45 protein-coding genes (2 of these 45 only partly in view) are annotated in these 57,671 nt (G+C 52.0%); 25 read left to right on the top strand and 20 right to left on the bottom strand.

What is annotated here, in order from left to right:
• Positions 1 to 861: the 3' portion of an efflux RND transporter periplasmic adaptor subunit gene (locus tag ACK3CJ_RS12265; RefSeq protein ID WP_409522495.1), read on the top strand. It extends 414 nt beyond the left edge of the window; 861 of the gene's 1,275 nt are visible here — the last part of the coding sequence; its start codon lies beyond the left edge, outside the window; the stop codon is at positions 859 to 861.
• Complete coding sequence (locus ACK3CJ_RS12260; protein ID WP_409522494.1) at positions 858 to 3,938, top strand: efflux RND transporter permease subunit; 3,081 nt, start codon at positions 858 to 860, stop codon at positions 3,936 to 3,938. The genes ACK3CJ_RS12265 and ACK3CJ_RS12260 overlap by 4 nt, the downstream gene beginning before the upstream one ends.
• Positions 3,939 to 3,958: 20 nt before the next feature.
• On the opposite strand, the gene ACK3CJ_RS12255 is transcribed toward ACK3CJ_RS12260, so the two are convergent.
• The 6 genes from ACK3CJ_RS12255 to ACK3CJ_RS12230 all read right to left on the bottom strand — a co-directional run bounded on the left by ACK3CJ_RS12255 (position 3,959) and on the right by ACK3CJ_RS12230 (position 12,050).
• Positions 3,959 to 4,744, bottom strand: a complete 786-nt coding sequence (locus ACK3CJ_RS12255) for a DeoR/GlpR family DNA-binding transcription regulator (RefSeq protein WP_409522493.1) — start codon at positions 4,742 to 4,744, stop codon at positions 3,959 to 3,961.
• A 31-nt stretch (positions 4,745 to 4,775) separates the two neighbouring features.
• Positions 4,776 to 5,855 (bottom strand): sn-glycerol-3-phosphate import ATP-binding protein UgpC, encoded by a 1,080-nt coding sequence (locus ACK3CJ_RS12250; protein ID WP_409522492.1) that lies wholly within the window; start codon positions 5,853 to 5,855, stop codon positions 4,776 to 4,778.
• Positions 5,856 to 5,865: 10 nt separating this feature from the next.
• Positions 5,866 to 6,717 carry a sn-glycerol-3-phosphate ABC transporter permease UgpE gene (ugpE, locus tag ACK3CJ_RS12245; protein WP_151703547.1) on the bottom strand — a complete coding sequence of 284 codons (852 nt, stop codon included), beginning with the start codon at positions 6,715 to 6,717 and terminating at the stop codon, positions 5,866 to 5,868.
• On the bottom strand, positions 6,717 to 7,598 hold the full coding sequence (gene ugpA / locus ACK3CJ_RS12240) for a sn-glycerol-3-phosphate ABC transporter permease UgpA (RefSeq protein ID WP_409522491.1): 882 nt from the start codon (positions 7,596 to 7,598) through the stop codon (positions 6,717 to 6,719). Before ugpA ends, ugpE begins: the two co-directional genes overlap by 1 nt.
• A 128-nt stretch (positions 7,599 to 7,726) precedes the next feature.
• Entirely contained in the window at positions 7,727 to 9,028 is a 1,302-nt protein-coding gene (gene ugpB, locus ACK3CJ_RS12235; protein WP_409522490.1) for a sn-glycerol-3-phosphate ABC transporter substrate-binding protein UgpB, read from the bottom strand.
• A 241-nt stretch (positions 9,029 to 9,269) separates the two neighbouring features.
• The gene (locus ACK3CJ_RS12230; protein WP_409522489.1) at positions 9,270 to 12,050 is read right to left on the bottom strand and encodes a glycosyltransferase; all 2,781 of its coding nucleotides are present in this window, start codon (positions 12,048 to 12,050) and stop codon (positions 9,270 to 9,272) included.
• 430 nt (positions 12,051 to 12,480) lie between these two features.
• Between ACK3CJ_RS12230 and ACK3CJ_RS12225 the strand changes: the two genes are divergently transcribed.
• A complete protein-coding gene (locus tag ACK3CJ_RS12225) occupies positions 12,481 to 13,083 on the top strand; it encodes a hypothetical protein (RefSeq protein ID WP_409522488.1) in 603 nt (200 codons plus the stop codon).
• On the top strand, positions 13,080 to 15,632 hold the full coding sequence (locus ACK3CJ_RS12220) for a PAS domain S-box protein (RefSeq protein WP_409522487.1): 2,553 nt from the start codon (positions 13,080 to 13,082) through the stop codon (positions 15,630 to 15,632). The genes ACK3CJ_RS12225 and ACK3CJ_RS12220 overlap by 4 nt, the downstream gene beginning before the upstream one ends.
• Positions 15,633 to 15,832: 200 nt before the next feature.
• Here ACK3CJ_RS12220 and ACK3CJ_RS12215 read toward each other — a convergent pair whose 3' ends face one another.
• Together ACK3CJ_RS12215 and ACK3CJ_RS12210 are read right to left on the bottom strand one after the other, a co-directional pair.
• Entirely contained in the window at positions 15,833 to 16,408 is a 576-nt protein-coding gene (locus ACK3CJ_RS12215; protein WP_409522486.1) for a hypothetical protein, read from the bottom strand.
• A 150-nt stretch (positions 16,409 to 16,558) separates the two neighbouring features.
• Positions 16,559 to 16,849 (bottom strand): hypothetical protein, encoded by a 291-nt coding sequence (locus ACK3CJ_RS12210; RefSeq protein WP_409522485.1) that lies wholly within the window; start codon positions 16,847 to 16,849, stop codon positions 16,559 to 16,561.
• A gap of 111 nt (positions 16,850 to 16,960) precedes the next feature.
• Here ACK3CJ_RS12210 and ACK3CJ_RS12205 point away from each other — a divergent pair, with 111 nt between their 5' ends.
• Positions 16,961 to 18,637 (top strand): HAMP domain-containing methyl-accepting chemotaxis protein, encoded by a 1,677-nt coding sequence (locus ACK3CJ_RS12205; protein ID WP_409522484.1) that lies wholly within the window; start codon positions 16,961 to 16,963, stop codon positions 18,635 to 18,637.
• Positions 18,638 to 18,752: 115 nt separating this feature from the next.
• Here the strand turns inward: ACK3CJ_RS12205 and ACK3CJ_RS12200 are convergent, their stop codons facing one another.
• Positions 18,753 to 19,772 carry a GGDEF domain-containing protein gene (locus ACK3CJ_RS12200; RefSeq protein WP_409522483.1) on the bottom strand — a complete coding sequence of 340 codons (1,020 nt, stop codon included), beginning with the start codon at positions 19,770 to 19,772 and terminating at the stop codon, positions 18,753 to 18,755.
• Positions 19,773 to 19,889: 117 nt separating this feature from the next.
• Between ACK3CJ_RS12200 and ACK3CJ_RS12195 the strand changes: the two genes are divergently transcribed.
• The gene (locus ACK3CJ_RS12195) at positions 19,890 to 22,292 is read left to right on the top strand and encodes a putative bifunctional diguanylate cyclase/phosphodiesterase (RefSeq protein WP_409522482.1); all 2,403 of its coding nucleotides are present in this window, start codon (positions 19,890 to 19,892) and stop codon (positions 22,290 to 22,292) included.
• Between the two features lie 9 nt (positions 22,293 to 22,301).
• Here the strand turns inward: ACK3CJ_RS12195 and ppsR are convergent, their stop codons facing one another.
• The 3 genes from ppsR to ACK3CJ_RS12180 are packed head-to-tail and all read right to left on the bottom strand — an operon-like array spanning position 22,302 to position 25,576.
• Positions 22,302 to 23,120, bottom strand: a complete 819-nt coding sequence (gene ppsR / locus ACK3CJ_RS12190; RefSeq protein ID WP_409522481.1) for a posphoenolpyruvate synthetase regulatory kinase/phosphorylase PpsR — start codon at positions 23,118 to 23,120, stop codon at positions 22,302 to 22,304.
• Positions 23,121 to 23,123: 3 nt separating this feature from the next.
• Positions 23,124 to 23,474, bottom strand: a complete 351-nt coding sequence (locus ACK3CJ_RS12185; RefSeq protein WP_409522480.1) for an Hpt domain-containing protein — start codon at positions 23,472 to 23,474, stop codon at positions 23,124 to 23,126.
• Complete coding sequence (locus tag ACK3CJ_RS12180) at positions 23,471 to 25,576, bottom strand: putative bifunctional diguanylate cyclase/phosphodiesterase (protein WP_409522479.1); 2,106 nt, start codon at positions 25,574 to 25,576, stop codon at positions 23,471 to 23,473. Before ACK3CJ_RS12180 ends, ACK3CJ_RS12185 begins: the two co-directional genes overlap by 4 nt.
• Before the next feature lie 156 nt (positions 25,577 to 25,732).
• Here ACK3CJ_RS12180 and ACK3CJ_RS12175 point away from each other — a divergent pair, with 156 nt between their 5' ends.
• The 6 genes from ACK3CJ_RS12175 (at position 25,733) to ACK3CJ_RS12150 (ending at position 33,794) form a co-directional block, all read left to right on the top strand.
• A complete protein-coding gene (locus ACK3CJ_RS12175; RefSeq protein ID WP_409522478.1) occupies positions 25,733 to 26,248 on the top strand; it encodes a hypothetical protein in 516 nt (171 codons plus the stop codon).
• Between the two features lie 35 nt (positions 26,249 to 26,283).
• Complete coding sequence (locus ACK3CJ_RS12170; protein WP_409522477.1) at positions 26,284 to 28,167, top strand: response regulator; 1,884 nt, start codon at positions 26,284 to 26,286, stop codon at positions 28,165 to 28,167.
• A 142-nt stretch (positions 28,168 to 28,309) separates the two neighbouring features.
• Positions 28,310 to 30,676 (top strand): phosphoenolpyruvate synthase, encoded by a 2,367-nt coding sequence (gene ppsA, locus ACK3CJ_RS12165; protein ID WP_409522476.1) that lies wholly within the window; start codon positions 28,310 to 28,312, stop codon positions 30,674 to 30,676.
• A 66-nt stretch (positions 30,677 to 30,742) separates the two neighbouring features.
• Positions 30,743 to 32,158: an AmpG family muropeptide MFS transporter gene (locus tag ACK3CJ_RS12160; protein ID WP_409522475.1), complete on the top strand. Its 1,416-nt coding sequence runs from the start codon at positions 30,743 to 30,745 to the stop codon at positions 32,156 to 32,158.
• 4 nt (positions 32,159 to 32,162) lie between these two features.
• Positions 32,163 to 33,494, top strand: a complete 1,332-nt coding sequence (locus ACK3CJ_RS12155; RefSeq protein WP_409522474.1) for a flavohemoglobin expression-modulating QEGLA motif protein — start codon at positions 32,163 to 32,165, stop codon at positions 33,492 to 33,494.
• Positions 33,495 to 33,497: 3 nt separating this feature from the next.
• A complete protein-coding gene (locus ACK3CJ_RS12150) occupies positions 33,498 to 33,794 on the top strand; it encodes a 2Fe-2S iron-sulfur cluster-binding protein (RefSeq protein ID WP_409522473.1) in 297 nt (98 codons plus the stop codon).
• A gap of 21 nt (positions 33,795 to 33,815) precedes the next feature.
• On the opposite strand, the gene ACK3CJ_RS12145 is transcribed toward ACK3CJ_RS12150, so the two are convergent.
• From ACK3CJ_RS12145 to ACK3CJ_RS12130, 4 genes are all read right to left on the bottom strand, one after another.
• Positions 33,816 to 34,946, bottom strand: coding sequence for a response regulator (locus ACK3CJ_RS12145; protein WP_409522472.1), 1,131 nt, complete (start codon positions 34,944 to 34,946; stop codon positions 33,816 to 33,818).
• 1 nt (position 34,947) lies between these two features.
• Entirely contained in the window at positions 34,948 to 36,177 is a 1,230-nt protein-coding gene (locus ACK3CJ_RS12140) for an EAL domain-containing response regulator (RefSeq protein WP_409522471.1), read from the bottom strand.
• Between the two features lie 16 nt (positions 36,178 to 36,193).
• A complete protein-coding gene (locus ACK3CJ_RS12135; protein WP_409522470.1) occupies positions 36,194 to 41,155 on the bottom strand; it encodes a PAS domain S-box protein in 4,962 nt (1,653 codons plus the stop codon).
• Positions 41,156 to 41,397: 242 nt separating this feature from the next.
• A complete protein-coding gene (locus ACK3CJ_RS12130; RefSeq protein WP_409522469.1) occupies positions 41,398 to 42,312 on the bottom strand; it encodes a LysR family transcriptional regulator in 915 nt (304 codons plus the stop codon).
• Positions 42,313 to 42,457: 145 nt separating this feature from the next.
• On the opposite strand from ACK3CJ_RS12130, the gene aspA reads away from it, so the two are divergent.
• On the top strand, positions 42,458 to 43,954 hold the full coding sequence (aspA, locus tag ACK3CJ_RS12125; protein WP_409522468.1) for an aspartate ammonia-lyase: 1,497 nt from the start codon (positions 42,458 to 42,460) through the stop codon (positions 43,952 to 43,954).
• A gap of 55 nt (positions 43,955 to 44,009) precedes the next feature.
• Here aspA and ACK3CJ_RS12120 read toward each other — a convergent pair whose 3' ends face one another.
• Positions 44,010 to 44,462, bottom strand: coding sequence for an RrF2 family transcriptional regulator (locus tag ACK3CJ_RS12120; RefSeq protein ID WP_409522467.1), 453 nt, complete (start codon positions 44,460 to 44,462; stop codon positions 44,010 to 44,012).
• A gap of 165 nt (positions 44,463 to 44,627) precedes the next feature.
• On the opposite strand from ACK3CJ_RS12120, the gene ytfE reads away from it, so the two are divergent.
• Complete coding sequence (ytfE, locus tag ACK3CJ_RS12115; RefSeq protein ID WP_409522466.1) at positions 44,628 to 45,311, top strand: iron-sulfur cluster repair protein YtfE; 684 nt, start codon at positions 44,628 to 44,630, stop codon at positions 45,309 to 45,311.
• A 125-nt stretch (positions 45,312 to 45,436) separates the two neighbouring features.
• Here ytfE and ACK3CJ_RS12110 read toward each other — a convergent pair whose 3' ends face one another.
• Complete coding sequence (locus ACK3CJ_RS12110) at positions 45,437 to 46,315, bottom strand: LysR family transcriptional regulator (protein ID WP_409522465.1); 879 nt, start codon at positions 46,313 to 46,315, stop codon at positions 45,437 to 45,439.
• Positions 46,316 to 46,482: 167 nt separating this feature from the next.
• Here ACK3CJ_RS12110 and kynA point away from each other — a divergent pair, with 167 nt between their 5' ends.
• The gene (gene kynA / locus ACK3CJ_RS12105) at positions 46,483 to 47,343 is read left to right on the top strand and encodes a tryptophan 2,3-dioxygenase (protein ID WP_409522464.1); all 861 of its coding nucleotides are present in this window, start codon (positions 46,483 to 46,485) and stop codon (positions 47,341 to 47,343) included.
• 41 nt (positions 47,344 to 47,384) lie between these two features.
• On the opposite strand, the gene ACK3CJ_RS12100 is transcribed toward kynA, so the two are convergent.
• Positions 47,385 to 48,536: a GNAT family N-acetyltransferase/peptidase C39 family protein gene (locus ACK3CJ_RS12100; protein WP_409522463.1), complete on the bottom strand. Its 1,152-nt coding sequence runs from the start codon at positions 48,534 to 48,536 to the stop codon at positions 47,385 to 47,387.
• 193 nt (positions 48,537 to 48,729) lie between these two features.
• Here ACK3CJ_RS12100 and ACK3CJ_RS12095 point away from each other — a divergent pair, with 193 nt between their 5' ends.
• The 6 genes from ACK3CJ_RS12095 to ACK3CJ_RS12070 all read left to right on the top strand — a co-directional run bounded on the left by ACK3CJ_RS12095 (position 48,730) and on the right by ACK3CJ_RS12070 (position 54,840).
• Entirely contained in the window at positions 48,730 to 50,223 is a 1,494-nt protein-coding gene (locus ACK3CJ_RS12095; RefSeq protein WP_409522462.1) for a RimK family protein, read from the top strand.
• A gap of 35 nt (positions 50,224 to 50,258) precedes the next feature.
• Positions 50,259 to 50,432, top strand: coding sequence for a DUF2970 domain-containing protein (locus ACK3CJ_RS12090; protein ID WP_409522461.1), 174 nt, complete (start codon positions 50,259 to 50,261; stop codon positions 50,430 to 50,432).
• 151 nt (positions 50,433 to 50,583) lie between these two features.
• Complete coding sequence (gene coxB / locus ACK3CJ_RS12085) at positions 50,584 to 51,729, top strand: cytochrome c oxidase subunit II (RefSeq protein ID WP_409522460.1); 1,146 nt, start codon at positions 50,584 to 50,586, stop codon at positions 51,727 to 51,729.
• Positions 51,730 to 51,746: 17 nt separating this feature from the next.
• A complete protein-coding gene (gene ctaD / locus ACK3CJ_RS12080; protein WP_409522459.1) occupies positions 51,747 to 53,405 on the top strand; it encodes a cytochrome c oxidase subunit I in 1,659 nt (552 codons plus the stop codon).
• Between the two features lie 15 nt (positions 53,406 to 53,420).
• The gene (locus ACK3CJ_RS12075; protein ID WP_409522458.1) at positions 53,421 to 53,990 is read left to right on the top strand and encodes a cytochrome c oxidase assembly protein; all 570 of its coding nucleotides are present in this window, start codon (positions 53,421 to 53,423) and stop codon (positions 53,988 to 53,990) included.
• Complete coding sequence (locus ACK3CJ_RS12070) at positions 53,983 to 54,840, top strand: cytochrome c oxidase subunit 3 (protein ID WP_409522457.1); 858 nt, start codon at positions 53,983 to 53,985, stop codon at positions 54,838 to 54,840. The genes ACK3CJ_RS12075 and ACK3CJ_RS12070 overlap by 8 nt, the downstream gene beginning before the upstream one ends.
• Positions 54,841 to 54,846: 6 nt before the next feature.
• Here the strand turns inward: ACK3CJ_RS12070 and ACK3CJ_RS12065 are convergent, their stop codons facing one another.
• Positions 54,847 to 55,035 carry a DUF2909 family protein gene (locus ACK3CJ_RS12065; RefSeq protein WP_409522456.1) on the bottom strand — a complete coding sequence of 63 codons (189 nt, stop codon included), beginning with the start codon at positions 55,033 to 55,035 and terminating at the stop codon, positions 54,847 to 54,849.
• Between ACK3CJ_RS12065 and ACK3CJ_RS12060 the strand changes: the two genes are divergently transcribed.
• From ACK3CJ_RS12060 to ACK3CJ_RS12045, 4 genes are all read left to right on the top strand, one after another.
• Positions 55,034 to 55,759 (top strand): SURF1 family protein, encoded by a 726-nt coding sequence (locus ACK3CJ_RS12060; protein WP_409522455.1) that lies wholly within the window; start codon positions 55,034 to 55,036, stop codon positions 55,757 to 55,759. The two genes, ACK3CJ_RS12065 and ACK3CJ_RS12060, sit on opposite strands and share 2 nt — an antisense overlap.
• 18 nt (positions 55,760 to 55,777) lie before the next feature.
• The gene (locus tag ACK3CJ_RS12055; RefSeq protein WP_409522454.1) at positions 55,778 to 56,275 is read left to right on the top strand and encodes a hypothetical protein; all 498 of its coding nucleotides are present in this window, start codon (positions 55,778 to 55,780) and stop codon (positions 56,273 to 56,275) included.
• Positions 56,276 to 56,377: 102 nt separating this feature from the next.
• The gene (locus ACK3CJ_RS12050) at positions 56,378 to 57,436 is read left to right on the top strand and encodes a COX15/CtaA family protein (RefSeq protein ID WP_409522453.1); all 1,059 of its coding nucleotides are present in this window, start codon (positions 56,378 to 56,380) and stop codon (positions 57,434 to 57,436) included.
• Positions 57,429 to 57,671, top strand: partial view of a heme o synthase gene (locus ACK3CJ_RS12045; protein WP_409522452.1) — the 5' portion only. Its footprint extends 678 nt past the window's final position; only the first 243 of its 921 coding nucleotides appear in the window; its start codon is at positions 57,429 to 57,431; its stop codon lies off the right edge, out of view. The genes ACK3CJ_RS12050 and ACK3CJ_RS12045 overlap by 8 nt, the downstream gene beginning before the upstream one ends.

Below are 57,671 nucleotides of genomic sequence, written 5' to 3'. Positions count from 1 at the left end.
GCGCTGCAGCAGGAGCGTGAGCTGCTGGCACTTGCAGAGCGTCAACTGCAGCGCATCAAAAGCCTTGCCGAGGGTAGTCGTGCCGCGCAACGTGATGTGGATCTGGCAGAGCAGTCTTTACTGCAACAGCAACTGGCGTTGATGAATCGTGAACTGGCGGTCAGCCAGCATCCGTCGCGCCTGAAGCAGTTGGAAGCAGCCAGAGTGCGGGCCAGAGGTCAATTGGAGCTGGCAGAGCGCAATCTGCAGGCAACGCATGTGGTGGCAGCTACTGACATGCGCATTGTGGATCTGATGGTGGCACCAGGCGACAGAGTCACCGCGAATACGGTACTGCTGACCCATTTTTCACCCATCGATATAGAGCTGGAAAGCCGTATCCCTATGCGCTATCTGCCCCAGCTGCAGGATTCACTGGCTTCTGATATCACTCTTGAAGCCTTTGCCGATATTGATGGCAGCCATTATGTATTCGTGCTTGAGCGCCTGTCTGCCAAGACTGATCAATCGGCAGCTGTACTGGCAAACTTTCGTCTGGGAGGAGGGCATGCAGAGCGCTTACCGCTGGGGCGTTTTGCCGAGGCCTGGATGCGCTTGCCGATCAATGGTTCCAGCGCATGGATACCTGCTGAAGCATTACATGGCTCTGACAGAATCTATCTGATCAAAGAGGGGCGCTTACAGTCGTTGACCGTTGATGTGCTGGGCGAAACGCGCCGTAATGGGCAAGCAGGTCTGCTGATCAGTGTAACAGAGCTGAGCGAGGGAGATCAGGTGCTGGCAAATCGGTTACCTCAGGCGATGCAGGGATTGAGAGTAGAAGTGGTTGAACAGCTCAGCATACCCGGAGAGGGGTCATGATGCCGCGCAAGGGGTTTATCGCGCTCTTTCTGAACCATCGACTGGCCAGTAATCTGCTGATTGTGCTGATGCTGCTGTCGGGTTTCTGGTCTTTGATGAAGCTGAACACTCAGTTTTTCCCCAACTTTGCCCTGGATTTTGTCAGTGTGCGAGTAGTCTGGACCGGGGCGAGTGCTGAGGATGTCGAAAGCAGTGTGACGATCCCGCTGGAGCAGTCCCTCAGAACGGTGGATGGGTTGAAGTCGATCACCTCCACTTCCAGCCTCGGGGTGTCGGCCATCACCCTTGAACTTCGTGATCGGGTCGATATGGCACAGGCGCTGGCACAGGTGGAGGATAGTGTCGCGCAGCAGCGCAATCTTCCGCTCAATGCCGAAACACCGGTTGTGAATCGTATCGTCCGCTATGAGCCGATCGTACGCATGCTGCTGTCCGGTTCTGATTCCATGGCAGAGCTGCGCGCGCTTGCCCGCCGTTTTGAGCGTGAGCTACTGGATATCGGTATCGAGAAAGTCGATTTCACCGGCTTGCCTTCGGAACTGGTAGCCATTGAGGTCAGCAGTGAAATGCTGCAGGCACTGGATAAAACACCCCGCCAGTTGGCCGAACACCTGGCACGCTTTACCACGGATCAGCCTGCTGGTCAGTTCGGGCGTGATCAGGGTGGGCGACAACTGCGGGTGCTGCAACAGGCGCGCCATGAATATGATTTTGCACAGCTACCAGTGCTCAACAGTGCTGAGCAGGGTTGGCTGAAACTGGGCGATATTGCATATATTGAGCGACGGGCCAGGGATGGGCAAACTCGTGTGCGTTATCAGCAGCAACCCGCACTGGAGTTGCTGCTGCAGCGGACCGAAAACACCGATGCACTGGATGCGGCGAAGCGGTTCGGGATCTGGCTGCAGCAAACTGAGCGCAGCCTGCCCCCGGGTGTGGAGCTTAAGGTTTATGATCAGCTGTGGCAGTTGATCAGCGAGCGTATCAATCTGCTGTTGAAAAACGGACTGGGTGGATTGGTGCTGGTGCTGGCGATTCTGTTTCTGTTTCTCAGCGGGCGCCTTGCGATCCGTGTCGCCCTGGGCATTCCGATCGCCTTCACGACCGCTTTTGTGGCGCTCTATCTGGCCGGAGGCAGCATCAATATGATGTCGCTGTTCGGGTTTATCATGTCGCTGGGGATCATTGTTGATAATGCCATAGTGGTCAGTGAGCATGCCTATACGCTACGCAGTGAAGGCAAATCACCCCAGGAAGCCGCGTTGACGGGTGCAAGGAGGATGCTGGCGCCGGTGATCGCCTCGTCGCTGACAACGGTTGCGGCCTTTTTCCCGCTGATGCTGATCGGCGGCATTATCGGCAAAATACTGTTTGAGATACCGCTGGTAGTGATCTGTGTGATCCTGGCGACCTTGCTGATCAGCTTTCTGATTTTGCCGCATCAGCTAAGCCAGGGTCTTGCCGTATCCCGTGCGCAGCTCAAAGAGGAAGAGAAGGGTTTCAGAGGCCGGTTTGAGCAGGGGTTGGAGCATTTCAGGCAAAAGCCCTTTCGGCGTCTGGTGACGGCATCCATTCAGGCTAGAGGCATCACGCTGGCGGCAGCGGTTGCGCTGCTGATTCTTGCCTTTGGTCTGTTGGCCGGTGGTCGTGTTGGCTTTACCTTCTTCCCCAATCCCGATGGTACGACCGTCAGAGCGAATATCTCGTTTGTGGCAGGTACGGCACCCGAGCGTGTTGAGCAGTTCATGCAGCAGGTGGAGGCAGCGCTGCAGGAGGTGGAAGCGTCACTGGATGAAGAGGTTGTCAGAGTGAAGGTGACGCGGTTGGGGCAGGGGATTGCCAGCGATGGCAGCGGGCCAAGGGGGGATCAGTTTGCATCGATGCTGGTTGAACTGACATCTCCGGATCGACGTGCGATCAGTAACCAACAGTTGATCCGTCTCTGGCGCGAACAGATACCTCGTGTCCCGGGTCTGGATGCGGTGATCATAACGGCGGTGACCGGCGGGCCACCCGGGCGTGATGTGGATGTCCGCCTGACAGGGGTGGATGCGCAGACACTTAAACTGGCTGCACTGGAGTTGGCAGACGCCATGTCGGAAACGCCAGGCCTTTATGCGATTGAGGATGATACACCCTACGGGCGTGAGCAGTTGCTGGTCAGACTCAGTCCACAAGGTGTTGCTCTGGGCTTCACTCCTCAGAGCATGGCGGCTGAGCTGCGAGGGTTGTTTGATGGGGCTCTGGTGCAGTTGTATCAGGATGGACTGGAGGAAGTGGAGGTGCGTGTCCTCCTGCCTGATGCGGAGCGACACAACACCCTGACACTGGAGCGCCTGTCGCTGCCACTGCCACAGGGTGGCTGGAGTCCGCTGGATCATCTGGCCGGGTTTGATTATCAACCGGGGTTCGAAACCCTGCGCCATGCAGATGCGCGCCTGGCCATCCATGTCTCGGCTGAGGTGGATCGTGCACAGGGAAATGCCGGCCTGATCAGAGAGCGTCTGGCCAGTGATGTGTTACCTGAGTTGGCGACCCGCTATGGGCTGGACTGGTCTTTTCAGGGGCGTGCAGTGGATCAGCAGGAAACGCTGGGGGATATGCGTATGGGGCTGCTGTTTGCACTGGCAGCCATCTATATTGTGCTGGCCTGGATGTTTGCCAGCTATCTGCTGCCGCTTGTGGTGATGGCGATCATCCCTTTTGGCCTGCTCGGGGCGATAGCCGGACACTGGATGCTGGGGTTGGAGCTGACCATACTATCCTTCTTCGGACTCTTTGGTCTGACCGGTATCGTGGTGAACAACTCAATCATCTTGGTCAGCTTCTATCAAGGGCTGCGTCAGAAGGGAATGGATTGTCACGAAGCCATTGTCGAGGCTTCCTGCCTGAGATTACGTGCGGTACTGATCACCTCCATCACCACCATTGCTGGATTGATGCCTTTGCTGTTCGAAACCTCGGTGCAGGCGCAGTTTCTGATCCCGATGGCGGTATCGATCGTATTTGGTCTGGGCGTGGCGACTGTGCTGGTGCTGGTGGTGATTCCCGCGCTGCTGGCGGTGGTGGAGCGTTAGTGCTCGGTTGCAGGGGGCGATCAGCCATCATCGGTTGTGACATCAGTTGTGACATCAGTTGTGATAAGGGTCATGCTGTCGGGTATCGCAGGTCTTGCGGTAGCTGGCAGGTGGTCGGTAATGAACAGATCGATCTGTGTCAGTGGGGCAATTTTTGCCAATGCATTGCGCCCCCACTTGCTCTGGTCTGCCACCAGAATCCTCTGTCGGCAGTTGCTCAATATGGCCCTGCTGACGGCTGCTTCTCGAACATCAAAATCCATCAGTCCGTGGTGGGTATCCAGGCCACCCGTACCGATGACACCGTAGTCCGCATGGAATTCGCTGAAGTAACGGGTGGTTTCCTCCCCGACCACATCATGGTCATTGTGGCGTAGCTGACCACCTGCGACCATGACCTGAATCGACGGGCTGTTGCACAGCAGTGACGCAACATTCAGGTTATTGGTCAGGATTGTCAGCCCTTTGTGATCGGACAACTCGCGCGCAACAAACTCGATGGTGGTACCGATACCGAGAAACACCGAGGCATTATCCGGTATCAAGCTGGCCAGATGGGAGGCGATCCGCTGCTTGGCGTGTTGATTGATGATCTGACGTGAGGTGAAGGAGAGGTTGGTGACAGATGACGGCAGGCTGACGCCACCATGCCGACGCCGTAACAGGCCATATTCGCAGAGCTGATTGATATCCTTGCGGATCGTCTGGGTTGTGACATCAAAGCGCTGAGCGATCAGCTCGATTTCCAGATGTTCTGTCTGTCGAATCCATTCCAGAATGGTGTGCTGTCGCTCAGTCAATTTCATTATCAATCCGTCTGCAATAAGTTGGCAGGTATCAAACGATCCGTCGCTGAGACTCCTTATCAAACAAATGTATGCTGCTTCGATCCACACGTAAAGGCACTTTGGTGCCTCGTTCATAGCGGATCTTACCGGACTGTTCGGCAACCATCAGGTCCTCATTACCGGGCAACCGACCATAGAGCAGGGTATCGGCGCCGAGTGGTTCGACCATCTCGACCTGCAGCACAAAGTCGGCATCTGGCATCTCGCAGGCTTCCAGGTGCTCTGGTCTCAGCCCCAACATCAGCTCCTGCTGCTGAAGCTTCGTGAGATCAACTGCCTGACCCAACTCTAGCTTATGCCCACCTGGCAGGTGCAGGCAGTTTGCATCGACTCTGGCAGACATGAAGTTCATACCCGGTGAGCCAAGAAAACTGGCAACGAACTGGGTTTCCGGGCGCTCATACAACTCCAGCGGTGGGCCCATCTGCTCCACCCGGCCATTGTTCATCACCACCAGACGATCGGCGAGAGTCATCGCCTCGACCTGATCGTGGGTAACATAGATCGAGGTGGTGCCGAACTCCTGCTGCAGGCGTTTGATCTCGATGCGCATCTGCACTCTGAGCTTTGCATCCAGATTTGATAGCGGCTCGTCAAACAGAAACACCTTGGGGTTACGAACGATCGCCCGACCCATCGCTACACGCTGGCGCTGGCCACCCGAGAGCTGCTTCGGCTTATTGGGCAGCAGATGACTGATCTCCAGCGTTGCGGCAGCACGATCAACCTTCTGCTTGATCTGATCCTTGGGCACTCCTCGGTTTTTCAGACCATAAGCCATATTGTCAAACACCGACATATGCGGGTAGAGCGCGTAGTTCTGGAACACCATGGCGATATCGCGCTCTGCAGGTTCCAGATTATTGACGCGGGTTTCTCCGATATAGAGATCGCCGCCACTGATGCTTTCCAGCCCTGCGACCATGCGCAGCGAGGTGGATTTTCCGCAACCGGATGGACCGACCAGCACGACCAGCTCGCCATCGGGTATCTCCAGATTCAGGTCATGGATCGCTTCAAAGCCGTTGTCATACTTTTTATTGATGTGTCTTAATGAAACTGTTGCCACGTGGAACCCCTTATTTCTCTTGCTCTATCAGGCCTTTGACGAAAAACTTCTGCATCAGAATCACAACGATCACCGGTGGCAGCATCGCCAGCACAGTGGTGGTCATGATGATGTTCCAGGGCACATTACCTTCCCCGGCCGTCATCAGGCGTTTAATCACCATGACGATGGTGTAGTAATCCTCGTCGGTGGTGATCAGTAGTGGCCAGAGGTACTGGTTCCAGCCATAGATGAATAGAATCACGAACAGCGCCGCGATATTGTTCACCGAGAGTGGCAGCAGGATATCCTTGAAAAACTTGAATGGACCCGCACCATCGATTCTTGCTGCTTCCACCAGTGAGCTCGGAATCGACAGGAAGAACTGCCGGAACAGAAAAGTGGCCGTGGCGCTGGCGATTAACGGAATGGTCAGTCCGGCATAGGAGTTGAGCATGCCAAGCCTGGCCACCACCTCGTAGGTGGGCAGAATACGCACCTCCACCGGCAGCATCAGGGTCAGAAAGATCATCCAGAAGCAGGTGCGGCGGAAGGGAAATCGAAAGTAAACGATGGCATAGGCCGACAGCAGGGAGATGGTGATCTTGCCGATCGCAATCACCATCGCCATGATGAAGCTGTTCCACATCATCCAGGAGGCTGAAACGGTGACGCCAAGTACCCGATCGTCGTTGTTCCAGACCCGCTCAAAGTTGTTCAGGCCCTGCTCGCCGAACCACAGGGGCATCACGCCGGAAAAGAAAGCGCTCGAGGGATGGGTAGCAGCGACCAGAGCGATCCAGATGGGAAAGCCGATCACGGCAATGCCGAAGATCAGCATCAGGTGACGAAAGGCGGTTAGCCAGGGGCGATTTTCTATCATCAGTACTGCACCTTGCGCTCGACATAGCGGAATTGAATCACCGTCAGGGCGATCACCAGGATCATCAGAATGACCGATTGCGCAGCGGAGCTGCCAAGATCAAGTCCGACAAAGCCATCTTCATAGACCTTGTACACCAGTGTGCGAGTAGCGTTATCCGGCCCGCCCAGTGTGGTGGCGTGGATTACACCGAAGGTTTCAAAGAAGGCATAGACCACATTCACCACCAGCAGAAAAAAGGCGGTGGGCGAGAGCAGCGGGAAAACAATCTGCCAGAATCGCTTGAATGGGCTTGCACCATCGATCGCTGCTGCTTCGATCAGTGACTTGGGAATCGCCTGCATACCGGCAAGGAAAAAGATGAAGTTGTAGCTGATCTGCTTCCAGGCGGAGGCGATCACGACGACAGTCATCGCTTCACCGGCATTCACATAGTGGTTCCAGTAATGACCGACGAACTTCATCCAATAGGGCAGAATACCTATGGAGGGGTTGAACATCAGCCACCAGAGAACAGCCGCAACTACCGGCGCAACGGCATAGGGCCAGATCAGCAGAGTCTTGTAGGTGCCAGCTCCCTTCAGTACGCGATCTGCCATTGCAGCCAGCAGCAGCGCAACCCCCATTGCAGTGACAGCAACCATGGCACTGAACAGGAAGGTGACCTTCATTGAGTTCCAATACTCAGGGTCCTGAAACAGGTAGACAAAGTTGTCGAACCAGACAAACTCGCGTGAAAATCCGAAGGCGTCCTCTATCAGGAAAGATTGATAGAGTGCCTGGCCGGCTGGCCAGATAAAGAACACCAGCGTGATGATCAACTGGGGTGCCAGCAGGAAGTAGGGCAGAATTTTATTCTTGAAAACAACGGTATCGTGCATCGTAGCGCTCTCAGACTCGAAAACCCTGCCGCATATAAAAATGAGGCAGGGTCGCGAAACGGAAGATCCGGGACGAGTAACTCATATGAGAGTGCTTGATCGGATCAGCTCAGCCATACGCCGGATTATCAGCGATTGGCGCGCTCGAAACGACGCAGTTGCTCGTTACCACGGCTGACGGCACGATCCAGTGCTTCCTGAGCAGACGCAGTACCATTCCATACCGACTCCAGCGATTCATCAATAATGCCGCGAATCTGAGGGAAGTTACCCAAACGCAGCCCTGTCGAGTTCTCGGTTGGCTCAACTGAGGTCATCTGCTTGATGGAGGTATCAGTGCCAGGATTCTGTTCATAGAATCCCTGTTCTTCAGAGAGTTTGATGGCAGAATAGGTGATCGGCAGATAACCGGTGAACTGATGCCAGTCCGCCTGTACCGTGGGGTCAGACAGATAGTCATAGAACGCAGCGACTGCACGATACGCGTCATCATCATGTCCACGCAGTGTCCAGAGGGTTGCACCACCGATGATGGTGTTCTGTGGTGTTTCGATAGCGTTATCCCAGTAGGGCAGTGAGCTGACACCGAACTCAAACTGAGCATTGGCGTTGATACCGGCATAGCCCGCGGAGGACTCGGTATACATGCCACACTCTTCACTGTAAAACTTGGCTGACCCTTCATTGGTGCGGCCGGAGTAGCTGAAGATACCGGCTTTCTGCCATTCACCCATCTTCTCGATATGAGCAACCTGCACAGGGCCATTGAACTGCAGTTCGGTATCGGTGCCACCGAAGCCATTTTCCTTGCTGGCAAACGGGACATTATGGCGGGCTGACAGGTTCTCCAGATGGATCCAGGACTGCCAGGCGGTGGTGAAACCGCATGCATAGCCGGCGTCGAGCAGCTTCTGACCGAACTCCTCCATTTCTGCCCAGGTGGCAGGGCCGCGATCCGGCAGACCCGCTTTCTCAAACGCACCCTTATTGTAATAAAGCACAGGAGTGGAGCTGTTGAACGGCATTGAGAGCATGTTGCCATTGCTGTCGGCATAATAGCCGGTGACACTGCTGAGGTAATCTGACTGGTCAAATCCCTGGCTGAACTCTTCCATCAACTGATAGGTTGGGTAGACAGCTCCTTCTGCGGCCATCATGGTTGCCGTTCCGACCTCATATACCTGAACGATCGCAGGCTGCTGATTGGAACGGAAGGCCGCAATAGCTGCAGTCATCGTATCGTTATAGTTGCCACGGTAACTGGCATTGACCTGATAATCGTTCTGGGAGGCATTGAACCCAGCCACCACATCCTCAACTTTTTCGCCCAGTGCTCCACCCATAGCGTGCCAGAACTGGATCTCGGTTTTAGCCAGCGCAGGTGTTGCGCTCAGCGAGCAGATAAAGGCTGCAATCAGCGTCTTCTTCATAGGGGTTCCTCAGAGTGTTGTTGTTATATTGGGTTCATTTGAATATTCAGTTAGAGCATGAAATGAACTCTGAACCTTCAATCTAGCCCAATAGTTTTCGTTTTGTCACTTTATTTTTACTATTTTACGAAACGAACATGACGATATGGTAACTGAATGATGACAGGGGAGTTCATTTGAAAATAAATGAAGAAAGTATTCTGCAGATCAGACCTGGCGTTGCTGGATTCAAGCCAGATCGTCATCCGGTTCCAGTGTTGAGACGAATATCGGGTATTGACCTGTCCTGACTCTTTTGGACCCTGCTGGCTGGCGAGGTTTGCATTCGCAGATCACGCAGCATCTGTTGCAGTATCTGGGCAGGTTCGTAGTCGCGATTACGCTCACTTGCAGCGCGTTTCATTTGGCGTTGTAGTGATGGGCTGGCAAGGTAGCGAATGGCGGCCTCTGCCATCTCATCAGCATTTTCTGTCAGAAAACCATCGACCTCGTGGCGAATAATGTCCTTGGGTCCCTTTTCTTTGTAAGCGATCACCGGTACACCACAGCCCATCGCTTCAAGGACAACACAGCCGAAAGTATCAAAGCGTGAAGGTAGCAGCAGCAAGTCGCTGTCTGCGTAAACCGAGACCAGCGATTCGTGTCCTATCCAACCGAGAAAGTGAGCGTCGGGTAAGGCTTGTTCGAGCTTCTCTCTGGCAGGTCCACTGCCTGCAATCCAAAACTCGGCGTTAGGGCAGGCGGCCTGAATTTGCGCCCACACAGAGGGCAGATCCATCACCCCTTTTTCATCACTGAGGCGTCCGGCATAAAGAATAACCGGTGGTCTGGCATCTGTTGCTGTTGGCAGATGAGTGGGGTTGATGAAGCGGGGATTGATGAAGCAGTCGTCAGCCCAGTGGCGCGTCAGGAACACCTGATTCTGTTCAATGCCCATATCAGGGCCGCTGAGCCAGGCCTTGTGATCGCTGTTAAGAACAAAAATACCATCAAACTGGCGGTAAAAAGCGCGGATCAGGCGCCTCAGTCTATCCATGCCATGTTGATCAAGTTGACTGCTGTGGCTGAAGAACTCTATCCAGTCCGTATGCATGAAAAAATATGCGGGAACAGAGTAAGCATGCTTCAGATATTGAGCAACCAGCCCCATCACCAGCTCGGTGGAGCAGATGATCCGATCATAGCCTCCCTCTTCAAAAATACGCTGAATGGCAAGCAGGTCGGGAATATGGATCAGTTGTTCACCGAGCTGCTGCATATCAAAGGATGCCAGTGGACGCACAACCTTAAGATGTGGTTGGGCCTCCAGATCCGGATGGCACACCAGCATGTCAATCGGAAGGTCGGCTTTCTGTATTTCCTGCAGTGTACTCTGCAGAACTGATGACACACCATTATGATCGGTCAACGTGTCGCTCAGCCACAATACACGCTCAGGGTGACGGTGCTCATCCAGCGTATCAGCCAGGCGATTCAGAAACTCTCGGTTGGAATAGAGCACATGTCGGCTCGCCAGTGTCGCACCTGCGAGAACCACCCCGGCCAATGCCGGAAATGTCAGGCTATCCATCAGTTTCAGCAGATTGAGTGACACCATATCGGTGGATCGGCTGCGCTCACTGCTGAAGAGTGTTCGTGCATGAGTGGGGAGTTCAAACTGCCGGATCAGCTCATCGATACTCAATGTGTTGAAAAGATCGCTCTCCACATTCGAGAGGTTCTCCTTGAGCCGCTGCAACAGTACAGTCGATATCTCACGAAAAAGTGCAGGCAGCACCTCCCGAAGTACTGTCAGAAACTGGTCGGGCTCATGCCTCTGTGTGCGGGCGATTTTCTTGATCATCTTCAGTACGGGTTTGAACTCCTTGCTGACACCAAGAGTAACCAGTAATTTGGGTTTTTTTCCTGACAGAGCTTGATGGAAGGTTTCCAGAAAGGTCAGAGTGTATTTATGTCGTTTGATCTCCTGCATCACATTGCTGATGCCCAGGCAGATCAACTTATCATTCATGGAGCCCTTGTGCAGCATCAGTCTTAGCAGGCCGGGATCTTTCATGTTGATCGCAACCTGTGAGAAATAGTCCAGAAATGTTGCGGTCAACTTCTCCTCTTCTCCTACCTCACCGTAGGGAGCCATCTGCCCATTGAGCAGCGCTTCGAGCGCAAGTACCGATGCAGGTGTCTCCAGCAGCCTCTGTTGAAGGTTATCAACCTGAAGCAGAGTGCCGCAACGTCCGGCAAAAATGCCGTTGTGATCATCTGATCCTCCCGTCATGCGCTTGCGATAGGGGTCTGTACAGAACTCAAAGGGATCCAGTTTGTGCTCACGCGCCAGATAGTCGATTCTTTCGGGTGTCAGGCTATCGATCCAACGTTGTGTCAGGGCGTTCTGCCAGTAACCGCGTTGTCCGTTCAGTACTTCAAAACGCTCAAACAGAAGCGCAAATTTCTCAAGCAGGCTGATATCCGGCTGTTTACCATGAGCGTAAAAGAACAACGGGTGTGGCAACACCGTAGGGAGTGCATGTTCTCGGCAGTAGCCAGCAAAATGATAGATATTACGCCGCAGCAGGTTAAGTATCACCTCCTGTTCGGGTGTGAAACCATAGGTCAGTACATGGATGCTCAGCTCAGAGTCAGGGAAGTGACAGGTAAACTCTGCCCCGACCAGCACGTCAAATCCTCGGTCCAGCAGATCCCAGCAGGAGCGGGCATTATTATGGTTGGTGATGGTAATCAGATCGCAGCCATTATTCTGCAGGCGCTTGACCAGATCATCCGTCTTGAGCCAGGTCTCGGGAAGGCGCAGCAGCCGCCCCCAGAGCTCATCAGGCACATCGCTGTTGTGATCGTGACAGTGCAGATCTACCCGCAGGATATTTTCAGCAGCAGGAGCATCAGGTATCAGCAAGCCCCTTTGTTCAATCAGGAACTGCTCATAGCCGCTACGGATAGATGTATGAAAGCTGCTGAATGACTCATCAGAAACCTTGGCGGATGTATCCGGGATGAGTGGTTGCACGGTAGACCTCTTTCCACTGGCTTTTACCGGCAGCTTAAGGTCTGTTTATGACATTGCGTTGACAAGGGTAATGCAATAGATATCGATTGGGACATGAAAGCGGAGATGACTTTCCTGAATCCGCGCCACAGAACGTTGATCGGCTCATTCGTGAGTCATGAAATATAAATCTCAGTACCACTGCTTCGAAGTGATCCACAGACTACACTTAAGTTGATCCGACATTCAACAAGCCAGAAAACAGCGTAGCGAAACTTTATATCTATCTGCTATTTGTTGACCGCTATGGGATAGAGGTCATACATCAATTCACGCAAATGGGCTGCAAGGCCGGGGTAATCTACATCTCCAGTATCAGACTTGAGGGTGCACTCTCAATTTTTTCCCATGCCAGCACTGCCTTGAGCGAGTCTTCATAAGGGAACGTGATATGAACCAACTGGCGGATCAACAGTACAAGTACCTGTTCAAATCTTCACCGGGAAAAATTCTGGTACTGGAGCCTGGCAGATTCGAGGTCCTGGCTGTCACTGACGAATACCTGCATGCCACGATGACACGTGAAGCAGACATAGTCGGCAAGACACTGTTTGAAGTGTTTCCTGATGACCCGGAAGATCCGCAGGCGGACGGTGTGCGGAACCTGTCGACTTCTCTGCAGCGGGCCAGGTCACTGAAAGTCCCTGATATCATGGGTATACAGTGTTATCCGATACGCCTGCCAGATGGCACCTTTGAGGAGCGATTCTGGAGCCCAGTGAACAGCCCGGTAATGGATGATGCCGGAGAGATAGCGTTCATCATCCTGCACCGGGTGGAAGATGTTACAGCTATAGTCCAGGAAGACACCGGTGCAAAAAGCCCTGCGGTTGCTGATATCAGCGACTCTGCTGCGGTTCAGGATATCCTGATGAGGGCACAGGAACTCAGGCAGGCCTTCTCCATCGTACAACGACATGAGGCACGCATGCGCACTTCGGAGCGCATGCTGAATTTGGATACTGGGAATACTACCCGGAAACGGGCGCTTTGAACTGGTCCAGACAGGTGTTCGACATCTACGATTTACCAGCCAACCAGCCAGGACCTGATTTCGAGGAGTACTTTGCCCGTGTGCATCCGGATGATCGGGAGGCCGCGCGCGCCGTCTATGCATCATTTTCTGAAAAAAACGAGGCCCAGATCGAGTTCGAGCACCGGGTGATTGCCCGCGATGGCTCAGTGAGATATATCAAGGGGGTGGGGGAGCGCCAGGAGTCGTCTGGCCGCGAAGTCGTTATCGGCTACTTCCTGGATATTACCTCGCTCATCAGGAGCCAGCACAAACTCACGCAGGCAGAGCAGCTTTTGCGCCTGGCAGGCGAAAAAGCCAGGCTTGGGGGCTGGCAGGTCGAGCTTGTTTCAGAAACCATCCTTTGGACGCCTGAAACGGCCGCTATTCATGGCATGCCTGCTGACTACTCCCCGGCCAGTGTCGCCGAGGCAACTCAGTTCTATACGCCGGGATATCGCGGCTTTATCCAGAGCGTATTCGAGCAGTGCGCGCGTGAAGGCGAAGCGTTCGATGTTACCTGCCAATTGCAGACACCTGATGGACGACGGCCATGGGTCAGGGTGATCGGCCTGGCCGAACGAGATCAGAATGGCAGGATCAGTGCCGTTCAGGGGGCGTTTCAGGATATTACGACCCTGCATGAGGCCCAGGCACGCGCCGCTGAAGCTGAGCGCCAGCGCCTCAATGTACTGGAAAGCATCAGTGATGGCTTTTTTGCACTTGATGACCATTGGAACTTTACTTATGTCAACCAACAAGCCTGTGAGTTCATGGAGCGTTCCAGAGATCAGTTGTTGGGTAAAAAACTATGGGACGAATTCCCTGAGGCGGTCGGTACCGAATTTCAATGTCAGTACCAATGGGTGCTGGAGAACCAACAGACCCGTCAGTTTCAAGGGGTTTATGCCCCCTTGGGCAAGTGGTTTGATGTCAGCGCCTATCCTATCCCTGATGGCTTGGCGGTATACTTTCGTGATGTGACGCTTGAGCGGGAGCGCCAGGAGCAACTGAGGCTGGTTGAGGCGGCCTTGTCGCGGCAGAACGATATCGTGATCATTACGGAAGCCGATACGCTGGATGAACCGAATGGCCCACGCATCGTGTATGTAAATGATGCCTTCGAGGGGTTGACTGGCTATGCAAAAAGCGAAGCGATTGGCCTCACACCACGTATTCTGCAGGGGCCGGAAACAGACCGTCAGCAGTTGGATCGCATTCATATCGCCCTGCAGAATAAGGAATCGATACGTTGTGAAGTGCTCAATTACCACAAGTCGGGAGAATCCTATTGGTTGGAACTCGATATTACACCACTGTTTGATGATACGGGACACTGCTCTCACTTTGTGGCGGTCGAGCGCGATATCACCCAGCGCAAGGCCATGGAACAACAGCTTCGGGAGTCGCAGAAGCTTGAAGCTGTCGGTCATCTGACTGGTGGTGTTGCCCATGATTTCAACAACTTGTTGACGGTTATCCTGGGTAATACGGAAATGCTGGTTGAGCTGTTGGACGATCCTGACTTGCGGGCCATGGCGGAAATGACAGTATCTGCAGCACAACGCGGAGCTGAGCTGACCAAACGCCTGCTGGCTTTTGCCCGCCGCCAGCCACTCGACCCGAAAGCGACGGATATCAATCAGTTGGTGGCGACGATGCAGGCGCTCATTCGCCGCACCCTGCCAGAAAACATTGTGCTGGAATTCATTTCTGATCCTGATTTGGGGATTACTGAGATTGATGGCAATGAACTGGATACAGCGCTGCTGAATCTGGTGGTCAATGCACGTGATGCCATGCCCAGAGGGGGGAAGTTGACCATAGAGACCGCCAATAGAGAGTTGGACAGTGAATACGCCGAGCGTTATACCGAAGTTGCTCCGGGTGAATATGTGATGGTTTGCGTATCCGACACCGGCACAGGCATGGACCCGGATACGGTACGTCGCGCCTTTGAACCCTTTTTTACCACCAAGTCGGTGGGTAAGGGCAGTGGTCTTGGTTTGAGCATGGTGTTCGGGTTTACCAAGCAGTCGGGCGGACACCTCAAGATCTACTCCGAACCGGGTGAAGGCACTACTGTTAAGCTTTATTTCCGTCGTATGAGAGGCGCGCACTATGCGAGTTATCAACCAGCGGCGGCCTTGCTGGTGCAAGGCGGCACAGAACATATTCTGATCGCAGAGGATGATGATCTGGTGCTGAAACATCTTGAAACTCAGTTGCTCTCATTGGGATACCGCGTTACCAGCGCCACGTCCGGACCCGAGGCACTGAGTGTGCTGCAAGCACAGCGCGATATAGGCCTGTTGTTTACCGATATCATCATGCCGGGCGGCATGAATGGGCGCGAGCTGGCGGATCAGGCGCGAGCCGTCTATCCCTTGCTGAAAGTACTCTTTACCTCCGGTTACACCGAAAACGCCATTGTTCATCAAGGACGCCTGGATCCGGGTGTGGACCTGTTGAGCAAGCCCTATACCCGTCTTGAGCTGGCAACCAAGGTGCGGGAGGTATTGGATAGATAGCTGGATCAATCGCCTGTTTGACCCCTCGGATACCGGGATGTGTGACTGTACTGTATGCCTCTTACCACTGGCTTTTGCCGGCAGCTTAAGGTCTGCTTGTGACAGTTCGTTGAAATGTTCTCGTGAAACCGTTTGTTTGAGGACTCTTATGGTTCCAACCTTCAGAGTGACGTACCTGCATGGGGCTGACCCTGAGTACATCATGAATGAGAACAGAAGGGTTCATCCAGCTCTCTCATTGCTACCTGAAAACATGAACGACATAGTCCGTGAGACAACTGTGGCACTTTGTCAGCCTCAAAGAGTCTGAGATGAGCTAAACCTTCTTCAAGCTCAGCCCATTGCTCCGATGATATTTTCAGTTTTTTGCACATGCTGCACACTGTCACGATATCTGACGATCTTGGTATTTGCGTATCAAGCAGGCTGGTATAGGGCCGGGGTTCCGTGCGGCAAATTGTACTTGTGATTTTGATTTGCTCATCTGGCAATGCCTCGATTTGAAGCTCAAGGTATCTTCGTTCAGTTGGAGAGTCACAACGGAAGGGGATAGTCACTGAGCTTCTTACCCCTGCTCTTACTCTTTTAAATAGCTCTTGATACAGCTGCTGTGTCTCAAGATCCTGAATGAAATCCCACAGCTTGCGTCCTACCACTCCTTCCGGCACCAGAGAGCTACTCCAAGCGTTAGAATCTGCGAAGCCATACCAATTGTCACTGATGCTGGTGATAGTATCGGTGCTGTCAATCCGGTAAATGTATGCATCGTTGCTCATATGGCTTCACTTTCATGTCTGATTTTCGTTTGATCAATCCAACCTGAACAGGAGAATTTTCAACTGGCTTAATACAGGGTATCAGGTTATGCGCACCAAGATCACAAAGAGAGGCAGTGGTTTTTTTGGCGATGATGTGGCTGGCCGGCTCTAGAAGCTATTGGCAGAGTCCATATTGGACAAGTAAGAGTTACAGGCGGCTCTAAACCGAAAGTACTGACCGTCGGAAACTGTGGGTAGCAGTGTACCGCAACGTCCGGCAAAAATGCCGTTGTGATCATCTGATCCTCCCGTCATGCGTTTTCGATAGGGGTCTGAGCAGAGCTCAAACGGATCCAGTTTGTGTTCACGCGCCAGATAGTCGATTCGCTCGGGTGTCAGGCTGTCGATCCAACGTTGTGTCAGGGCATTTTGCCAGTAGCCGCGTTGTCCGTTCAGCACTTCATTTATCGGCAGCTTAAGGTCTGCTTATGACAGCTCGTTGACAAAAGAGATAATGTCCCCCATACCTAAGTAACGAATGTGTTGATAAACACAGAAGAGGATGGGTCGATGAAGAATATACGCCTGAGTGTAATGCTATACACAGGATTTTCTTTGGTGGCTCTGATCGCTGTTCTGGTAGGAACTATAGGCCTTTTGGGCGAGCGGACAATGGAACATGAAATCAGAGTCCTTGGTGAAGTTCGAATGCCGGCAGTATTATCACTTAATGAAATTGATAGTGCGCGGCAGTCAATTCACGCTCAAACACTGGAGTCGTTACTGTTTCCCCAGATTACTAACAATACTTTGAATCATTTGAAGAAGCTTGCTGAGGGGCAAAAGTCCTCGTGGCTACGGATGGATGCTGCTATAAAGCTCTATTCGGACCTGCCTCAATCTGAAGAGGGTGGGGCTCTTTTCCGGCAGTTCAATCAAGAATACAGTCAGTGGAAAGATCAGTATCGCGAGCTGGACAGTCAAATGGAACGTTTGTCTCGCACATCTGATTCAACTGAATATGAGACTTTGTTCAACGTGTATCGTGAACAGAGCTTGGCTATAGCGCCACTGACCGGAGCATTGAGTGGGGATATAGCGCGTATGGTTGAGTACAACCGAAATCATACTTTGCAGACCGTCTCTGATGCAGATGCCAGCGCTGTGCAATCTATGATAATACTTGCAACCATCATGATTCTGGGTTTTTTAGTTGCGCTGGCATGTGGCTGGTTTATTACCCGTCATACATTACGTTTGCTGGGAGGAGAGCCAGCCGAAGTGATGCGGATTGTTGATCAGGTAGCGGAAGGAGATCTGACCATAGCCATCAAATTGAGGCCAGGTGACAGTGATAGTTTGCTGGCCCGTTTCGATCAGATGATAGTTAAGATTCGCAGATTGATGAAAGAGGTGTCTGAGGCGTCGTTACAGGTATCGGCTGCAGCTGAAGAGCTCTCTGCATCAAGTGCTCAGACCAATGCTCAGGTTCAGTTGCAGCAGGCGGAAATCACGCAGGTGGCTACAGCCATGAATCAGATGACAGCTACCGTACTGGATGTTGCCAGTAATGCTTCTGCAGCTGCTCGAGCGGCGCAATCAGCGGATAGTGACACTTCAGCAGGTATGGAGGCAGTGAGTGAAGTGGTTCAGGCGATCAACAATCTTGCCAAAGAGGTGGAAAGCATAACTGGTAATATTCTCAAGCTTGTGGATGACAGCAAGGAGATTGGAGGTGTTCTGGATGTGATTCAGAGCATTGCGGAACAAACCAATCTGCTGGCATTGAATGCTGCCATTGAAGCCGCCAGGGCCGGAGATCACGGCAGGGGGTTTGCAGTGGTGGCGGATGAGGTCAGGTCACTGGCCAGCAGAACTCAGGACTCCACTGAAGATATCAAGGATCGTATTGATCGTGTCCAAAACAGTTCGGCACTGGCTGCGAACCAGATGGAAGAGGGGCAGAGTCTTGCGTTGCAAACGGTTGAAAAAGCGGGTCTGGCTGGTGATGCACTCAAAACGATCAGTGCTGCAGTTGCTTCAATCAACGATATGAATGCTCAGATAGCAACAGCAGCGGAGGAGCAGTCTTCAGTTGCCGAGGAGATCAATCGCAATGTCAGCAATATTACTCAAGCGATTGATGAGACAGCAACAGCTGCCAGTCAGGTGACGTCTGCAAGTCAGGAGCTTGCTGTATTGTCAGCCTCTTTGCAAAGAAACGTGCAGCAGTTCAAGATTTCGTGAATACACTGCTTTGAATCATGCAGGGGGTCGCTTTATGGTCCTCTGCTTTTCAAGGTTGCAGTAAGTTCTTTTTATTAATTCAAGTTGAGGATATGTACTGCTGGGTTAGAACAATTCAGTCCAGAACCGTTTGAACCTGGTTGCGTCCGTTTTCTTTTGCCTGATACAGAGCCCTGTCTGCTCGATCAATCAATTGCTCCGGCAAGTCGAACGCCTGTTGCACAGTCACACCGAATGAGGCTGTCATTGCATTGATGACTACACCGCTCGGTTTATGTTTGATGCGGATAGACTGTATTTTCTGACGCAGGCGGTCAGCCAGTATGGCGGCTTTGTTGCTGTCACATTCATACAGTAATACCGCAAACTCTTCCCCGCCATACCGCACTGCGTCAGCCTTATCCTGGCACTCTTCAGTCAAAAGCTGGCCTATGCACTGAAGTGCACGATCTCCCATGATATGACCATATTGGTCATTGAGTTGCTTGAAGTGATCAATATCCATCATGATTACTGACAGAATAGGGTCATCGTTTCCTGAACAGATTCGCTGCAGTGTTTCATCCAGGAAGCGGCGGTTGTAAAGCTTGGTGATCGTATCGATATAGACATCCTGTCGAGCACTGCTGAGCTCTTCCTGTAAGCGCTGAATCTCCTGCTGCGCATTGGTGATCTGCTGCAGAAATATTTCTGCCGTTGCGGATACCTGCACTGTGTTGTCGTACAGGGATTGCGCAATCGTCTCCAGCGGCAGATCCGGGTCTGAGCTATTCAGGGCGTCCAGGCTTTCCTGCAGTAATGCACTGTATTCGCTCGTATGTTTGACGGCAGCACCGGCAGATTCATTCAGACTGGTGGCGACGGTGATCAGCGCAGACTGCAACTTATCGGAGGACCCCATCTCATCACTGATCAGATGGTTTCTGAAGAGCTTTGCTTCAAAACCAGCCGGACAGGTGCCATATTTGGTGATGGTTTTGTCCAATTCCTGATTGAGTGTGGGCAGTCGCTGAGTAACGTAGGTGTACCAGAGTGCGTAATTGAGCGGGTGAGGCGGTATCTTGTACTTAACCATCAGAGGAACAGCCTGGCGAAGAAATTCAGCTGCCTGTTGCGAATTATCTGAGTACTGCATAGCACGCCTCTGTATGAAACAGGAATTTTACAACTTATCCAATAATAGCACTAATCGCTTTTAGCGCTACAATTACCTAATATCTGCTGTTATATCACTCAGTGCAGGGATTCCTGGATGAGCAAAGCATTACATCATAGCCGTTTTCATTTTCACCCTGAGCAGTTGGAAACGCCTGTCTGGGTGTTTGATCTGGAGCATGCTCGGGTGCTTTGGGCGAACCCTGCAGCGGTACGGTTATGGTCAGCAGACAGCCTTGAAGTATTGACAGCTCGCGAGTTTGAAGCTGATAAACTTCGTGACGATGGCATGCTTTCTGTTCATCAGTCTCAAGCGAATGAAGCTGAATCGAGTGCAAAGTGGTTCACTCGGCAATGGGTGTTCTATCCTGACGGTGAGCCACTGAATGTATTGTGTTACTGCAAGCCGGTACTGCTGGATGACGGCCGCTCAGGTATGCTGGTTGAGGCGCTGTCACGAAGAGACGAGGCCGAGCGTCAGGTAGAAAATCAAAGCTCCGCGCAGGACAATGCCGGGCTGATGATCTCTGTTTTTGATGAGCTGGGGCATCTGCTGAGTCGTAACCATGCAGCGGAACTGGTGCGGAGCGGACATGATCTTCTGGCTGATTATTTTTCCGACCCTGAACAGGGCGATCTGATTCGGCAACGCCTCCTGAGTAATCGCTCCGGTGTAGTCACGATGGACCTACAGGTGTCCGGTCGTGGACGCTGGCACCGTATTGAACTGAGACTGGGTTATGATCCGTTCAGGGGCGATCAGGTGCTGCTGTTGACGGAACAGGATATTACGCGGCAAAAGAGCCATCAGGTGCAGTTGGAGCATGCTGTTCATTATGATGCACTGACGGGTCTGCCTAACCGAACACTGCTCACCAATCAATTGGAACTGGCGCTGCAATCCAGGCAAAAGGATAAGCAACTGGCGCTGGTCTATCTGGATCTTGATGGTTTTAAAGAGGTCAATGACACCTATGGTAATGACTTGGGTGATCAATTATTGATTGAGGTCGGCCAACGCTTGAAAAAGGCGTTGCGTTCGGGCGATACGCTGGCGCGCCTTGGTGGTGATGAGTTTGTGGTGGTGCTGTCAAATGTCGGTAATGCAGGTGAGTATAAGATTGTTCTGGATCGTCTGATCCATGCGATCACCATGCCGATTCAGCTTCGTAATACCCAGTTGCATGTCTCGGCAAGTCTGGGCGTTACGCTTTATCCAGACGATGACTCTGACGCAGATACTCTTTTGCGCCATGCCGATCAGGCGATGTGTCAGGCAAAAGCGCTGGGCAAAAATCGCTATCATGTATTTGATCCGTTTGAGGGGCGCAATACCACGAGCCAGCAGGAAAATATTCTGCGTATCGAACAGGCGATCGATAATGAAGAGATGGAACTCTACTATCAACCCAAGGTGAATATGCGCACCGGGCAGATTATCGGCGCAGAAGCATTGATCCGCTGGAACCATCCGCAGCAGGGTGTTTTGTCTCCGGCTGCTTTTCTTCCGATTATTGAAGATACCAGTTCTATCTTTAAACTGGATACCTGGGTGTTGCGAGCCGCCCTGAAACAACAGACGCTCTGGCAGCAAGCCGGGCTCAGACTGTGTCTCAGTGTCAATATTGCGGCTCTTGACTTACAACAACCCGACTTTCTGCAGCGCCTGCAGGGTTTGTTGGCTGAATATCCGCTTGTCGATACAGATCTTCTGGAACTGGAGGTGCTCGAAACCGCTGCCCTTGAGGATATTGTCAAAGTCTCGGGCGTAATGAAGGAGATTGCGCAGCTGGGAATCCACTTCTCTCTGGATGACTTCGGCACTGGCTATTCATCATTGAGCTATCTCCGGCGGTTGCCAGCCGGAGCATTGAAGATCGACCAGACCTTCGTTCGTGACATGCTGTGGGATGTTGAGGATACAACCCTTGTTCAGGGTGTTATCAGTCTGGCGACCGCTTTTCAACGCAGCGTGGTGGCCGAAGGGGTGGAAACAGAGGAACATGGTGAGCTGCTTCTCAGACTGGGGTGCGAAATAGGTCAGGGCTATGGTATCTCCAGACCGATTCAGGCAGATGCGTTTTCTGAGTGGGTTTCGCAATGGACCTCTTTCCAGTCCTGGAAGGCGTGCCAGAATTTCCCCGTCAATCGTGATAATCTGGCCCTGATCTATGCCGAGGTGGATCATCGAGGCTGGCTGCGGGGGATTGAAAACTATCTGAACGACCTGAGTGCCACTCCACCTCCGCTTTACTCATCCGAGGCATCATCAGTCTGGTATAAACAGGGCTACTTCAGGCGCATGCGTCAACAGCCTGAATTTGCTGCGATTGAGCCGCTATACCAACAGATCGATAAGCTCAGTGCTCAGATATATCAGCTTAAAGGGGATGGGCAGGAGCAGCGGGCAAAGCAGGCTTTTGCGCAGTTGGAGCTGATCAGCAGGGAGTTGGTTGATCAGCTTCGCACTCTATATATAGTCATGAACTGTCAGTGGTAAATGGGTATTTCAGGCTAAGCGCCGCTTGAGACCCGACTCAACCATGACACGTGTGGCGATCTCCTCAATGGAAAAATAGGTGGTATTGATCATCTTGATATCCACCTGACGCAGGCGCTTTTCGACCTCGCGCACCTCAAACTCACACTGATTCATTGAGGCGTATTGGCTATTGGGGCGGCGCTCATGGCGGATCGCGGCGAGTTGAAAGGGATCAATAGTCAACCCGAAGAGCTTATCCCGATAATTCCTGAGAATATTGGGCAGGCCCGAATGTTCAAGATCCTCAATGGTAATCGGATAGTTTGCTGCCTTGATCCCGAACTGCAGTGCCAGATACAGGCAGGTGGGCGTTTTACCGCAACGTGATACCCCGACAATGATGATATCGGCCTTATCGTACTGCTGAGTACGTGCTCCATCATCGTTATCCAGAGCAAAGTTGACTGAGGCGATGCGTTCCTTGTAGCGGCTGGTCTCCTGTATCGCATGGGATTTGCCAACGGAGTAGGAGGAATGGGTATCTAGCTCATTTTCCAGCGGTTTGAGGAAGGTGGCGAACACATCAATCTTGAAGCTGTTGCTGGCCGCAATCAGGTTGCGGATATCCTCATTGATGATGGTATCGAAAACGATGGCTGAAGCCCCATCCTGCTTAGTGGCTTGATTGATCTTGGCAACTGCAGCCTCGGCTTTCTCCAGCGTGTCGATATAGGGCAGCGTGATGGAGGTGAAGTGGATGCTTTCGAACTGCGTTAACAGGCTGTTGCCAAGTGTTTCGGCCGTGATGCCGGTACCATCTGAGATAAAGAATGCGGTTCGTTTCATTGTTCAGTATTTCAACATTTGTTTGAGGTGTGGTATCAATTCGGTCAATTGGTTTTCAAAAAGCTGGTGCTGAGATTCAATTTCGGACCGGTTGCTTCCCTGTTTTGCAAGCTGTTCAAGATGTCTGGCTGCAGCAGATGCTTCATTAGCGCCAAAGGTAGATAGCAGGCCCTTCAGGGTATGCGCATGGAACATGATATCCGTCAAAATCAGTTGATCCACAGCCAGTTGAAGATTACTGCGGTGGATAGGGCTTTCGCTCAGAAACAGCTCCAGTATATGGAGCAGAAGCTCTTCGTCGCCTCCTGCAAGATCAACAGCCTGCTGCCAGTGAATATGTACATTATCCATCATGCGTTATCCTGGTTGTTGTTCTGTTTAACGGGTTGAGAGTGAGAGGCCGAGGTTGTTGCAGCGTGCTCTTTAATAAACACCTCAAGTTTGTCTGGCGGCATCGGCCGGGCCAGCAGGTAACCCTGAATCTCATCAATGCCCAGTTGTTTCAGTTGATCAAGCTGCTCACGGGTTTCAACGCCTTCGGCCAGTGTTTTCAGTCCTATACCAGCGGATAGTGTGGTAAGGGAGCGAATAATGGCACGATACTGCTGTGAGTCGGCAATGTGCTGAATGAAGGCACGATCAATTTTTAAGGTATTCAGTGGAAAACGCAGCAGATAAGACAGTGAGGAGTAACCTATGCCGAAGTCATCAATGGCGATCGTGAAGCCTTTATCAGAGAGTGTCTGCAGTAGTTCCACGGTTTTCTCCGGATCGCGCATGGTTGTACCTTCGGTGATCTCAAGCTCAATCAGATGTGTTGAAACTGCACTTTTTTCCCTGGCCTGAATGACGTGCTGAAGAAACATTTCATGCTCGAACTGAGAGGGTGAAACATTGATGCCTACGCGAAGGTTCAGCCCGGCTTTCTCCCATATGGCGGCTTGCCGACAGGACTCCTCCAAGGTCCATTGGCCGAGCAGGTGTATCATGCCCATCTCTTCCAACAGAGGAATAAAGTGCGATGGAGGGATGTTGTCACCTTCTGGATGAGTCCAGCGTACCAGGGCTTCCACTCCGACGATACGGTAGCTGTCGAGGTTCAGCTGTGGCTGATACACCATACGGAATTCGTTGCGAGCCAGTGCCTGATGCAGAGCGGCCTCGAGTGACAGGGCACTGCGTGCTGTCGGCGATTGCTCGGCATTGTAGCCTCGGATATTCAACGTACCCAGCGATTGCAGTGTGCGTTGGGTGTATTGGGCTCTGTTCAGGAGCTCCTCTGCAGTCTGGCCATGCTCTGGAAAACAGGTATAACCGGCAGTAAAGGTAATAAACAGCTCCTGCTTTCCAATGTGCCAGCTGCGCTCCAGTACCTTGAGCCAAGAGCTGACCGTTTCTCTGCTATCCTTCGCTCTCTGACAGGTCAGAAGTGCATAGCGACCACTGCCTATGCAGGCGACAGACGACTCCTCCGGGGCCTGCTCCAGCAGTTTCTGCGCAATCAGATGCTGCAGAGAGTCGGTAATCTCTGAGCCATAAGCCTCCTGAATACGGGCGAGTCGTGAAATAGCCAGTACAATGACTGTCAAGGTGCCACCATTCGCTTCTGCTGTTTCCAACTGTTGCGACAGCATGCGCAGAAACAGGCGTTTGTTGGGAAGCTGAGTGATTTCGTCATGCAGCGACAGATAATCGACCATCTGTTCAGTACGGCGTATTTCAGTAACATCCTGATAAGCACCAACAAGAAGCCCTTCAGTATGGCTTTGGTGGCTGCCGATAAGGCGTATCAGGCGCTCACGTCGGGTATGGATCAGGCGTACTTCAATATCCAGTGTTGCAAGGTTGTCGATGCTGATTGTCAGGGCCTGGCGAAAACGCAGAGAGTCATCAGGATGCAGAGTGTCGAGCAGTGCATCAAGACTGGCTGGCGGAGTGAAGCCGAGCAACTGACTGGCACCCTCTGACCAGCCCAGACTTTTTGTGATCAGATTCAACTGCCAGAACCCGAGTGCGGCAAGCTGACAGGCACTGTCCTGTTGATGCTGACTGCGCAGCAGCGCCTTCTCCCGTGCAGCATCTCGCAGCGCATAACGAATCCGCTGCAGCAGCAGCGGCAGGTTCAGAGGCTTGGTGATAAAATCATTGGCACCAGCATCAAAGGCGGTACTGATAGAGTCAACATCGTCAGCGCTGGTCAGAATCAGTATCGGTGTATGCATATGCTGCTCAAGCTGGCGTATGGATCTGCAGGCTTCGAATCCATCCATGACCGGCATCATCACATCCATCAAGATGAGGTCTGGCTTTATCCTATGGTAGAGATGCAGTGCATGGGCGCCATCAGCAGCCTCGATAACCTCATAACCCTCACGCGACAGTCGGGTACTCAACAGAGTGCGTATGCTGATCGAGTCATCAACCACCAGCAACCTGATCGCTGAGCTTTTTTCCATGAAGGGCCTCAGAGGTGTTCGAAGATATTTTTATCAGTCAGTGTAAACCACGGTAGTATAGTCTTAAATGAAATAAGTCAGGAAAAACAGCATTTTCTGCAGTGGAGTGAAAAGCAGACTGTGTGATGATATATGTTGGCACTAGAGGTGGGAGAGATGATGACAGTATGGGCAAAATCAATCATAGGAGGCTTGGCCGCTGGTCTGCTTTTGCTGCCTATGGCTATAGCGGATCAGCTACCTGCCCCGGAGGGGCGGGTGGTACTGACGGTGAGTGGAAAGATCCAGCATCACAATCAGGATGGCGCGGCGGTGTTTGATCAGCAGATGCTGGAGCGCCTGGAACAACATGAAGTCCAGACCGGCACGCCCTGGACAGATAAGGTGATGACTTTCAGTGGGCCGTTGGGCAGCGCATTGATGGAGGCCGTGGGTGCCGAGGGCAGTACGTTGAGAGTGACAGCCATCAATGAGTACAGTGCCGAGGTGCCAGTCAGTGATTTTGCCGAATTTCCGGTGATTCTGGCACTCAAGGCGGATGACCAGTACCTCAGGGTGCGTGACAAAGGACCTCTGTTTATCATATATCCCTTTGATTCCCATCCGGAGCTGAATAATGAGGTGTATTACACCCGCTCGGTATGGCAGATCAAAGCCATAGAGGTGCAGTAATGATGTTATGGCAGATGTTGAGGCAGGGGTGAAGCATGATCGAGCGGTTACAGGGTCTGACAGCCAGGTCGTCCTACAAATGGTTCATCTCTGTGATGGCATTGTTGAGTCTGGTAGCCGTTGCGATCACTTTCACCATGATCGTGGATCGCCAGCAGCGTCTGATTGATACCGTCCGTGATGATGCGCTCTGGGCTTCTTTTCAGCTTGAACGTGAGGTATCGCGTCTGAGTCGTCAGCTTGAGAAATACTTTCACTCTCCCTCGTCGCAGGAGTTGGATGAAGGGCTGCTGTTGTTTGAGGTGCTCTATGGTCGGCAGGAGATTCTGAACACAGGGCATATGAATGAGTTCTACGCCTCGGACCCGCGATTGACAGCCGATCTGGAGTACATGACCGCCCAGATCAAAGAGATGGACGCCCTGCTTGATGAGGTGATGGCGCAGGAGCCGGAAGCACTGCAGAAATTCAATCAGTTGATTGAGTCGGTACTGGCTGTCTCCAAAGAGTTTCTGCTGACCACGCTGCACCTTAATCGTGTCTACAAGGTCGACACGCGTGACCAGTTGATCGCACTGCTGACCACTCTCAGCATCTCGGTGAGTGTGCTGGCGCTGCTGACGTTGGCAATAATAGTGCTGCTGTTCCGCAGCATGCTGCGGGAGAAACAGCTCAGAATCGAGGCGGTTAAACTGGCCGGATTATTGAAAGAGGAGGCTGAGCATGCTCAGGGAGCAAACAAGGCAAAAACCGACTTCCTTGCTGTCATGAGTCATGAGCTGAGAACACCAATGAACGGTGTGCTGGGAATGACTGAGCTGCTTCTGGAAAAACAGATCGGCAGTGATGAGCGGGAACTGGCCAATGATATCTATACCTCTGCCGAATCCTTGATGCGGCTGCTGAATGATCTGCTGGATCTGTCCAGGATGGAGGCTGGCAAGTTCAGCCTGGTGTCCAGTCGTTTCAGTCTGGCTGACCTGTGTCGCAGGCTGTATACCACCTATAACAATGCCCACAGGGAGAAGCCGATCACGTTCGATCTGGAGTTGGACTCCAACCTGAGGCAGGCTTATATAGGTGATCCGGCCAGGATACGTCAGGTCCTGATTAATCTGTTGAGCAATGCCTTCAAATTTACCGAGCGCGGACGAATCAGACTCAATGTATCGCTGACGGAGCCCCAAGAGGAGTCAGTATCCGCAGACACCAGACAGTGGCTCCGGATCGAGGTGGAGGATACCGGCATAGGCATTGCGGAAGAGACACAGTCTCGACTCTTCAACAGTTTTGTTCAGGCTGACAGCTCCATCAGTCGTCAGTATGGTGGAACCGGACTGGGGCTGGCGATCTGTCGCAATATTCTGCAAAACATAGGTGGCGAAATAGGTGTGAACAGCCATCCCGGTGAAGGTAGCTGTTTTTGGTTTATATTACCGCTGAAACCAGCTTCCAGCCTGACACTCAACAGTCTCGAAACAGAGCCTGAGTTGGAAAAAATTCAGTCAGTTGTTCAAAGCAATCACCAGGGTGAAGGCCAGCGTGTACTGGTGGCTGAAGATCAGGCGATCAATCGCAAGCTACTGGTCACCTTTCTGGATCAGGCTGGGTATGAGGTTGAAGTGGCCTGCAATGGACAGGAAGCGCTGGATAAGGTGCGACAGGGCGATTATGACCTCATTCTGATGGATCTGCAGATGCCGGTGATGGATGGGCTGGATGCGACACAGCAGATTCGTGCTTTGGGCGGAGCGCTGAGCTCTATCCCCATCATCGGTGTGACAGCAAATGCCATGGCGGCTGATCGTGAAGCCTGTCGCAAGGCAGGCATGAACGGTTTTGTCTCCAAACCGATTGATCGGCAGAGGCTGTTGCGGATGTGTCGTGAGGTCAGGGCCGACAGTGACTGGCTGGCGTAGTCTGTCAACTCAGTCAGAAACGTTTTTGTAGTGAAATTACATTCCAGTCGAACGAGCGATTTCTGTTGCCAACTGCAGTATGATCCGCTCAAGCTGCCATGGCAGTAGAAATTCTTTGGGTGTCGACAAAGGAGAGTGATCTGTGCAGGATTATGTACTGCGCCTCGAACAGGCCGGAATGAATGACGTTCACAGGGTAGGCGGCAAAAATGCGTCGCTGGGTGAGATGATCAGCCAGTTGAGTGAGATGGGTGTCAGGGTACCGGGCGGCTTTGCCACAACGGCAGAGGCTTATCGGGACTTTCTGAAGCAGGATGGGCTGGCCGACAGGATCGAGCAAGCACTCTCTTCGCTTGATGTGAACGACACCCGGGCATTGACTGACGCTGGTCGGCAGATCCGACAGTGGATCATGGAAACCAGTTTTCCGGCGAAGCTGGATAAACAGATCGACGCTGCCTATGCCGAGATGGCTGATGGTCATGAGATAGCAGTCGCCGTGCGTTCATCAGCCACCGCCGAAGATCTTCCGGATGCTTCCTTTGCCGGGCAGCAGGAGACCTTCCTGAATATTCGCGGGCTTGAGCAGATCAAGCAGGCGATCCGCGAGGTGTTTGCCTCACTCTATAATGATCGTGCCATCTCCTACCGCGCTCATCGTGGCTATCGTCACAGTGAAGTGGCGCTGTCGGCCGGTATTCAGCGTATGGTGCGCAGTGAAACCGGCGCATCCGGTGTTATGTTCAGTCTGGATACCGAATCCGGTTTTCAGCAGGTGGTGTTCATCACCGCCGCTTATGGCCTGGGCGAAACCGTGGTGCAGGGCGCCGTCAACCCGGATGAGTTCTATGTCTACAAGCCGACACTGGCGATGGGTGTGCCGGCGATACTGCGCCGGACCCTGGGTTCAAAAGCGATCAAGATGATCTACTCCGGCCAGGGCAGCACAGCCGATGCCGTCGAAGTGGTCGATGTTGCACGCGAAGAGCGTAACCGCTTCTGTATTGCTGACGCCGAGGTTGAAGAGCTTGCGCGTATCGCCGTGACGATCGAGAAACATTATGGTCGTCCGATGGATATCGAGTGGGCCAAGGATGGTGATGACGGCGAGCTGTACATTGTTCAGGCGCGCCCTGAAACCGTCAGAAGCCAGAGTAACTCCGCTCAGATTGAGCGTTACCTGCTGAAAGAGAAAGGCAAGGTGCTGGTGGAAGGGCGCTCGATAGGGCACCGCATCGGCGCAGGCCCCGTACGTGTCGTCAGCAGCCTGGATCAGATGCATGATGTGCAGGCGGGCGATGTGCTGGTCACGGATATGACCGATCCGGATTGGGAACCGGTGATGAAGCGGGCATCGGCGATCATCACCAATCGCGGAGGGCGTACCTGTCACGCGGCGATCATCGCGCGCGAACTGGGTATCCCGGCGATTGTCGGGTGCGGTGATGCCACGGCAAAACTCAATGACGGTCAACTGGTAACCGTATCCTGTGCTGAGGGCGATACCGGACGTGCCTACGAGGGCAAGCTGGCATTTGAACATCAGACCAACACTGTCGGCGCCATGCCGCCTTTGCCTTTCGATATCATGATGAACGTAGGTAACCCGGATCGGGCATTTGATTTTCAGTCCCTGCCGAATGCGGGGGTGGGATTGGCGCGCCTTGAGTTCATTATCAATCGCATGATAGGGGTGCATCCCAAGGCGTTGCTCAATTTTGATCAGCAGTCGCGCGATATGAAACAGACCATCGAGCGCCGCATTGCGGGTTATGCTTCGCCGGTTGATTTCTATGTCGATAAGCTGGTAGAAGGGATCTCCACTCTGGCGGCTGCCTTCTATCCGAAGAAGGTGATTGTGCGCATGTCGGATTTCAAGTCCAATGAGTATGGTCATCTGATCGGCGGTGAGCGCTATGAGCCGGTTGAAGAGAACCCGATGCTCGGCTTTCGTGGTGCTGCGCGCTACATATCCGAATCCTTCCGTGACTGCTTTGAACTCGAATGTCGTGCTCTGAAGCGAGTTCGCGATGAGATGCGTCTGACTAATGTCGAGATCATGGTGCCCTTTGTGCGCACAGTCGGAGAAGCATGTCAGGTGGTCGAGTTGTTGGCCGAGAATGGTCTGAAACGTGGTGAAAATGGACTGCGTGTGATCATGATGTGCGAAATTCCCTCCAATGCGCTGCTGGCGGATAAATTTCTGGAGTACTTTGATGGCTTCTCCATCGGCTCGAATGACCTGACTCAGCTGACACTGGGGCTGGATCGCGACTCCGGTATCATCGCTCATCTGTTTGATGAGCGTAATGATGCCGTCAAACGATTGCTGGAGATGGCGATCGTCGCGTGCCGCAAGGCAGACAAGTATATCGGCATCTGTGGGCAGGGGCCGTCTGATCATCCTGATCTGGCGCGCTGGCTGATGGAACAGGGGATTAACAGTGTATCCCTGAACCCGGATTCGGTGCTGGACACCTGGTTTTTCCTGGCTAACGAACAGAGTTAAGGTTAACTTCATCTGAAGGCGGTAAACTGCCGCCTTCAGATATGAGCTATAACCAACAGGACAAGCATGTTACCCGCCTGGACAGATCGATTTTTGCAATGGTTTACCCCCTATAAAGATCGGCGCATGCTGACGCTGCTGGCACTGGGTTTTTCCAGTGGCCTGCCGGCTCCGCTGGTGTTTTCCAACCTTTCCATCTGGCTGCGCGATGTTGGCGTCAGCCGTACCGATATCGGTCTGTTTGCGCTGGCGGCTACGCCCTATGCCATCAACTTTCTCTGGGCGCCGCTGGTGGACCGCATGCGTATCCCCTGGTTTTCTGCCCGTTTCGGGCGCCGCCGCGGCTGGGCGCTGTTTACACAGTGTCTGCTGATGCTCGCGATCGGCCTGCTGGCACTGACTGATCCTGCCGAGAGTCTGCTGTTGATGGCAATGGCCGTGCTGTTTGTCACGTTTATTTCTGCCACGCAGGATATCGTGATTGATGCTTATCGTATCGAGGTACTTGAACCGCACCAATATGGCAGTGGCTCTGCTGCTGCGATTTGGGGTTGGCATCTGGGTGGAACGCTTATCGGTGGCGCGGGTGGTTTGTATCTGGCCGCGTTTTTTGGTTGGCATGCAGCTTACCTGCTACTAGCCGGTGGTGTATTGATCGGCATCACCGCGGTACTGATGAGTCCTGAACCCAATCGCGCACCACCTGCCGAAACACTGGCTGAAGAGCAGCGTGCACTGGCGGTGCTGGATCGCTGGGCAGGACTGCCGGATAAGCAGCGACGCTTGCTGGGGTGGCTCTATGTCACACTGCTGGCGCCGCTGATGGAGTTTACGCGCCGACAAGGTTGGCTGCTGATCCTTATCTTCATTTTCGTCTTCAAGCTAGGTGATGCGTTGCTGGGGCGCATGTCTGGAGTGTTCTATCGCGAGTTGGGCTTTTCTCTGACACAGATTGCGGATGTCGCTAAGATTTATGGACTCAGCGCTAACCTGATCGGAATAGTGATCGGTGGTGTTCTGGTGGCCAGAATAGGGCTGCTCAAAGCGCTGTTTCTTGCGGGGCTGGCCACCGCCGCTACCAACCTTACTTACTCCTGGTTGGCAATGTCGGGACAATCCTACTGGGTGTTCGTCACGGCTGTGGCTTCTGATAATTTCACCACAGGGTTGGTAACGGTGGCGTTGGTCGCTTATTTGTCGAGTCTGTGTAACAGCGCCTATACTGCAACTCAGTATGCGCTGCTGGCCTCTCTGGCGAATCTGGCACGTATCTGGTTCTCGGCCTCAAGCGGCTGGATGGTAGACAGTCTGGATGGTGACTGGACAATTTTCTTTGTATATTGCGCGGTGATAGCACTGATCGGTTTACCGTTGCTGCTGGTGATCATGAAGTACTATCCACAACCTCCGCAACCTCCACAAGCAGTGGTCGCTAAGGTTGATCCACAAGCGATTGATGTTGTTTCCCAACCCGTGAAGTAGCCCTATGCCCATCTATCTTGATAACCTCAAACAGCTTTCCGACAGGCTGGTGGCGATTCAGAAACCGATTCAGATACTGGATGCCATCAAGTGGCCTGCGGTCTTCGAGGATCAGTTTCTGGCATCGGGCGGCACACGGCTGCCAGCTGCGGATCTTCAGTTTTATCAGCAGCAGGCATTGAGCTTCAGCCCAGATAAGTTACAGCAGGATCTGAATGAGCTGCGACAGGATGTGGTGCGTCGACTGGGCAGGCATGATGGACTGGGCAGGATATTGCAGGCCAATATCGAGCAATACCTGATAGTGGCCGAGATGCTGAAAGGACGGGGCACTGCTGAGTTCGGCAAACACAGCCGAGCGCTTTATGGTTCAGCTCAGGACCGGATGAGAGGCGATCGCAAAACGTTGCGGGAGCTGGGTGAGCGTTTGTGCCGGATCTTCTCTTCCCCCGCAGTTGAGCACCTCAAACGTCCCTATGCCAATGACATTTCAGCCCATAAAGCTGTGGACCTGCTGGCCGACCGACTTGGACGATACTTTAATCCGGGGGATGTGCGGGTGCAGATCTCCAACGGTATCGTATCGGATGCAGCGGCCGGCGGTGATGTGATCAAGCTTAATGAGCGTGCTTACTTTTCTGAGCTCGACCTGCAGGTGCTCGAAGTACATGAGGGCTGGGTGCATGTCGGCACTACCCTGAATGGGCGCAAACAACCCTGGGCAACCTGGCTGGGTGTCGGATCACCTCGTATCACCGCGAATCAGGAAGGTCTGGCCGTGTTGCTGGAAACTCTGACCTTCAGCTCATTTCCACAACGTGCCCGGCGAGTCAGTGACCGGGTGGTGGCGGTGGATCTGGCAGAGCAGGGGGCTGACTTCATTGAGGTGTTCCGACACTTCCGTGACAGTGGCTTGAGTGAACATGACAGCTACCGTGTGACACAGCGCGTTTTTCGTGGTGGTACCCTCTCGGGTGGTTCGGTTTTCACCAAGGATCTCTCCTATGTGAAGGGCTTTGTCGAGAATGTGAATTTCATCAAGAGCGCAATAGAGTCCGGTGTGCCGGAGATACTGCCGATGCTGTTTGTCGGCAAGGTCACGCTGGATGATATTCCGATACTCTATGAACGCCATCTGGAAGGCGTTATTGATGCCCCCGTGTATCTGCCGCCCATGTTTCGCGACCTGAACGGACTCTTTGTCTGGTTCGGTTTTTCCAGTGGTCTGAGCCTGGTGAATCTGTCTCGTGTGCAGAAGCACTTCAATCAGTTGTTTGAGCAGTTGCCACAAACCGCACCTCTGTACACAGCAGTGGGTGATGTGGATATAGACTGAGCAATGCGCATCTCCCTGACACTACAGCAGCAGGCTCATGAGCTGGAAACAGATCTGGATCAACCGCTGCTGACATTGTTCAAGGCGAAGGGCCTACCGGTCAGGGAAGCGTGTCGTAATGGTAACTGCGGTGTCTGTCGTTGCCGTCTGGTCAGCGGTGAAGTCGACTATCAGTCACGTAAGGTTTATGGCTTGCGCGAGGAGGAGATCAGTGAAGGCTTTATTCTTACCTGTATTGCTTATGCTGTCACTGATCTGGAGCTGGATGATTTTTTACCGAAGTTACAACGGCTGGACTGAGAGGCGGGAGTACCTTTATCACTAATCCTTTGTAATTTTGGCAAGCAACCTTTTACTGTCAACTGGCTTGACGATGAAATCAGTGGCCCCCGCCTCTATGGCCTCCATCACTGTGTCCTTTTCTCTTTTGCCCGTCATCATGATGATCTTCATGTCCGAATAACCGGGAATTTTCCTGACCTGCCTGGTGGCTTCGATTCCGTCCATTTCAGGCATCACGATATCCATCAGGATCAGATCAGGCTTTACTCTGCGCAGTGCAGACAGGGCTTCAAATCCATTGGCAGCAAAGACAGGGATAAAATTTTGTTCATTCAGCATTTTCTCCATCAGTCGCTGTTGCAACTTGTCGTCATCAACGACAAGTACAGTCGGACGAATGGCGTCGGCAAGCTCGCCTAATGATTTTATTGACTGAATATAAGGGTTTGAATTGAGTCGGAAGGACTTACTCCATTGGCGTAATGCTTCAACGGCTACTGAAACAGCATTCAATCTGTTGATGATTTCGTTTTGCCTGTCATGGTCATCAGAGCCCTCAGCAGTTGAACTGTTTTCTGGCATCTGTTCTGTTAGCCTGCTTAGTAACTCTTCGAGATATTTTTCAATCTCGCTGGCTTGCATTTTCAGCCCCTGAAGAAACTGCTCACCCTGGCTGAAATTTTCTTCAAGTGCTGAGTCAAAGCCTTCAAGATTCCTGATGTGACTGTTGAATTCACTTAATGGCGGCTGTTGAGTGTCTGAGGCTTTCAAATCACGCAGTGCATGATGGATCGTCATCGGGAGGCGCAACATGTCAAAAGACAGTGGCCAGAACAGAACATAATCATCATAAAAGCCATTTTTACACAAGAGGTAGGCCTGCTTCAGTTCTGACTTGTTACATAACACTATCGTTCGGTAGGGTTTCTGATGCAGTGAGGGGCATTGTCTGGATAACAGTTGCAGATAGCGTTCTGCTTTTTCCAGTGCATTGAATGCAAGCAGCAGGATGGTAGGGCTCAGGCGCTCAAAGTCCACGCTATAGCACTCTGGATCTGTCGATGAGTTGATATCTTCAAACTCATCCTGCAGCATCTCGGTAATGATGTCAGCATCTTTGATATTGTCAGTCGCTATCAGAATCTTGTGGTTGCCCACCAGAGTGCTCATCTCACCCCTCCTGAGTATTCTCCGGACATAGCTTATTGACTCTTTCTGCCCAGTTGCCCATCCACTCCTGGATTTTGTGAGGAGGCATGGGCCTGGCGATGAAATAACCCTGTGCGAGATGGCAGTGACGCTGCCGGAGGAACTCCCAGTCTGCAATATCCTCAACACCTTCCGCTATGACAGTCATACCCAACTGGTGGGCAAGGCGAATACTGGCATCGAAGATTGCCCGGGCAGTATCCCTGGAGTGGGCTCCATGAACGAAACGCTGGTCTATCTTGAGTTCATCAAAGGGAAGGTCGTTCAACTGAGCCAGTGAGGAGTGCCCGGTTCCGAAGTCATCAATCGAAAATCTGAATCTATTGAGTTTCAAACGAGCCAGAACTTCAAGGGGCGCTCTTTGATCGACCATCAGTTTTGACTCCGTTACCTCCAGCACTACTGCCTCTGGTTCCACACCTGCTTGACAGGCTTCGGCGAGTACCTGCTCGGCAAACGACAGCTTGGACAGATTGTCCATGGATATGTTGATGGCCACATTTATGTCCAGCTTGCTGTCTTGCCATGATTTGAGCTGGGTCAGTGCATTTCTGAGTACGACTTGGGTCAGGTCATCAATCAGGCCTTCGTTTTCTGCCAAGGTGATGAACTGGTCAGGAAATACCATGCCATCTGTAGGATGTTGCCAGCGAATCAATGCTTCAAATCCAGACACCTTACCATTACGGATACAGACTTTAGGCTGATAAAAGTTGATCAACTGATTATTTTCAATTGCCTGTCGCAACTCATCAGCATGATAGTTTTTCTTTTCGGTAGCTGTGCTACTTGCTTCAACTGGCGACCAGCGATACAGCAGTTCCATGAGTGAATCAGGGTCAATGGGCTTGCTCAGATACCCCAGTACAGACAGTTTGTGCGCCCGAGCCATTTTTTCAACACTTTGCAGGATGCGTTTATCTTCACCGCTGAAAAGAATCAGGCTACCTTTAAACTGGTGGTCTACCAGATGCCGGACAAATGCCATCCCATCCATGCCCGGCATATTGAGATCAGTCAGGATGAGATCAAACGGTTGCTCCTTCGAGCTTATTGCGTCGAGTGCATCATAGGCACTCAGACAGTTGGTGACAGACTTACATCCCTGTCGATTCAATTGATGGCTGATCAGTTTCAGCATCAAGGGATCATCATCCACCAGTAGCACTTGAAGAGCAGAGAGATTGCTCATTGTGGTCCTCCTTGCATCAGTTATCATCATGCTGGGACAGTTGCGCGCTCAAAAAGTGATCAACACGAGAAATTTCATCTTTAAAATCGGGCAAAAGTTCATCAAGCAGCGTTGTTTGCATGCCTCTGGCAGCCTGCTCAATCGACTCGCATAACTCGCCTAGCTGCATTGCCCCAAACGAGCGTGCTGAAGATTTCAGTTTGTGTGCTGCCGACTCGGTCCGCTTCAGGTCCTCTGATTCGTAACCCTGTATCAGCTCCTCGGCAATTTGTGTGGCACTTTGCTGAAAATCCTGTAAAAAATCGCGGATAGTATCCGGATCATTTCCTATCATCTTCTCCAGCACATTGAGGTTGAGAGGTGAGTCAGTCGTGTGACGACCATCAGAGATCCCGGGTGTAGCCGGTTTGATTGCCGGGATCCATTGCCTGAGTGTTTCCTTGAGCTCCTTCAGGGTAGCGGGTTTGCTGAGGTATCCATCCATTCCACTGGCCAGGCAATGTGCCGCCTCGCTTTTGAGGGCGTTTGCAGTCAGGGCAATAATCGGTAAATGTTCAGCTGCAGTTTCTGCCTTTCTGATCGCCCTTGTCAGCTCATATCCATCCATTTCCGGCATATGCAGGTCAGTGATCAGGAGTGCATAGTGTGTCTGCTCAAGTCGTTGCAGTGCTTCTCTGCCATTGCTGACAATATCTGCGGTATAACCCAGCAAGCCGAGCTGCTGGCGAATGACTTTCTGATTGGTTTCATTATCTTCTGCGACCAGAATCAACCGGCCAGCCAGTAATGCGTCATCACGCGACAGAAGCGAAGTGGGTTGGGATATCTGCTTAGGTGTTCTGATATTCAGGTAACTGTTGCGTCCGGTTGCCAAGCACACTGCCTGCAGGAACACTTTCCGTTTCAATACATGAGTGTCAATCTCTGTGACACCTGATCTTATGGCTCGAGGTGTCTTGCGCTGGCCGTGCCCCAGTAACAGAAATGGGATGCCAAGGCTGGATTGTAGTTCAATCAGGGCATTGCGCATCTCTACCGGGCCGTTACTCTGTGCATTGTCAATGATCCAGAGATCGCCAGGTGACATCTCTTCATGCAGTGTTGGTTTTGGCAAGATGGATGCAAGAGAAGATGACCCCAGAAGCGTTGCACCGGATGCCACAAGGTAGGCAGACAGATCCTTGATAAGCGTGTCGGAATCGCTGAATATCCTGCAGTGCAGGCCATCCAGCTCCAGATGCCCCGGTTGAGGGGCTTCAGTGATGCTGTCGGGTAAGCCGAAAGGCAGGTTCAGTATAAAGGTTGATCCCTGTTCCGGCTCACTTTGCACGCTGATACTGCCAGCCATCAGCTTCGCCAGATTGTGGGTGATGACCAGTCCCAGCCCAGTGCCGCCAAAGCGTCTGGTGGTTGATGTATCCGCCTGAGTAAAGGCAGTAAAAAGGCGGTCGATGGTTGGTTGATCCATACCTATGCCGTTGTCTATCACCTCGAATCGTATACTGGCGCGCTCCTGGCTCAGGTTTTCACATATGGCACGTACCTGAACACGCCCTGTCAGATCAGATCTGGATGAAAACTTGATGGCATTACCGGCGAGATTCAACAGCATCTGACGTAGACGCAAAGGGTCACCTGCCAGGGTCAGCGGGATTGCAGGATCTGTGAAAAGTGTCAGTTCAACACCCTTTTTAGCGGCAAGACGGCGCAGGAGTGTGCAAACCTTTTCCACCACCTCTTCAACCGAGAAGGGCACCTGCTCCATCTCCAGAGAGCCGGCTTCAATTTTGGAAAAATCCAGAATGTCATCAATGATGCTCAAGAGTGAAAAGGCCGAGTCGTGTATCAGTTCGACCATCTCCAGTTGCTCGGCTCCCAGGCTGCTCTGTTCGAGCACTTCGACCATGCCGATAACACCGTTCATCGGCGTGCGGATTTCATGGCTCATGGCAGCGAGGAAGGCCGATTTCGCACGACTGGCATCCTCGGCGGCCTGCCTGGCATCCTGAAGTTCCTGACTTATCCGTTTGTGTTCTCGAATATCGCGCAGGATACCTGTGAAGAAAAGCTCACCATCAAAGGTATATTCGCTGACCGCCAGCTCAAGTTTGATGATCTCCCCTGATTTATGGCAGCCCTCGACTTCACGACCTGTGCCGATAATGCGTGCTTCGCCGGTTTCTCTATAGTGTCTTAAATAATCATCATGCTCATTTTTATAGGGCTCCGGCATGAGCATGGATATGTTCTTCCCCAGCAGCTCTTCTCGAGTGTAGCCAAACAGCTTGAGTGTTGCCGGGTTGGCTGCTCTGATGGTGCCCTGGCTGTCGATGGTAATGACACTCTCAACCAGATACTCGATGACAGAACGTATCTCTTCCTCTTTCGATGCGAGGGTGCGGGCTGCTGTTTCCAGTTCAGCAGTGCGCTCGGCCACACGCTGTTCAAGCGTTGCCAGTAGTTCATTCAGCTCTGCCTGCTGTGCAATCACTTTTTTTTCTGCATTTTTTCGAGCAGAAATATCCTTGATGAAAGCAATAATGTATTCAACAGACTCATTATCATTGGTTACCAGTGATGCAGATAAGTTTATCCATACAGTCATCCTGTGCTTGTGCATCAGTCTGAGGTCGAGGGTTATATCTGATTGACTGCCTGACAGGAGGGCTTTGATCTGAATATTTTCCTTTTCAAGGTCCTCTGAGTGAACGTAATCAGCCATATGTTTGCCGATAAGTTCAAGCGATGAGTAGCCACTGATGTCGCACATTTGTGGGTTAACGCGAAGCAGTCTGCCATCCTCAGACAGGTGTACAATACCCACCGCAGCGAGCTCGAAGGTAGCGCGAAATTCACGCTCACTCTTGCGCAGGGAATCCGTGCGCTCTTTGATCATGCCCTCCAGATTCTGATTCAGCGTCTGTATCTCTTGTTCTGCTAGCTTTCGTGTGCTGATATCAATACTGGAGGGGATCAGTCTGATAACCTGGCCGTCGTCATCCAGCACGGGAGCCAGTGAAAAATCGACAGGGATAAGGTTTTCGCCTTGCATTCGAATCCACAGGTCAAACCTCACGGATTCGCCTTGCGAGGCTCGTTTTATTGCGCTTCTAACCTGATTCTGCACATCAGGAGAGTAGGAAAACCACCAGGTATCCTCCAGTTTTTTACCGATCACCTGATCAGGGCGAAGACCTGCGGCTGTCAGCGCTGTCTGATTGACTTCACGCAGTACGCCGTCGGGTGCCATTTCGCCAGCATAAAAAGCCATGCCATTGAGAATGTCCTTCACTCTCTGTTCACTTTCATTCAGTTCGGTGGTCCGTTCTATGACTTCTCGTGCGACCAATACACGCTGGCCCGCTGAGGCAAGCACAAATAATGAACTGAGAAGAGATACCAGCACAATGACAACCAGATAGGTTTGATCTGTCGCGGATTGGCCGGAAACTCTGGGTGAAAGATTCCATAACTCCAATTCCAAGCCTTGAAAAGCCAGTTCAAACATTTGATATGATGAATCCGGAGTGTCAGAGCGATTGGCCGGTACTCCATGCTCCATCAGCGTACGGCGGGCATCAGGAAATGTTGTTCTTGTCAGGCGATAGCCCAGCGACTGCCTGATGAGTGGGTTTAGCAGCGTGAAATCGTGCTCAAGATGAAATACACCTATGACAAAACCTTTTAAAGCTGCCCGCCTGTCGCCAATGCTGGCGATCTCAGGAATGAATCCATTCTTGTAAACCGCTAGGTAAACCTGCCAACTATCTGCACTAAAATCGGCGGTGGAGAACAGAGTGGGTCGTTCTGAGAGGGTTACCTGACCACTGTTCATTGCATGCTGAAGTGAGCTGCGGTCGGTGTGGTTAAGATCTGTGCCAGGCTTGATGCTCTGTTCGACTGACGATTCAATATAGAGAATCGGGTAGTATTCATATGATATTGCTGGCAGTTTTGCCTGGTCCACTCCTGATATCTTGGCTCCTGATATATTGAAAGCATTCGAGGTTGCCTGCTGAGTACCCATTTCAAAATCGATACGTTCGCTCTCACTCACTCTTGGTACCCAGGCCAGAGCCTTCAGCCCTGAATGCCCGATCAGTCGTCTGGTGAAAATAGCGAATTCCTCAGCCGTAACCTGTTCACTCGCCTCCAATAACCCTACAGTGCTTTGAACCGAAGTGATCAGATTTTCAAGACTGATGATGATGCGGTCTTTCACGCTTTCTGCTGCTTGATTGAATTGCTTTTCGGCGTCTGACTGTTCGGCTCGGTTCAGAAAGTGATAGGTGCCTATCACAAGTCCCGCCGTTATCAACAGCGGCACAACGATCTGTAACTTTCGCCCATACCATTCGTTGTGGTTTGGTGACAGCATCAGAATGAACAACGGTGCAAACAATAGTACTCCGAGGCTATCGCCAGACCACCAGATCAGCCAGGTACCCCTCAGATGAGCGCGGGGCAGGTCTTCGATCAGGTACAATCCGGAGATGCTGATGCTGGCCGATATAATACAGGCCAGAGGTCCGGCTATGAGCAGGAATAACAGAATGTCTTTTTCATAAGCCAGTGTGGTTGAGGTCGTAAAGAAAGGTCTAACCAGTCTCGCACCCAGTACAGTCTGCAGGGTGGCGCCGGTGGAAATGATCATTAACAGTGTCAACAGGGAGAGCGTCAGATCCTGGCCTGACAGCAATAAACGATCGGTCAGCAAATACACCAGGCAACCCAGCCAGATCCCCGGCCAGTACTTCAGGCCCCAGCATAGCAGAGCGGCAAGTCCGAAACCTGCTGCTGGCCAAAAAGGAGATGCCTGAGTGGGGCTGAGAGCCAGCAACAAGCCCAGATGTGCCAGAAGGAAGTATCCCGCTGCAACTATAATTAACTTGAATAGGCTGGTGGCGCTGACTGTAGATGGTTTTTGCAAGTCGGCAGCGTTGTTCTGAGCATTGTTTTCAACAGGTGTGGAAGTCAAGCTCCTATCCCTCTCGCTTAGGTGTCTGACTATCAATATGTGATTTCAAGTCAGCCTTCTTGCTCCTTGCCTATGAGTTGGTTTACACAACAGTTGGATTGTTTTATCCATCAGAAAATGGAGCAATGTGAAGGTTGCGCACATTGTACTCAAGTGAATTAGCACACATATGATGTACGCTAGCGCACAAAACTAGTCTAGCACACAATTTAACCATTACCGTTTGTGGCTAATTTAGCATTTCAAGTTGAATGAACGGGGTTTAACTGATGCCAGAGCGTTTCGATTGCCGGCTTCTTGATCAGCGCGCAGCGATAGAGCCGGATCTCAAGGGGTGTCTGCCATTGCGCAGAACCACAGATTACCAGTCGCTTCTCCTCCAGCTCACGCTCAATACACAGCCTTGGCATCCAGGCGATACCACGCCCCTGCAGTGCCATCCCTTTCAACCCCTCTGCCATGGCTGTCTCGTAAACAGTTTTCAGCCGCAGGCGAACCGGGTCATGCTTCAACAGAAGACGGACCGTGCGGCCAAGAAAAGCACCTGAGGTATAGGCGAGATAGGGGAGAGGGTCTTCGTTCTGGGCGTCCAGACAGTAGATGGGCTCACCATCCGCATTCGGTTTGCATACCGGCAGCATCAGTGTTTCGGAGAGCTGAATCGATGGAAATATCGCTGGATCCAGTTGCAGCGTCGCGTAAGAATCATAATAGACCTGCATCAGATCACACTGTCCTTCGCGCAGTGCCACGATGGCATCTTCGACATTCATAGCCACCAGGCGGATGGACAGATTATGCGTCAGATCGCCCAGTGTACTGAGCCAGTCAGGGAAGAAGGTGAACGCGAGCGAGTGTGCTGCAGCTACTTCGATCACCTGCTGCTCATGTGGCTGCAGGCCTCGTAATCTGGCGATACTTTCGTGCAGTTGGCCGACAATACTGCGAGCGGTCACCAGAAAAAGCTGTCCCTCAGGCGTCAGGGCAACCGGTGTTGTTGATCTGTCTACCAGAGTGACACCCACAGCGTTTTCCAGCGATTTGATGCGTCGGCTGAACGCCGGTTGTGTTACGTGGCGGCGCTCAGCCGCGCGTGAAAAACTCTGCGTACTGGCCAGCGCCAAAAAGTCTTCCATCCAGCGTGTTTCAAAATCCATCAAGTGGCCCTGTCGCTTGCGTTATTATGCATATATTGCATACTGTATCTGATAATAGCATTGGATAAACTGTCTATACAGGCGTCAGAATAGCGTTTCAGTTGATTAAACAATGATTGTCATCAGATCAGGTAACCGAAACATCATGAACCCCGTTCCCCGTCAGGAAGAGATTCTCAGCCAACCGCACCGTATTGAAAAAGACCTTTTGGGCAAACTGGCTGTGCCAGCCGATGCCTATTATGGCGTACAGACTCAGCGGGCACTCGAAAATTTTGCTCTCACCGGTGTGCCTATTGCTCATTTCCCCAAGCTGATTGTCGGGCTGGCTATGGTGAAAAAAGCAGCTGCTGCAGCCAACTGCGACATAGGCCTGCTTGAAACAGACAAGTATGAAGCGATTGCAGCAGCTTGTGATCGACTGATCAATGGAGAGTTTCATGACCAATTCGTGGTTGACATGATTCAGGGTGGCGCTGGCACCTCGACTAACATGAATGCCAACGAAGTGATAGCGAACGTTGCACTGGAGGCGATGGGGTATGCAAAGGGTGCATATGAACATCTGCACCCTAATAATGACGTTAACATGTCACAATCGACCAACGATGCCTACCCGACCGCTATCCGTGTCGGCTTGCAGTTGTCTCATGCCGAGCTGGTGGATAGTCTTGCGCTGTTACAGGCCTCGTTTGCCGGTAAGCGTGACGAATTTCATGATGTAATCAAGATGGGGCGCACGCAGTTGCAGGATGCAGTCCCCATGACGCTAGGGCAGGAGTTTGGTGCCTATGCTACAACGCTGGGTGAGGATATAGACCGAATTGCCGGGATGATTGATCTTCTGCGTGAAGTGAATCTCGGTGGTACAGCGATCGGTACCGGCATCAACTGCGACCCGCGCTATTCCGAGTTGGCGGTCAACCATCTCTCCGAAGTCTGTGGCCACAGGATGCGCCTGGCTGCGGATCTGATCGAAGCAACTTCGGATATGGGTGCATTTGTACTTTTCTCCGGCATGACCAAACGTCTGGCGATCAAGCTATCAAAAATCTGTAATGACCTGCGTCTGCTCTCCAGCGGTCCACGTACCGGCTTCAATGAGATCAACCTGCCCCCTCAGCAGCCGGGTTCCTCCATCATGCCGGGTAAGGTGAACCCTGTGATACCGGAAGCGGTGAATCAGGTGGCTTATCAGGTGATCGGGAATGATCTGGCGATCACCATGGCGGCGGAAAACGGTCAGCTGCAGCTGAATGTCATGGAGCCGCTGATCGCCTATAAAATACTGGAGTCCATGCGCCTGTTGCGCCGTGCGATGGATATGTTGCGTGAGCGCTGCATCGATGGCATCACGGCGAATCGTGATCGTTGCCGTGAAATGGTGGCCAACTCCATCGGTCTGATCACCGCATTGAACCCCTATATCGGTTATGACAATGCCACGCGTATCGCAAGCCTCGCGCTTGAGTCAGGCCGTGGTGTGCTGGAGCTGGTGCGTGAAGAGGGGTTGCTGGATGAGGATGAGCTGGCGGAAATACTCAAGCCAGAAAATATGGTCAATCCTCGCACCATGAATGGTAAGAACAGCAATGATCGTCGTGGCTATCTGCGCATTGGTAAGCGTTGCGTCAAAGCCTGATTTCTGTCAGTAAAGGATGCATTAAATCAGGCACCAGCGTCGCCTTAGCTATCTGTTAAGCGGCGCTGGTGTCTATACCCAGCAATCTGATCAACTGAGGACGGTCAGTTTCAGGCAGAGTATCTGCCAGGGTATATCGATCCAATGTAGCCAGAAAGCTCTTCAGTGCTTCATCAAACACCGATTTGAGATGGCAGGCAGGGGAGATCGCACATTGCCCCTTGTCTGAGAAACACTCTACCAGCTTCATATCCTGCTCTGTCTCGCGTACCAGTGCACCAATGTTGATCTCTGAAGGAGAGCGTCTGAGTCGGATGCCCCCTTTTTTACCTCTGATTGTATCGATATAGCCTGATTTCTGCAGATGATGTACCACCTTTGTCAGGTGGTTCTTGGAGATCTGATAGCTGTCTGCAATCTCCTGAATGGTCACCAGTTTTCCACCTGGCTGCAGAGCAAGGTGGGTCAGCACTCTCAGTGAGTAATCTGTATAGATCGTTATTTGCATGAGACAACTCCTTGATTCAGGCACTCATGATACTTTTTTCACTCGGCTAAAGAAATAAATCAAATACATCAATTCATTTTTTGCTCTTAAAGATGTATATTGAATCTATCTTTAAAAAGGGTATGAATCATACATACCTGAAACGTCAGTGAGAGAGGTTACATCATGAGTATGGCTGAACAGTCACTAGGACAAATTGCGCAGGATGTGCCGGGCGCAACAGCTGTTTTTCACAAATATGGGCTCGATTTCTGCTGTGGAGGAAAAAAATCACTTGTTAAAGCGGCATCAGACAAAGGGTTGGATATTGAGGCTTTGATATCTGATCTGAGCCTTCTGGTTCAATCTGCATCAAGTAATGACGGAAGTGTGACGGGTGATATGGATGATCAGCACCTCATCGAATATATCCTGACACGCTTTCATGATGTGCATCGTGAGCAGCTACCGGAACTGATTCGTCTTGCCAATCGGGTTGAGCTGGTACATCGCGATCACCCTATGTGCCCGGCTGGGCTGGTCGCACAACTGGAAAAAATGAGCGATGCTCTGGAAAGTCATATGCAGCGTGAAGAGCAGATCCTCTTCCCGATGATTGCGCGTGGACTGCACCCTATGGCCCGACAGCCGGTTCAGGTGATGAGACATGAGCATGATGATCATGGTGATGAGCTGGCAAAGCTGGAGCAGATTACACATGGCATTAAGCTGCCGGAGAATGCCTGTAATACCTGGCGCGCCCTCTATCTGGGTCTTCAGACGCTGAAAGAGGATCTGATGCAGCATATCCATTTGGAGAATAATGTGCTGTTTTCAAGAGTGGATGGCCAGATGGGCGGCGCACGCTGACACTGATAGGCTTTATAATATGGGTCGGAGCATAAGGGCTATGGTTAATGGCTATGGTTTAGGGCTATGGTTTAGGACTATGGTTTTAGGGCTATGGGCTGAGCTGTCTGTGTCGAGAAAGCGTTTCAACGTCCCATTAGAATATGTGCTTTCAGCGCCTTTGCAAATGTAAAAACAGGCGAGTCCTCCTGCTCATCTTTTCTGAGCAGGAGGCGCCAGTCAATGTTCAGGCCGGAAACGGTCGTCTGAGCCGTGCAAAGCCCTCCTTGTGCAAGATAGGGCTCAAGTGTCCATGCCGGCATGATAGTAATGCCAAGTCCCGCTCTTACCATACCAATCACCGCATCAGTCACACCGGCCCGGATGACCCTGACAGGCAGGCGGTTATAGCGGCTGAACAGTTGCTCATATTCTCGCCCCGAGTCAGGGTTGGTGTGATGAGTAATATAGGTTTCGGCCGTGATTGCCTCAATCCCCAGGAAAGGTTCGCCAGCCAGTGGATGTCTCTCCGACAGGACCACGCGTAACTCATCCTGAAACAGCGGCTCATTACGAAATCCACTGATCGGGCTCAGATCAGATACAACCGCCAGATCGATACGTCCATCGCGCAGTGCACTGTAAGGGTCCAGTGTCAGGTCCGGGATCACTTCCAGGCTGATCCGGGGGTGCTTCGCCAGGAAGCACTGCATGAATGAGGGTAGCCAGTGGTATCCGGCGAAGGCGTCGTTGCCCAGTCGGATCACATGCTCAATCCCGACCGAGAGTTTGTTGATATCAGTTTCGGCCCGTTCAAGCTCAGCCAGAATCACTCGAGCAGAGTAGAGCAGTCGTGTGCCGGCACTGGTGGATGTCAGTTGTTTGTTGTTGCGGTAGAAAAGCTCCGTACCCAGCAGTCTTTCAGCCTCCTTGAGTCGATGGCTCAGTGCAGATTGTGTCACTCCTATCTGATGGGCTGCATCGGATACGCTGCCGGTGTCGGCGATGGCGGCCATCATCTGCATATGTTTAGTGCTGAGTTTTGTTGTCATGTGTATTAAAAAAATTAATAACTTTGTGAATATTTATGAAATTTACAGTTAGTGGCGCGGTAAGTAAACTGATGAAAGATGATGGCCATGTGTTAAAAGCATGTTTTAAAACGATGTGTTAAAACAATGAGTGTAAGACGATGAGCACAAAAGAGCAGGGAACATCAGGGCAGTCAGGCGCAGTTGATCTGGCAGATGAAGCGGTTCACTGGGATCAGGATATCAGTTACGGGCAGTATCTGGCGCTGGAAAAACTGCTGGATTGCCAGCACCCCAGATCAGATCAGCATGATGAGATGTTGTTTGTTGTGATCCATCAGGCATCAGAACTCTGGATGAAGCTCTGTCTTCATGAAGCCTATGCTGCGGTGGCGCATATCAACCGTGATGAGTTGCGCCCGGCATTCAAGATGTTGAGCAGGGTGGCGCGTATTCAGGAGCAGTTGATCCAGGCATGGGAAGTGCTGGTGACCATGACACCGGCTGACTATGCCAGCTTTCGGCCATCACTGGGTCAGAGCTCAGGATTTCAGTCTTATCAGTATCGTGAGCTGGAGTTCCTTCTGGGCAATAAGAACGCAACGATGATCGAGGCCCACCGTTCCCATCCGCAGCACTATGAGCATCTGAAAAAAGTGCTTAACACGCCAAGTCTGTATGAGATCTGCCTTCAGCTATTGAACCGTCGTGGCTTCGACATTCCCTCCACTCACCTGGAGAGGGACTGGTCAAAGCCCTATGTGCAGGATGAGCGTGTTGAAAAGGCCTGGACGAAAATCTACCAGAACACACATGAATACTGGGATCTGTATGAGCTGGCCGAAAAGCTGGTGGATATGGAGTATAACTTTCAGAAATGGCGCTTCAGCCATATGAAAACAGTTGAACGGATCATCGGCTATAAAAAGGGTACTGGGGGTACGGGGGGCGTTTCTTATCTGGTGAAAGCGCTGGATCTTCAGTTCTTTCCTGAACTGTGGTCTGTGCGAACGGCTATCTGACAAGGGTTCTGCAATGATTCTGTTTATAATAGTTCAGATTTTTATCTATCAACTCCTCGCTTAAACAGAATCACAGCTGTCCGCAGGTTGTCCTTGCCGAAGCGAGACATGCGCGAAAAAGCTCTTCTTGGGACAGGCACGTGTTGAGTATCGAGCAGGGTTTTACTGTCCTCTTCATCCACCTCCGGATCATGCAGGTAGATGTAGTGCTCATCAATCGCGGTGATCACGACCCAGTGCGGGCTTTTCTGACGGCTGAATCCCCAGGAACTGATCAGGATCAGCGGGACGCCGCCGCGCTCTATCGCTTCTGAAACTGCCTCCTGTGTGATATCCACCGTATGGAGTTGAACGTCGGTTTTGGCCAGTTGATCTGAAAAAGACTGATGCACCAGCTCAAGCACTTCTTTCTTTGCTCCCTTGCGAACACCATGGATGAACAGAGGGCCATCTCTGTTGATCCAGAGCTCCACGGCAAACCCTCTTTGCCAGGCAGACAGAGCCAGTCCTCGCGGGCCACAGCCTCCGTGCCCGGTCGTCATGAATATGGAGGTGGCTTCACGCCAGATCTGCAACTCCAACAGGCGAGACATCTCCAGCTCAGGCGACAGGGCTTTCATCGCCATCAGTAATGAGGCAGGGCCACAGGTAAAGGGCAGGGTTTGCTGATAATAGGGAACATCAAGCTTGAGGCCCTGGGGCGGTTTGCGAATCCGTTTCTGGAAGCGCAATGCTTTGGCGTGATCCTCATAGTAGTCTTCATAGTAGCCAAACTGGCGATAGCCATTGCGTTCATACAGACTGATTGCCGCCGGATTATCGGGTCTCACCTCAAGACGAAGCGCCATGCACTCATGATCTATGGCGGCTTGTTCAGCGGCCTGCAACAGTGTCTGGCCCACTTTCTGGCCACGAAAAGCAGGATCAACAGCGACTGAATAAATTCTGGCCAGAGAGGTGCCGCGATGAAACAGGGTCAGTATATAACCCGCGGCCATCTGCACATCGCCCTCTGTCACTAATGCTATGATCAGACTGCAATGCCCCTGCTTCAGCATCCAGCGAAACTGTCTGCGACTCAGTTTGTCACCAGTAAAGCTATTGTTTTCAAGGTTGATCAGTGCAGGAATGTCACTCAGCAAAGCATCACGAATCTCTACGACAGAGCCTGTTTCTGATAGTGAGGTGGTCATACGTAAACAATCCAGGCGTCGGTTGCAGCGTTGTTGCCGTATCTGCCATACAACAAGCTTACGCTGACAGCGAATCGGCTGCCAATGGGGTATGACTTTATTTTTTTTAGCTATTGCAGAGCGCCCTCATCCGCATGATAGTAAGAGCTGTAAGCGGTTGGGTTGATTACAGAGAAACCATCAAGAGAGCACAATGTCCAGATTGAAAATTGTTGTCGATAAACTGGAAGACTGGGTCGCATTCTATCCCACTGAGGATCTGATCACCGCCCATGATTATCTGGCGCTGGGTAGCCAGCCGGATGCTCAACCGACCCAGGTGATCAACCTGTGTCGGCATTATCGATACCTGAGCTATGGCTACTATATTTCCCTGCTGGCCGAAGCTCGCGGGCACCGTGTCATACCGACGATCAGAACAATCAATGATCTGGGTAAAAAGTCTATTTATGGCCTCAATATGGAGAGCCTGAATGACGCACTTAACAAGTTGATCGTGAAAAACCCTCAGCTCAAGTCAAGTCTCGGAGCAGATAAACGTCTTGAGGTGACCATCTGTTTCGGCAAGGCTCTATTTGCACCGCTGGCGGATCTGTCGCGTCAGATCTTCGAGCAGTTTCCAAGCCCCATTCTGAAAGTGACCTTCAGGCAGGTTGATGAGTGGCAGATAGAAACGGTCAAACCCGCCAGTATTGATACATTGGAGGAGCATGAAGAGGATCTGTTTGCCAGCGCTCTGGATGCGTACAGCCGCAAAATCTGGCGCAAACCAAGTGCCCGCAAAAAATATCGTTATGATCTGGCGATATTGATAGATCGTGAGGAAAAAATGCCGCCATCTGATCCAATGGCGCTGAAGCATTTCATTCGTGCCGGTCGAAAGCTTGGTATAGATGTTGAGCTGATTGAAAAGAAAGATTTCAGTCATCTGGCTGAATACGATGGTCTGTTTATCCGTGAGACTACCTCTATCAGTAACCATACCTACCGTTTTGCAAAAAAAGCTGAAGTGGAAGGGTTAGTGGTTATGGACGATCCGGCCTCTATACTCAAGTGCTGCAACAAGGTATATCTGGCTGATCTTTTGTCGGCAAACGGCGTGGCGATGCCGGAAACTCACTTTTTGTATAAGGATCGCAAACGAGAGCTCAAAGCGCTGGCTGATAAATTGACCTACCCCATAGTGTTGAAAATACCGGATGGCTCTTTTTCTCGAGGTGTAGTGAAGGTTGGTGATGCTCAAGCGTTGATTGATCAGGCGAATCTGTACTTTAAGCAGTCGTCGATCGTACTGGCGCAGGAGTTCATGTATACCGACTATGACTGGCGTATCGGGGTGCTGAATCATAAACCGATTTTTGCCTGTCAGTATTTTATGACGAGAGGGCATTGGCAGATCTATAACCATCAGAGTGGGACGGCAGAGTCCGGTGCCTTTACGACCCTGCCGATTCATGAGGTGCCCTCTAAAGTAGTTAAGGTGGCATTGAAAGCAACCCGATTGATCGGGGACGGCCTGTACGGCGTGGATCTGAAACAGTCGGGTGATAAAGTAGTGGTGATCGAGGTGAACGATAACCCCAATATCGATTCGGATGTGGAAGATCTTTATCTGAAGGAGAGCCTGTATCGGATCGTTATGGAGGAGTTCCTGCGCAGAATGGAGCGCAGGCGCCTTGGAATATGAGTAATGATGCTCACGAGTAACGGGGAGAGTTCTTAATGCTGGATGTAATCAAGTCCGTGCTGGCGGCATTTTTTGGCGTGCAATCAGAGGCCAACAGGAAACGCGATTTTGAGGCTGCCTCACCTTGGATGTTTATCGTAGTCGGCATTGTGCTGGCTGCTGTTTTTGTCCTGATAGTTGCCGGTGTTGCCTGGATGGCTGCTCAATAAATGATCAGGCCTGGATGCATGGAAGTGTCGGTTAAATATACAGAATTGATCAATTTTTGTTTTGCACCTTTGGTAGCCATGACGTAGACTCAGGTCGACAATTTAGTTTTATGCTGCATTTCCGACACATAAAAAAAACAAGGAGGGGATGATGAAACGATTCGCCTTAACGGGGATTTGTTTCTTACTGCTGGCTGCTTTTATGGCCGGTAGTACCTATGCTGCATCGATCAATACTTCGACGGGCTTGAATATGCCGCCGGGTGTGACTGATGTCAGTCGCGAAGTCTACAGCCTGCACATGACCATATTCTGGATATGTGTTGCGATATCGGTCGTCGTGTTCGGCGCCATGTTCTGGTCGCTGTTCGCCTATCGAAAATCCAAGGGTTCCAAGTCTGCTCACTTCCACGAGAATACTACTGTCGAAGTGATATGGACTGCTATCCCTCTGGTCATTCTGATCGTTATGGCCGTTCCGGCCACTGCCACACTCAAAAAGATGTACGACACCTCCAATGCTGAGATAGACATCCTGATAACCGGGTATCAATGGCGCTGGCGCTATGAGTATCTGGGTGAAGATGTCAGCTTTTTCAGCAATATATCGACGCCACGTGATCAGATACAGGGCCTTGAAGAGAAGGGGGGCAATTATCTTGTCGAAGTGGACGAGCCTATGGTGGTGCCATTGGGTAAGAAAGTTCGGATTCTGCTGACTGCCAATGACGTGATTCACGCTTGGTGGGTGCCAGATCTGGCAGTCAAGAAAGATGCTATCCCAGGCTTCATCAATGAAAGCTGGTTCACGGTTAATGAGCCCGGAATTTATCGAGGCCAGTGTGCCGAGCTCTGTGGTCGTGATCATGGCTTCATGCCAATTGAAGTCAAGGCAGTACCTCAGGAAGAGTATGATGCATGGTTGGCTTCTCGACGTGATGCAGCTGTTGCTGAAGCAGCCGGTGCAGACCGTGAATGGACAATGGATGAGTTGATGGAGCGTGGTGCCGGTGTTTACAACACCTACTGCGTAGCCTGTCATCAGCCTGAGGGCCAGGGTTTACCTCCTGTATTTCCAGCATTGGCAGGATCGGGTATCTCTATCGATCCCGCTGCACGTCAGGATCACTTAGCTATCGTGGCTTACGGTAAGACCGGAACTGCGATGCCGGCTTTCGGCGACACCTTGTCACCGGCTGAAGTGGCCGCCGTCATCACCTACGAGCGAAATGCCTGGGGTAATGGCACGGGTGATATGGTTCAGCCATCAGAAATCCGCGATCTGCTGGGTCAATAACAAGAGGAATGCTAGCCATGACACCTGAAACTACGCAGTCGGTCAGTCAGCACAGTGTCAGCGATGTTGCCAGCGGACATGATGCCCATGCGCATGGGCATGCTCCCAAGGGCCTGATGCGCTGGTTGCTGACAACCAACCATAAAGAGATAGGCACGCTCTATCTGCTCTTCTCGCTGCTGATGCTGTTTATCGGCGGTACGATGGCGCTGGTTATCCGCGCCGAGCTTTTTCAGCCGGGTCTGCAGTACGTGCAGCCTGAGTTTTTCAACCAGATGACGACCATGCATGGTCTGATAATGGTCTTCGGGGCGATCATGCCGGCATTTGTCGGTCTGGCTAACTGGATGATTCCACTGCAAGTCGGTGCGCCGGATATGGCACTGCCAAGACTGAATAACTTCAGCTTCTGGCTGTTACCCGTAGCCTTTACCACCTTGTTGTCCACTCTGTTCATGGAAGGGGGCGGTCCCAACTTCGGCTGGACGTTCTATGCGCCGCTGTCGACTACCTATGCGCCGCCTTCAACCAACTTCTTTATCCTGTCGATCCACCTGGCGGGTATCAGCTCGATTCTGGGTGCAATCAATATCATTGCCACCATTCTCAATCTGCGTACTCCTGCGATGCGTTTGATGGATATGTCATTGTTTGTCTGGACCTGGCTGATTACTGCTTTCCTGCTGATTGCAGTGATGCCGGTTCTGGCAGGTGTTGTGACCATGATGCTGTTGGATATTAACTTCGGCACCAGCTTTTTCGATGCCGGAGGCGGTGGTGACCCAGTACTGTTCCAGCACTTGTTCTGGTTCTTTGGCCATCCTGAAGTCTACATCATGATTCTACCTGCCTTCGGTATCGTGTCGCTGATCGTGCCTGCCTTTGCTCGCAAGCGCCTGTTTGGCTATGCGTCCATGGTTTATGCGACGGCTTCCATTGCGATACTGTCGTTTGTGGTCTGGGCGCATCATATGTTTACTGTTGGTTTGCCGCTGACGGCGGAACTCTTCTTCATGTATTCAACCATGCTGATAGCTGTTCCGACAGGTGTGAAGATTTTCAACTGGATTGCAACGCTGTTCCGGGGCTCTATCAGCTTCGAAACGCCGATGCTCTTCTCGCTGGGCTTTATCGTCATGTTCACCATCGGCGGTTTGTCTGGTGTGATGCTGGCTATTGTTCCGGCTGACTTCCAGTATCACGATACCTACTTCGTTGTGGCTCACTTTCACTATGTGCTTGTGCCAGGTGCGCTCTTTGCGATCATGGCCGCAGCATATTACTGGATGCCGAAATGGACCGGGCATTACGCCAACGAAACCTTGGGTAAATGGCACTTCTGGCTGTCGGTGATCGGGGTCAACCTGACCTTCTTCCCGATGCACTTTTCTGGTCTTGCAGGCATGCCGCGCAGGATACCGGATTACGCATTGCAGTTTGCCGACTTCAACATGCTGTCATCGGTTGGCGGATTCCTGTTCGGTTTCTCCCAGTTGATCTTCGTGTGGGTCGTTATCAAAGCTGTGCGTGGTGGAGTCAAAGCGCCTGCGAAAGCATGGGAAGGGGCCGAGGGGCTGGAGTGGGCGGTACCAAGTCCTGCACCGCTGCATACCTTTGATACACCCCCTGAGTTTGTTCCGGAGAGAGATTCGCCAAATCGCCACAGTGATCATTGAGTGGAGATGGGAGAGATGACTACACAGCATCAGACTGATGCCCGTAGCGGAGTCAAGAGGACGATCAGGCATACCGTATTGGCACTGATAGCGATGGTGGGTTTCACCATTGCTCTGGTTCCACTTTACGATGTGTTCTGTGAAGTCACAGGCCTGAACGGCAAGACGGCCGATTCCGCACAGGTTATCAGTGCAACTGGCGTAGACACCTCCCGTACGATTCGTGTGCAGCTGGTAACTCGAAGTGCGCCGGGACTGCCCTGGCGACTCGAAGCGATCAATCAGGTAGTGACAGTTCATCCCGGTGAGGTGGCGCAGGCGCGTTTTCGCTTCACCAACACCAGTGACCAGCGCCTGTCTGGACGAGCCGTTCCCAGTATCAGCCCCTCGCAAGGGGCGCGACACTTCAGGAAAATGCAATGCTTCTGTTTTCAGGAGCAGTGGCTTGCCGGCGGTGAAAGTCTTGAGCTGCCACTGGTGTTCCAGGTTGATCCTGCCTTACCGAAAGATGTTGCTACGCTGACTCTGGCTTATACCCTTTACCCAATGGGCGAGGAGATTGCCCTAGGAGGTTTGCATGACTAGTCAATATTATGTTCCACCTACCAGTAAATGGCCGATTATTGCGGTTGCTGTGGTGGGCTGTACGGCACTTGGTGCCGGTTCGCTGATGACGTATGGCAGTGGGCTACCTTTCCTGCTGCTGGGTCTGGTTGGCATCGCATGTGTGATGTACGGCTGGTTTCGTGATGTCGTAAATGAATCGATGGGCGGTCTGTATGATATGCAGATGGATCGTTCATTTCGCCAGGGAATGGGCTGGTTTATCTTCTCTGAAGTGATGTTCTTTGCCGCTTTCTTCGGAGCGCTTTTCTACATCAGAATCTTTGCGCTGCCCTGGCTGGACGGAGAAGGGGCCAAGGGCGTAACAGCTCTGTTGTGGCCTGATTTCACGGCTGCCTGGCCGCTGATGAATACGCCTGACCCCAGTATTGGTGGCCCGGATGCGATCATTAATCCGTGGACACTCCCTCTGATAAACACCATATTGCTGGTTACCTCCAGTGTCACCCTGACTATAGCGCACCATGCGCTGAAAGAGGGCCACCGGGCGAAACTGAAAAACTGGCTGATAGGTACGATAGTGCTTGGCTTGGTGTTCCTGGTAATCCAGGGTATTGAGTATGTTGAAGCCTGGAATCATCTTGGCTTGACGCTGCAGTCCGGCATTTATGGCTCAACCTTCTTCCTGTTGACCGGCTTCCATGGTCTGCATGTCACCATTGGTGCTATTGTATTGATTGTGATGCTGTTTAGGGTGCTGAAGGGGCACTTTACGGCGGATAACCACTTCGCATTCGAAGCGGGTGCCTGGTACTGGCACTTTGTCGATGTGGTGTGGATTGGGTTGTTCCTGTTTGTGTATGTGTTCTAAATCGCACTAAACAAGCTGGCCCTGTGTAAAACCATACACCAGCAGGGCCAGCAGGGTAACAGCCAGTCCCACACGCAGTTTGAGTGATGTCAGTACTCGGCTTGAAGAAGATGCATCTTTCAGGAGAAATCCGGCCCCGGCTGCAAGACTGGCCAACATCGCCAGAAAAACCAGGGCTATAAGGAATTTAAGCATGAGTGTCTCCGGCGTGAAATCGTCGCGTATCAGTCCACCAGAAAAGTCCAGTCGGGTCAAGGCGATTATTAAACTGTTGCTTTGGTGGACTTTCTGGCTTTCGTTGTTGGTTATTGGATTACTGCTGGCGAATTGGCAATGGCATAGAGCAACTGAAAAAGTGGCGCTGATGTCAGCCTGGGAACATGCACCAATCCATATGAACCCGGTAGTTGTACCGGAAAATCTCTCCAGGTTAAAACTTACAGGGTACTTTCTGGAAGAGGAAACACTCTGGCTGGATAATCGTATCCACGATGGCCAGATTGGCGTCGCAGTGTTAACTCCGTTGATGACAGATTCCGGAACCTGGTGGTTGATACAACGGGGATTTGTGCCAACAGGTGTGGATCGTCAGTTTGAGCCGTCGGTGACCACGCCAGTTGGCCAGGCGCTTGTGAGCGGACGATGGCAATCACTCAATCATGGAGGTCTGGTGCTGGGTGACAACCGGGAAGGTAATCGTTTGCAGTCGCTGTCTCTCACGCCCTGGTCACATTTATCTGGTACTGTATTTGAAGGTGTTGTACATCAGGAGTCGGGCGATGGTATGCAGGATGCCTGGTGGGTGCCGAGTCAGATGCCACCCGAACGTCATACAGGGTATGCTGTGCAATGGCTGTGCCTTGCTTTGCTGGCATTGGTGATGGCGGTTATCGGTCATTGGAAATGGTTTAAATATTAACGGCTGCAGGAGAGAGATGTGAGTAGTCGGTTGAAGCTTGTTTTGTTGATACTGGTTCTGGGGGCGCCAATGCCTGTTGCATGGGCAATGTTGCATTGGCAGATAGGTCTGCCTGACAAGCATATTGCGAGAGGGGAGTTGAGCCATCAGCTACCGCCTCTCACACAGTGGCCCATCGAGTGGGTAGAAACAGATGACTGGTGGCTTGTTTGGGCTGCTTCTGAGGTCTGTAATGAGTCCTGCAAGGCTGAAGCGGACAAGTGGTGGCGTATGCATCGCGCGCTCGGTCGCAATGCAGAGCGTGTCTATCGACTTCGTCTGGGTGGCGATATGGAGGCTTTGCCGGGAGAGTTGCAGGTTTCGTGGCTTTCCAACAGGCCGGATTGGGTGGCAGATGGCCAGGTATGGTTGGTTGATCCGCAAGGGAATGTCGTGACGCGTTACGAGCCTTATGTCGATGCAAAAGATGTGCACAAGGATCTCGAACACCTGCTGAAGCGAAATCCGGAGCGATAAATATCAAATCCTGCTTGCAGCGAAAACCTTTCTGGTTTATCACTAGTGTGTGCCTGCTATCAGGCTGAATAACAATAATAAATATTAGTAAAGAGGTCATACATGGGCTCAGGCTTTTCCAGCAGTCAGCTCACCCCGACAGCCTCGATCAGGCGAGCGGCACATATTGCAGCGGCAGGGGTCGGTTTTACGTTCATTGTCATCCTCGTGGGTGTCTGGACCCGCTTGTCCGATGCCGGACTGGGCTGTCCCGACTGGCCAGGCTGTTACGGAGCGCTGGTTGTTCCGAACGCAGATCGCGCCGCCGATTTTGCACCCGATATTCCTCTTGAACCCTTCAAGGCATGGGTGGAAATGTTCCATCGCTATATCGCCAGTGGTCTGGGGCTGGTTGCACTGACGTTGACCTGGATGGCCTGGCGCATGCGCCGTGTAGAAGGGTATCCTGTGCTGGCAAGTTTCATGCTTTTGGTGGTGATCTGCCTGCAGGGTGCTTTCGGAGCCTGGACCGTCACACTCCAGCTCTGGCCTCAGGTTGTTACTCTTCATCTTCTGGGTGGTTTCACTGTTCTTGGTACTTTTTTCTGGCTCTATCGGCGCCTTACCGGTTGTCTTAAAGGTGAAGTTCCACGCCGCAGGCCACCTGTTTTCTGGTGGTTGGCAGCCCTTATCCTTGTCGGACAAGTGGCGCTGGGTGGTTGGACTTCAAGTAACTATGCTGGTATTGCCTGCACGGGGTTCCCGACTTGTAACCAGGAGTGGTGGCCTTCATACATGGATTTTAATGAAGGATTTCATCTGACTCAGGAGATCGGTCCTAATTACCTTTATGGTCAATTACATGCTGGCGCCAGAACAGCGATCCACTACACCCATCGTCTGGGAGCACTTGCGCTGGGGATTTCACTGTTTCTTTTGTTCATGATCTATCGCAATCAACGCAAAACCAGAGCGGTTCTGCTCAGTGCATTGGTTGTATATGCAGCACAGATATCACTGGGCATCATTCTGGTACTCTTTTCAATGCCTCTATCCGTAGCGCTTCTGCATACCGCTGGTGCTGCGCTGTTGTTACTGATTTTACTCAACGCCGGATGGTGTCTGGGTGCTACTCAGTCTTCCTTGTCTTCAATATCATTCAGAAAGGTGGCCCATGCGTAATTCAGAACTGGCGATTGTACGCAAGTTTGATCCTGGTGCATTACTGGGCCTCGCGCGAGATTTTTTTGAACTGGGTAAACCTCGTGTTGTACTGGTAATGCTGGTCTGTACTCTGGTGGGCATGGCACTGGCAGTGCCGGGGCTGCCAGCTATTGATAAAATGTTGTTCGGTCTGGTGGGTATCGGACTGGCATCAATGGGAGCCGCTGCTTTCAATCACTTGCTGGATCAGCGA

The organism is Nitrincola salilacus, from assembly GCF_046271865.1.
In the GTDB taxonomy this organism is placed as follows: Bacteria; Pseudomonadota; Gammaproteobacteria; order Pseudomonadales; family Balneatricaceae; genus Nitrincola; species Nitrincola salilacus.
Note: the sequence above shows the minus strand (reverse complement) of the source record. Positions and strands in the feature narration are given on the sequence as shown.

Coding starts and splice junctions, on each gene's coding strand:
- ACK3CJ_RS12260 (WP_409522494.1), top strand. CDS start 858: ATGATGCCGCGCAAGGGGTTTATCGCGCTCTTTCTGAACCATCGACTG.
- ACK3CJ_RS12255 (WP_409522493.1), bottom strand. CDS start 4,744: ATGAAATTGACTGAGCGACAGCACACCATTCTGGAATGGATTCGACAG.
- ugpE (WP_151703547.1), bottom strand. CDS start 6,717: ATGATAGAAAATCGCCCCTGGCTAACCGCCTTTCGTCACCTGATGCTG.
- ugpA (WP_409522491.1), bottom strand. CDS start 7,598: ATGCACGATACCGTTGTTTTCAAGAATAAAATTCTGCCCTACTTCCTG.
- ugpB (WP_409522490.1), bottom strand. CDS start 9,028: ATGAAGAAGACGCTGATTGCAGCCTTTATCTGCTCGCTGAGCGCAACA.
- ACK3CJ_RS12225 (WP_409522488.1), top strand. CDS start 12,481: ATGAACCAACTGGCGGATCAACAGTACAAGTACCTGTTCAAATCTTCA.
- ACK3CJ_RS12215 (WP_409522486.1), bottom strand. CDS start 16,408: ATGAGCAACGATGCATACATTTACCGGATTGACAGCACCGATACTATC.
- ACK3CJ_RS12205 (WP_409522484.1), top strand. CDS start 16,961: ATGAAGAATATACGCCTGAGTGTAATGCTATACACAGGATTTTCTTTG.
- ACK3CJ_RS12200 (WP_409522483.1), bottom strand. CDS start 19,772: ATGCAGTACTCAGATAATTCGCAACAGGCAGCTGAATTTCTTCGCCAG.
- ACK3CJ_RS12195 (WP_409522482.1), top strand. CDS start 19,890: ATGAGCAAAGCATTACATCATAGCCGTTTTCATTTTCACCCTGAGCAG.
- ppsR (WP_409522481.1), bottom strand. CDS start 23,120: ATGAAACGAACCGCATTCTTTATCTCAGATGGTACCGGCATCACGGCC.
- ACK3CJ_RS12185 (WP_409522480.1), bottom strand. CDS start 23,474: ATGATGGATAATGTACATATTCACTGGCAGCAGGCTGTTGATCTTGCA.
- ACK3CJ_RS12180 (WP_409522479.1), bottom strand. CDS start 25,576: ATGGAAAAAAGCTCAGCGATCAGGTTGCTGGTGGTTGATGACTCGATC.
- ACK3CJ_RS12175 (WP_409522478.1), top strand. CDS start 25,733: ATGATGACAGTATGGGCAAAATCAATCATAGGAGGCTTGGCCGCTGGT.
- ACK3CJ_RS12170 (WP_409522477.1), top strand. CDS start 26,284: ATGATCGAGCGGTTACAGGGTCTGACAGCCAGGTCGTCCTACAAATGG.
- ACK3CJ_RS12160 (WP_409522475.1), top strand. CDS start 30,743: ATGTTACCCGCCTGGACAGATCGATTTTTGCAATGGTTTACCCCCTAT.
- ACK3CJ_RS12155 (WP_409522474.1), top strand. CDS start 32,163: ATGCCCATCTATCTTGATAACCTCAAACAGCTTTCCGACAGGCTGGTG.
- ACK3CJ_RS12150 (WP_409522473.1), top strand. CDS start 33,498: ATGCGCATCTCCCTGACACTACAGCAGCAGGCTCATGAGCTGGAAACA.
- ACK3CJ_RS12145 (WP_409522472.1), bottom strand. CDS start 34,946: ATGAGCACTCTGGTGGGCAACCACAAGATTCTGATAGCGACTGACAAT.
- ACK3CJ_RS12140 (WP_409522471.1), bottom strand. CDS start 36,177: ATGAGCAATCTCTCTGCTCTTCAAGTGCTACTGGTGGATGATGATCCC.
- ACK3CJ_RS12130 (WP_409522469.1), bottom strand. CDS start 42,312: ATGGATTTTGAAACACGCTGGATGGAAGACTTTTTGGCGCTGGCCAGT.
- aspA (WP_409522468.1), top strand. CDS start 42,458: ATGAACCCCGTTCCCCGTCAGGAAGAGATTCTCAGCCAACCGCACCGT.
- ACK3CJ_RS12120 (WP_409522467.1), bottom strand. CDS start 44,462: ATGCAAATAACGATCTATACAGATTACTCACTGAGAGTGCTGACCCAC.
- ytfE (WP_409522466.1), top strand. CDS start 44,628: ATGAGTATGGCTGAACAGTCACTAGGACAAATTGCGCAGGATGTGCCG.
- ACK3CJ_RS12110 (WP_409522465.1), bottom strand. CDS start 46,315: ATGCAGATGATGGCCGCCATCGCCGACACCGGCAGCGTATCCGATGCA.
- kynA (WP_409522464.1), top strand. CDS start 46,483: ATGAGCACAAAAGAGCAGGGAACATCAGGGCAGTCAGGCGCAGTTGAT.
- ACK3CJ_RS12100 (WP_409522463.1), bottom strand. CDS start 48,536: ATGACCACCTCACTATCAGAAACAGGCTCTGTCGTAGAGATTCGTGAT.
- ACK3CJ_RS12095 (WP_409522462.1), top strand. CDS start 48,730: ATGTCCAGATTGAAAATTGTTGTCGATAAACTGGAAGACTGGGTCGCA.
- ACK3CJ_RS12090 (WP_409522461.1), top strand. CDS start 50,259: ATGCTGGATGTAATCAAGTCCGTGCTGGCGGCATTTTTTGGCGTGCAA.
- coxB (WP_409522460.1), top strand. CDS start 50,584: ATGAAACGATTCGCCTTAACGGGGATTTGTTTCTTACTGCTGGCTGCT.
- ctaD (WP_409522459.1), top strand. CDS start 51,747: ATGACACCTGAAACTACGCAGTCGGTCAGTCAGCACAGTGTCAGCGAT.
- ACK3CJ_RS12075 (WP_409522458.1), top strand. CDS start 53,421: ATGACTACACAGCATCAGACTGATGCCCGTAGCGGAGTCAAGAGGACG.
- ACK3CJ_RS12070 (WP_409522457.1), top strand. CDS start 53,983: ATGACTAGTCAATATTATGTTCCACCTACCAGTAAATGGCCGATTATT.
- ACK3CJ_RS12060 (WP_409522455.1), top strand. CDS start 55,034: ATGAGTGTCTCCGGCGTGAAATCGTCGCGTATCAGTCCACCAGAAAAG.
- ACK3CJ_RS12065 (WP_409522456.1), bottom strand. CDS start 55,035: ATGCTTAAATTCCTTATAGCCCTGGTTTTTCTGGCGATGTTGGCCAGT.
- ACK3CJ_RS12050 (WP_409522453.1), top strand. CDS start 56,378: ATGGGCTCAGGCTTTTCCAGCAGTCAGCTCACCCCGACAGCCTCGATC.